The following is a 56,005-nucleotide window of genomic DNA, read 5'->3' on the forward strand; positions in this document are numbered from 1 at the left end:
GGCAACTTCATCGTCGGGACCGACATTTTCACGCAAGCCAAAGCTGCGAATAACCTTGCTGCTGGCATCGCGCATCGCGTCAAAATCAAGAAATGAAATGCCACAGATTTTTTTAACTGGCTCGCAGCCAAGGTAGTAGTTACGGGCAATCGACAGGTTGCCACAAAGGCCTACTGACTGTTGAATCGTCTCGATGCCAAAGTCTATCGCTATTTTAGGGTGAAACTCTTCTACTTTTTTGCCACTGAGCAACACTTCACCAGAAGTCGGTTCGTGGATCCCGCATAAAACGCGGATTAAGGTAGTTTTACCGGCACCGTTGTCACCAACTAGGCCGATTAACTCGCCGGAATTAAACTCGACACTGACATTTTTTAATGCTTCAAATGCGCCAAACTTAAGGCTGATATTATTCATTTTAACTAAGGGCGTATTGGACATGATATTTACCTTTTATTATTATTTAAGATTATTAATCAGCTTGCGCTAGCAAAACGTTTAGATATGTAAGTATTAAAAATCACCGAACAAATGAGTAAAATACCGACGAAGGTAATAAACCAAGAGGTTGGCGCACCTAGAGCAATTAACTCGTAACGCACCGCCGTTATTAGCAAGGCACCGAGCAATGCGCCTAAAATAGAGCCTCGACCACCGGTCAATAACGTGCCGCCGATAACCGCTGCCGCAATAGCTTCTAGCTCTTGTTCTTGGCCAAGCGTGACGTGAGTTTGAGGTTGATCTGCGAGGGTTAAAATGGCACTTAATCCAGCCAATACCGCACTTAATACGTAAGCAAAGGTTTTTACTTTGCCGACCCGAATTCCTCGTGAGAGTGCACTAGCAGGGTCGCCACCGACCGCCATCAAATGATTACCGAAGCGGGTACGGTTCATCACAATGCTAAATACTACGGTCAGTAATAAACACCAGATCACGGCGTTTTCAACGCCAAACCAGTTGCCGCCCATCGTTTCGACCAGCCAATGGTCGCGTGACTCGCGAGGCAACGTGCTAACACTACCGCCCGATTGCACATAGATCACCCCACGCCAGAAAAACAATGTGCCCACGGTGACGATCATCGATGAAAGATTAAACCGCACCACAAACAAGGCATTAAGTAAGCCTGCTAACGTCGCTAGAACGAGCGATAAAATGACCGCCAGAGTAACGCCAACAAAAGGCACTAACATGATAAAAGAAATACCGGTCAGGCCGTAAATTGAGCCAACCGAAAGGTCGATTTCACGGGTCATCATCACGAGTGCCTGACCAATAGCGAGTAACCCTAGAATAGCCGCAAAATGCAGAATGCTTTTCTGAGTAAAACCACTTAACCAGCCCGCGGGATCAATGACAGCGAATATAATATAGATGGTGAAAACACCGATAATCGCGCCGGCGTCGGGCCGTTTTTTTAAAAACTTACTAAGGTAATTCATACCTATTCCTCACTACATGGTTATGAGAATTACCGGTATCAGTAACAGAGATTGGCGAAATCAAGGCTAGTCGGTGACTAACCATCGTATTAACCGAAAATTGCTACCTAACCGAAAATTATATGATTAACGTTATGGCTGCACAGTCCTGCAGCCGTGCTGATTAAATCGGTGGTAATTCGTAATCCGACACTTCAGAAGGCATACAACGTTGCAGCAGTTCTACCGACTTCTTGACGCCTTCATAACGAGATAGATTCATATCTTCATGCTCAATACTAAGCACGTCGTCATATCCGGCAAGTCGAAGTTCATAACAGAACTGGCGCCACCATAGTTCGCTTTGACCATAACCTAAGGTTACATAAGACCAGCTACGCTCGGAAACTTGACTGTGGTTTAAAGTTTCAAGACGCGAGTTTTGGGCGCAAGCTTGCGGGTTAATCCAGGTATCTTTGGCATGGACATGATAGATACAGTCACCTAGCTCACGGATCACCGCTAGCGGATCAGCACCCATCCATAATAAATGGCTAGGGTCAAAATTAAGGCCGACAGTTTTCCCCACTTCGCCGCGCAGGCGTTTGAAACTTTGGGCGTTATACACCACTTGACCACCGTGCATTTCCAAGCAAAGTTTACTGATGCCACGGCCATTAGCCGTTTTAACTAATTGCTGCCAGTAAGGGATCACTTTTTCCTCCCATTGCCACTGTAAAATCTGGCCAGTTTCAGGCGGCCAAGCACTAATAATCCAATTGGGATGAAGATCGCCCGGAGCCCCCGGCAAGCCAGACATTAAGTTGACTCGTTCGATATCCATGCGTGAAGCTAATTCAATTGTTTTATCGACCACGTTTGCTTCAGCTTGACCGCTTGGCGCTGGGTGCAGCTGATTGCCGTTGGCGTTGAGGGCTGAAATAGCCAAACCGTGATCTTTAATCTTGGCTTGAAACTCTCGCATCCGCGCTGGGTTGTCCAGCAGATCATCAAGATTTATATGAGGCGCGCCAGACCAATTACCAGTTGCGAACTCAAGATAATCAAGACCTAATTCTGCCGATGTCTTGAGTAACTCATCGAAACATAAATGGCTGAGACTATCGCTTACTAATCCTATTTTCATTGCATACTCCTATGGATCATTACCAGTTCAACGTAACTGGCTGGCCACTTTCTAATGACTTCACAGCGGCTTCTGCTAATAGCAGCGCTCGTTCGCCATCTTGCACACTTGGATTAAGTGCTACCGTGCCGTTAATTGCGTCAACGAAGTGGGCCCATTCAATGCGATAAGAATCGGCGTAGCGCTCGAGGAAGAAATGCAATGGTTTTTGTGACATCACGCCATCGACAGTTGATTTAACTAACGAGCTTTCGACCACATTAGCGACACTAAGCATGCCTTTACTGCCGTGTACTTCGATGCGCTGGTCGTAGCCATATGCCGCGCGGCGACTGTTAGTGATGACCGCCATTTTGCCGCTGGCACATTGCAGACTGACAATGGCGGTATCGATATCGCCCAGTTTCTTAATTTCTGGATCCGTTAGGCTTGCTGCCGTCGCATGCACCGAAACCGGCTCTTCACCTAACAACCAACGTGCCATATCAAAGTCATGAATGGTCATATCTCTAAACATGCCACCTGAAACTTTTAGATATTCAATGGGCAGGGCGCCTGGATCGCGAGAATTAATCGTCAGCAATTCAAGTTCACCAATTTCTCCGGCCACTAAGCTCTGCTGTAAATGAGCAAAGTTAGGATCGAAACGACGATTAAACCCAACCATCAGTTTGCCGCCCGTTTCTTTTACCACTTCAACACATTGGCGAACTCGCTCAATACTTAAATCGATTGGTTTTTCACAAAAAACAGCCTTACCAGCCAAAATAGCTTGTTCACTAAGATTAGCGTGGGTATCGGTTGCTGAAGCAACCACGACAACATCTACCTCGGCATCAGCGATAAGCTCTTCAACACTAACGACCTTGGCACCGTATTTTGCGGCCAGCTGTGTTGCAGCATCGTGATTAATATCTGCTACATAACGCAAGCGGCTTTGTGGGTGTGATGCAATGTTGCAAGCATGGATCTGCCCGATCCGGCCCGCGCCAATTAAGGCAACTGATAACATAGAAATTTCCTTGATAAAAAGCCTGCCCAGTAAATAAGCATTGGGCAGGAAGAGATAAACAAATAGAGGTGTATACGGATGTGAGGGCTACAATGACAGCCCAACGAAAGGGTTAGCAGGTTTTACCAGATATTCTGCTTTTCATATTCTTCACCAAAAATATTCTTAACTTGTGATACCCAGCTATCGATATTGCTTTTCTTAACCACAATAGGACCGGTTAGAATGTCAGAAGATGGTGATAAACCGCGGGTTTTATTCCAGTACAACCATTCCATTGGTGCGAAACCTTGCAGCCAAAAACCTTGGCTATTCGTTGCTAGCAATTTACCAGTACGGATACCTTCGAGTGCGACTGGGCTAGCATCGACAGTAATGATGGTAACGCCTTTGTTATCAACATCTGGGCTCAAGCCCATATCGTCGGCAACACCGTAAGCCCAAGGTGAAGACCAAGACGCAACAGTGAAAATGTAATTGGTGTCTGTATTACGAGTTAGGTACGCCTGCATTGCGTTACGGGCTTTGGCCGGTTCTGCACCGATAAAGAGATTATCAACCTCAACGCCTTGAGCTTTCATTGCGTCAGCCATTCCTTTGCAGCGTGCTTTTAAACCATTATGTGCGGCATCGTGAATTGCACACATCACTTTAGTCGGTTTTGGAATTGCACCAGTATTCGCCTGCTCGATAGCGTACAGACCTAAATCGTAGCCAGTTTTGTACTCGTCACCGCCGATATAAGTGAGGTAAGGGATCCGCTCCCCTTTAGGGCGACTATCCGGAATATTGAATGCCACTACTGGAATACCACTGGCAATGGCTTTATTAAGGATGGGTTCCATCGCTTGAGCGCTCACAATCGGTACTGCGATGCCGTCTGGTTTTGTTGCAATGACCTGCTCTAACAACTGGATATGCTTTTGAATACTGTATTCATTGGTTGAGACATATTCTGTTTTTACGTTGGGGTAGCGTATTTCGAATTCTTCGAGCGACAAGGTTAGCCACTTCATGTTGGCATCGTTTGAGCCAATATGTGAAACCATAACAAAACGCATATCAGCTTCGGCTTCGGCTGCAAAAGTTGGTGCTACAGCACCTAGTGTTAGTGCGCTTGCTAATAATAGCGATGAAACTTTTTTCATTTTTTTCTCCTAGTGTGAACCGAAGGGCCGGTTCAATGTTGTTTAATTATTTTTTTACTTCTGGAGATATGAACTCAATGAGTTCATAAATTGAACACTACACGTGTCATTTTGAGGTGTCAACAGTCTTTTTTTTGAGCGCCCATTTCATTGTATGTTCATTTTTATAAAATAAATGACTTGTTTTGTTACCGTCGACAAGCTGAAAAATGAGCGGGCATGCTCATTGAGGAGTAATAGCTATCAGGCCAAATAAAAAGTGAGAAAACGCATAAGTCATAAATTTATTTAGCAATGACTTATTGTTTTACCATGAGTTTGGTATGCACTTAAATTGTTTGATAACAATAAGTTGTCTTGATGTTCGTGTGGTGTTATTAGGTTTTATTTTGATGTTTATTAAATTGCACAACGTGCATTGATTTGATTTTTTTATTAAATAATTTTCTTAAATTGGCTCATTATACGAAATACACAAGAGTCCTATTTTTGAGATGTATGACTGTTGAAATGAATGAGGTGTTTAACCTCATTTTGAGAGGTGATTGAAACTTTCCTTATATCAGCTTGCAATTGTCACAGGGTTTTTTTAGCATGTACTGCTACGATCCAATAAAAGGTTACTGTTCCATGTCCACCGTTTTAGACATTCCTAAGAAGACGACTCTCAAGCAAGTAGCTGCTCGTGCTGGTGTTAGTCTGGCGACAGTGGACCGCGTCATAAGTAATCGCACTAAAGTTAGTAGCCATACTCGCGAGCGGGTTATTGCCGCGATGCAAGAATTGTCTGCTGACGCTCAAGAGCAATCGGCGCAAACTAAATCACAATCAAAGTCACAATCTAGGCCGCTCAGTTATGGTTTTGTGATGGAGTCGGGTACACCATTTCTTAATTCCATCGAACAGGTGGTGGACTCTATTGGTGATAGTTACAGCGCGTTAAATACTACATTTTCAACCTATAGCCTATCAATGTTCAATTTGCCCGACTATCTCGCATTGCTCCAACAAGCGGCGGCTAAACATGACGGCCTCATTTTGGTTTGCCGGGAAGACGCGGCTATTTCTTCTGCTGTGAATAAGATCATGGCGCAGGGAACCCCAATTGTCTGCCTAACGACGGACCTAAGCGATACCACTCGCTTAGGATATATCGGGATGAACCATGCCAGTGCTGGTCGGACTGCTGGGCACTTAATGGGACGATTTATCGGGAAAACAGCCGGTGAGGTTGTGCTGGTGGTCAGCGCTTCTTATCGTGCTCAATACGAACGTGAGCTGGGGTTTCGCCGGATCATTCGAGAAGAGTTCCCTAATTTAACTATTCGTGAATCGCTTAATAATCATGATCTTGATGAAGAAAGTTACGGTAGTTTGATTACTTTATTTAACTCTGGCACAAAGCCTTTAGGCGTCTATAGTGTTGCTGGTGGTACTAGTGGTGTGGCTAATGCGATAAAAAAAATGGGCTGGACTAACGATGTGGTGTATATCGGCCATGAATTAAATGAGAGTTCTTATACCTTGTTGTCTAATAATGAGATTGACGTCATTATTGATCAAGATTTACGCGCCGAAGCCGTTGCCGCAGTTAATGTGTTATTGCACTATCATGACGTACTGCCTAAACCTCCTACATACACCCCGAGTGCGCCAATTATCACTACCCGTGAAAATATGGGAGTACGGATCCCACTTGCTTATTTAGGATAAGCCGTTCGTCGTTGTATATAGGCCTATAGCTAATATTAACTATAGGCCAGCCCCATTCTGGCAAGCTCTCATTTTCCGTATTTTTTGTAATTTTTGTTTATTATTTCAGCGAAAAACGTTACCTTCGACCACTGATTACTATTGGAACTATAGGATAGTCAATGGTGATCTTTTTTAATGTAAACATCGCTATATTAAGCTCTAACAACGATTAATAAAGGAATATGTAATGACAGTTAAGCAGAAATTAGATGTTGTACCTGGTTGGCTTGGTGGGTTTGAAGCATCAAATCCGGCATTCTCTTATCCAACACCAGACCTTAGCTCCTTAGCAATGCAAGACAATATGCGCAATATTGCTAAGTTGCAGCGTCAGCAAGCGGTTAAGTGGCCTGAGTTTAGTTGGCAAACAAAAATGGGTCATGCTGATCCTAAACGATGTTATCAGATGTTCGCACCGGACATTTCGCGGATCGGTTACACTGATACTGGCAGAGTGTATTCAATTATTTGCCCTCAACAAGGCATAACCTCTCCGTCATTTGGCACTTTAAATGTAGAAGTTACAGTGACTGGTACTAGAGGCTGGGTTAATGAAGATAATTTAGAATGCGCAGCTGATTTGGCCGTGGTGGGTAAAATTTGGTTTAGCCCAAGTGCTAACCAAAATTTCATTGTTAAGCAATTATGGGAGCATTTTGAAAAGAGCAAGTTGCCTTTCCCTTCGACAAAATCTCAGGCGATAGTTGTCTCGACCCATAAAGTGGCAAGCCCTGAGCAACCGAACTTTGCACTAAATAAAGGCCAGAGCGATAACTTCAAGATCCCAGGATTTTCTAACCACGAAGACGAAGCATGGACTGTAGGAAATCTGGCGGTTCAGATTGGGCCAATCATAAAAACGGGTTACCCGGTAGTTGATGAGTTTAATCAACTGATCATGGACGTATTTAACATGGGTTCCGGTAACATGTTGCAAAGCGAAAATGTGCTGACATGGAACGTTTGGTTCACCAAACCAGAATTGGTTGACCAAGATGAGTGGGCTAGTCATGCATGGCGATGGCGCGAGTCGATCGATGCTGATCATGGTGCAACAGGCACAGTCGCTAAATATTATGACGGTTCACCTTTCAAAGTTGATTTCGACGCAATAATGAAAGAAGAGCAAGATAAATTGCATCATTTTTTGAAGAAAATTGAAGGCGAAGAGAAAAACAAAATTATTTCCTTTTTAAAAGGGATTTAAGAAATTGGTGCAATTAGATCGCAGTTATTTATGCGATTTGATTGCACCATAGCTCATTAATTTGGCGCTTTATTAATTTAAATGCGCTTGTTTTAATTGCTCGATTACTGCGATAGTGGACTACTTGTTATTAATTATTCTATCGTCCTAACCAAATATCAGGAGTAGCGCATGAAAATAATTGCATTTGCCGCCAGTAGTCATAAAAAATCTATCAATCAACAGTTGGCCGTCTATGCGGCGGGTTTGTTAACTAAGGTTGAAGTTGAAATTTTAGATATTAATGATTACGAGCTGCCGTTATACAGCCAAGATCAGGAGCAAGCGTTGGGGCATCCTCAGTTAGCTAAGGACTTTTTAGCCAAAATAACGGCTTGCGATGGTCTGATTATTTCATTTGCTGAGCATAATGGCTCCTATACGGCCGCTTACAAAAGCCTATTCGATTGGTGTTCGCGAATTGAACCTAAAGTATTTCAGCGCAAGCCAATGGTGTTACTGGCGACGTCACCAGGCGCGATGGGCGCTTCAACGGTATTAGCGGCTGCGGTACAGTCGGCACCTTATTTTAATGGGGTGGTTAAAGCCAGTTTGTCGATCCCCAATTTTTACGATAACTTTGACAGTGAAACACAGCAGCTAAGCCATGCCGAGCTTAATGTTCAGCTTAAAGATGCGGTTAGTCATTTAGATTATTTAAAGTAGAGCACTAAATAAGGCTTGTTTGCGTTGCTGGAGCAAGTCACTTTTACGCGGTCATTTAATCATTTCAGCCACTCCTCGATAAATATTACCTCCATTATCAACCACCTAAGCGCACCGCTGCATCCCCTTAATATTAACCAAACGTATTATTGTAGCGACGAGATGCTCTGGTCTGAATTTAAGCATATATTTTTGCTCGCAAGGCTCCTATTATGAATGTTGGTCTGAATAAAATTCGGTTTATAAAACCAACGGCGCTAATGGCTTAGTAGCATGATCCATTGAGGTTGGTCGAGGTGATACATCTAATACTGTGCATTGTAAACACACCTTAGCAATCAAGGTTGCTAGGTGCTTATTATTTACAATGTAAACACATCTTGCCATAGGTTTTAGTAACCCAATTAAATGATTAGGCGCGGTTGATACTGACTAGCAGTCTAATCAGCAAAGGTGAAGTTCATGAATATATTACGTAAAAGTGACCTAGAACAAGGTGGGTTTTCCGGTATAAAAGAGCATCGTTTGGTGATGGATGAGCAAGTGTTTAAAGGTAGGGCGAATCCAGGTGTGTCACAGGGGCTCGGTCATTTTGTCTATTTAGCTGACGCTCAATTTAACCCGATGGGGGAAACTGGTTTACATGACCACAAAGAGATCGACGTTATTTCTGTGATGGTTGATGGGCAGGTTACTCATGAGGGATCTTTAAAGCATGGGCAGTCGTTACTGGCTGGACAAGTACAGGCGCAACGAGCCGGCGGTGAAGGTTTTTCACATAATGAAATAAATCCAGATCAAGCTAAAAATAGAATGATTCAGCTATGGGTCTTACCCGAACAGGCTGGGCAGTGCGCAGATTATAAATTATATTCATTACCAAGCGACGGATTAACTCGGATTTATGGTGGGGCAGACAATCTAGGTGCCACTTTTTCCAGTAACACTCTAATCGATGTTGGTTACTTAAAGGCTGGTAAAAGCGTGAATTTGGACCAAAGGTTTGTGATGTATCTAGCGCAAGGCAGCGGCTTAGTCGATGGCGAAGTTGTTAGTGACGGCGACTTAATCAGTGGTGATTCGTTGGTGTTTGAAACCAATAGCCAAGTGATGGTCATTATAATCACTTTGCTTAATTAGCTATGCTGACTCGGTAATTACTTCAACGACCTTTCATCGCACTAATAAGTGAAGGCAAAGCCACTCGTGGAAATTGAGTGGCTGTGGCAGTAAAAGCGCGAATTATATCTCGGCTGCTACCACTGAAATTTCAACCAATAACTCTTCACGAGCCATGCTCGCTTGCACACAAGCGCGAGCAGGCGCAAAACCTTGTGGTACCCAGCTATCCCATACGGCATTCATTTCAGCGAAATCGTCCATGGTTTTAACGTAGATAGTAGCTGACAAGATGTGCTCTTTGTCACTGCCGGCTTGCGCAAGCAGATCTGTTACTTTTTCTAACATGCTTGAGGTTTGCTCGGTGATGTCTTTGGTTGAATCTTTACAGACTTGGCCGCATAGGTAGACGGTGCCATTGTGCTTAACGATGCGGCTCATACGCTGGGCTGTTTCTAAACGTTCAATTTTCATGCTTGACCTTAAAAAGAGTAATGTTGCTAAGACGAAGTCGTCATTAGCGATGATTGATTCAATAATACGACTGTCGATTGTACAGCCTAATGCTTAAAACAGAACTTAAAACCGTAATTAGAACAGTAGTTAAAAAATAGTTAAAACCGTAATGAGAACAGTGCATAAATTATTCTATATTTTATGACTGATAACGCTCAATGCCTAAACCCTCGGTACTAATATCCGGAGTTTTCTCGCTCATGATGTCGCTTAAATACTTGGCGGAGCCAGTAGCCATGGTCCAACCTAAGGTGCCGTGTCCGGTATTAACAAATAAGTTCTCAACGTCGGTGCGGCCAATAATTGGCGTGCCATCGGGCGTCATCGGTCGTAATCCGGTCCAGTAATTGGCTTGCGACATATCGCCAGCCCCGGCAAATAAATCTTTTAACACAAAGTCGACATTGGCTTGACGCGATATCGGTAAATCAGTGTTAAAACCAGTTAGCTCGGCGGTTCCACCAACTCGAATGCTATTGTCGAAGCGAGTAACCGCGACCTTGTAAGTTTCGTCCATCACGGTTGAGACTGGGGCTAAACCGCTGTCAATAATCGGCACGGTTAATGAGTAACCTTTGACCGGGTAAACCGGTAGTTTAATGCCTAATGGTTTGAGCAGCAGTGGAGAGTAGCTGCCTAACGCCATGACATAGCTGTCGGCCGTGAGCTCACCTTGATCTGTTTGCACTGCTACAATTTTTTTATTATCAACGACGAGTTTTTCAATGGCGTGGTCAAATAAAAATGTAACGCCAATCTCTTGGCATTTTTTAGCTAATTCTTTGGTGAATTTATAACAGTCGCCGGTTTCATCATCGGGCAGGCGTAAGCCACCGACCAGCTTGTGCTCAACCTCGGCCAACGCGGGCTCGTAATTAATGCAACCAGCATTGTCTAATAATTGATAATTAACATTGCTTTGCTCAAGCGCTTTAATATCATTTTGCACTGCGATTAATTGTTTCTGCTGACGAAAAACTTGCAAGGTACCTTGAGTTCGATGTTCGTAATTAAGTGATAACTCATCACGCAGGCTGCGTAAATTATCACGGCTATATTCAGCCAAACGTAACATGCGGCCCTTATTTTTCTGATAACTTTGTTCGTTGCAGTTCAGCAATAACTTCATCATCCAACCATAGAGGTTAGCGTCGGCCAGTGGATTTATCCGCAGCGGTGACAAGTCTTGCAATAACCACTTAACAGCCTTGAGCGGCACACCCGGCCCAGCCCATGGACATGAATAACCCGGTGAAACTTGGCCAGCATTGGCAAAGCTGGTTTCTAAAGCCACATCGCTTTGGCGGTCAACCACGGTAACCTGATGTCCGGCTTGGGCTAAATACCAAGCGCTAGTAACACCGACCACACCCGATCCTAAGATTAATACTTTCATTGCAAACTCATGCACGACTAAATAATGGCTCTGATTTTATTGATTTAGACTGACACAACAAGCAATGATTGCTAACATCAGCGTTAAGTTAAACTTAACGCTGATGTTAGGCTTAAGGCAAGGTTAACGCTTTTAGCTGAAATGAGAGAGTAATGAGACAGTAATGAAATTAAATGGTCAAATTCTGGCGGCGCTGCGCACCTTTGAAGCCGCGGCATCATGTGGCAGTTTTACTAAGGCAGCCAAGCAGTTACATATAACGGCTGCCGCGGTTAGTCAGCAAATGGCTAATTTAGAATCGCAGCTTAAGTTATGCTTGTTCGAACGCCATTCTCGCGGTATTCGCCTGACACCTTGTGGTGAGCAGTTGTTGAATACGGTGCAACCAAGTTTAGATAATATCGCAGCCACCATCGATAAATTGCAAGTGAGCAACATCACGAGCAATCAGTTACGGATTAAATCAACCCCGTCTTTTGCTTATAAATGGCTAGTACCGCGTTTACAGCATTTTTATCAAGAATTCCCCGAAATTAAAATTCAAATTTTCGCCGACAGCGCCTTGGTTGATAAGGCGACCACTGATTATGATCTAGTGATTGATTTTGGCCCGATCCCATATCCTGGCAATGAAGCCGAGTTATTGTTAGCCGAGGCGCTTATTCCGGTGATGAGTCCGGCTTATGCGCAACAATTTAATTGGCACGATCCCAAGTGCTGGGCGCAGGTTAATTTATTACACGATGCGATGCCTTGGCTCGGGGCGAGCCCCGACAGTGAATGGCGTTATTGGTTTAATGCAATGGCGCTAGATAATAATGATAGTAGCCAAGGGCATTCATTTAACCGTACCGACTTGGCGATGGAAGCCGCGGCAGCAGGGCAGGGTGTGGCACTGGCCCGTCAGGCTTTGCTCGGCGATGATATAAGCAAAGGTAATTTAGTGGCACCTTTTGCGCCGATTAAGGCGGGATTTGGCTATTACTTATTGCAGGGTCGATCATCGAAAGTACAGTCTTCGTTGCACGCCATTGAGAGCTTTAAAGGCTGGATCCAACAACAAGTATTGCACTGGGAGCAGACCCAAAAAAACCACTAAATAGCAGTGTTAGTGCTGATGCCATTTTTTACATTACATTGTCTGTTTTTCCAATAGTCAGGGCTGTAAAATCCAATCGATTAATAACTGTAAATTCGGCGCTTTCAGCGATTTAGGTTGAACGACATAATAACTATTGCCAGAAGTGATGGTTAATGGATGTGGCGTAACTAACCGGCCCGCGGCTAAGTCTGCTTGTGCAAGCGTAACGTCGCCAATCGCAATGCCAAACCCTTGTACCGCGGCATTGACCGCCAAATCTAACGTGGCAAAATGTTGGTTGTGATCGGCCAACAATTCAGGACGTTGGGCTTGTTTTAGCCATAACATCCAATCACTTTTCTGCGGAGTGGCATGCAGCCAAGTTTTTGACTGCAGTTGATTGGTACTTAGTGGCGACTTTGCATCAGGCAATAAACTCGGGGCGCAAACCGGGGTTAAACGTTCCTCAAACAACAGCTGCGTTAACAATGATTTATTTTGCGGCGCGGGGCCATAGCAGATTGCAGCATCAAAGGGCTCGGTCGCAAAGTTTACATTGTGCTTAATCGCCGATGTTAGCTCGACATCAATGTCAGGATAGTGCTGCTCAAACGCCATTAATTTAGGTAACAACCACGGCGTAATACAGCTAGGTGCCTTAAGTTTTATTTGTTGCTTGTCACTGCATATTTGCTCCACTGCCCGGTTGAGCAAGTTAAGTGCTTGCTCAATCAATGGCAATAATTCGTTGCCCTTGCTCGTTAACGTTAAACCTCTGGCGTGACGTTGAAATAACCGAACCTTGAGCTGTTGTTCCAGCGACATAATTTGGCGGCTAATCGCGCCTTGAGTGACGTTTAATACTTGGGCGGCAGCGGTGAAATTAAGCAGCTCAGCCGTCACTAAAAAAGCCTGTAATTCTTTGGTTGATGGCAATCGTTTGATCATTGTGTGTCTCACTCCCTAGCTATGCGGTTTTGTCATGGCTAGTATGTCAATATTTCGATTCTAATTTCAATCCCGATTTGATTAAATCTAAAAATAAGATGATTTATAGGTTTTATATATCGCAAAAAGTGAATTAATATTCAAAATATCGCTATTTGTTAGATTATTTATTCAAGAACGTGGAGGTGAATTGTGAGTTCGTTAGCTAAAAAACTAGTGCCTGAGGTGGTAGAAAAACTCATACCATATCAATCGGCCCGCCGCATTGGTGGTCAGGGGCATTTATGGCTTAATGCCAATGAACTTGAGCATGGTCATCAGTACGGTCAACTATCGCAAGGGTGTACCGACAACTATAATCGCTACCCAGACTTTTTGCCGCATCAACTGGCGGAGCAATATCAACGCTACTGTGAGCAAAGTGCCGGCGATTTAACTTGCGAAACCGTCGCAGTGCGTGGTGCCGATGAGGCGATTGATTTATTGATCCGAACTTTTTGTCAGCCGGGCAATGATCAAATTTTGATTTGCCCACCCACTTACGCGATGTATGAATTTTGCGCCGACGCTTTTGCCGTAAAAACGGTTAAAGTTGCATTACTTGAAGATTTTCAGTTAGATGTCGCGGCAATAAAACCGCAGTTAGCCAAGTCGAGTTTATTGTTTTTGTGTTCGCCGAATAACCCGACCGGCAATTTAATTCATCAGCGCGATATTGTTGAGCTGCTCGAAGCGAGCAAAGATTCAACGCTGGTGGTGGTTGATGAAGCGTATATTGAATTCTCGCCTGCCGATACCGTGCTGTCTTTGATGACGCAATACCCTAACTTAATTGTTATTCGCACGATGTCGAAAGCATTCGGCCTAGCGTCGATTCGTTGTGGCTTTTTAATGGCGGCCCCGCAAGTGATGGCCTATGTCGCGCGTTTGATAGCCCCTTACCCTATTGCAGATCCAACGGCGACTATTGCCTTGCAAGCATTGACAGAGCAAGCGGTGGTGCAAATGCAAGGCCATACCGAGCAGTTAGTTGAGGTTCGTGATTGGTTTAGCCAGCAGCTGCAGGAATTGCCGATAGTCGATGAGGTTTATCGCTCGGCAACCAACTTTGTATTGATAAGGTTTAATACCGACAGCAGTATTTATGATTTCTTGTTAAGCAAGGGCATAGTAACGCGAAATCAGGCCCATGAAGGCAAACTTAAGCGTTGCGTCAGAATTTCAATCGGCACTAAAAGCAGCATGGTCGAAACGTTAACAGCGTTAAAAAGCTATTAATAACAGCATCAGTAACAACAATAACAATATACTCAGAGGATTTTTATCATGAAAAAATTACTTACTGTCGGCGTTTTAGTGGCGACTGCTTTATTTGGTACCGTGCAAGCGGGTGATGGAAAGGTCATTAAGTTAGCGTCAGACTTTACCTATCCACCGTTTAACTTTAAAGATGCATCGGGCACTCCGAGCGGCTTTGACATTGAAATTGCCGATGCTTTGTGTGCTCAGGCGCAGCTAAAGTGTAAATGGGTAACTCAAAGTTGGGACGGTTTAATTCCGAGCTTATTGGCCCGTAAGTCGGATGTCATTATGGCGTCGATGCGGATAACCCAAGAGCGCAAGAAAAAAGTCTTGTTTAGTGATAAATATTACCAAACGCCCGCACGTTTTATGACCGCGAAAAGTTCGGGCATCAGCATCGATAAAGCTGGCTTAACGGGAAAAACTATCGGTGTTCAAATTGGCACAATCCATGATCGCTACGTGACCGATTTCTACGGTGATGTTGCTACGATTAAACGTTATACCGGACAAGATGAAGTGTATCTAGATTTTGAAAACGGACGCTTAGATGCCGTTTTTGGTAATTCTGACCAATTAGTATTGGCCTTTCTTGATTTAGAACGTGGTCAAAAATTTGCGTTAGCCGGAGAGGCGGTAACCGACAAAGCTTATATTGGCGAAGGCACAGCGTTAGCGATGCGTTTGAATGACAAGAAGCTTAGCATGAAGTTTAATCAGGCGATTAAAGATATTCGTGCCAACGGTACTTACGACAAAATTGCAGCTAATTACTTTAGCTTTGATATTTACGGCGAGTAACTCCCCCAAATGAGCTCTAGGCATAGTGCCTGAGCTCATTTTATTCTAGTCAAATAATTCAGCTAACTCCTGCCATTGCCACTCAGTTAAGTTTTTGGCCCGCATAATAAATCCGGCGTCATAAAAAACTAATTCGACAGTTATGATTACTTGAATAGATCGGTAATCAATGTATAAAAAACAGCCAGCATTTCAAACCACAATTTTGATATTTACAGGCACAATTTTTGATACTCTTTGTGTGCATATTGCTCAATAAAACGGTAATATCTTTAGTTATGCTATTTCACCTAGCAGCACTGAAACTTGAATTCTCAAATAGTTGGCTATATGTGATAGCTTTTTATATAAATGCATAGGCCGCAACATGTCTCAGTTGATCAAGAGCAAGTTAAATTACTTAATTGTTATCCTTTTTACTTTTGTTACATCAATAGTAATGGCAGAAACCGTTACCCAAGTAAGATTTTCAGGCGGTGCACCTTTAGATGCCTATCAACCAAGATTAATTGTACCGATATTGACTGAGGCGTTTAAAAGAAACGGGATTAAATTTTCAGCCCAATATCATCCGAGTTTACGCTCTCTTAAAATGTCGAATTCAGGAGAAATGGACGGTCAATTACATCGGGTTTATAACTTTCATCAAGTAAGTGCGGGAAAATATCCAAACCTGGTAAGAGTTGAGTCTAAGTTGCTTACTGTCTCGGTGGCTGTCTTTGCTAAAAAGAATATTAAGATTAAAAATTGGGATGATCTAAAAGGCTATACTGCGATTTATTATCGTGGCCGCAAGAATGTTGAATCACAGCTTAAAAGAGTGCTGCCAGTTGACAAAATTGGTCAAGCTACCACCGATAAGCAAGCATTTAGAGTATTATCGGTTGGCAGGGCCGACGTGGTTATTTCTGAAAGTACCCAAGGTAATAAAATCATAGCAGCGAATCCTAAGTTAGCTGGCATTATTGAAGTTGTAAAGTTGGAAGAAACTGAAATATACGCATACATGCATAAAAAACATAAAGTTCTTGCACTGAAAATTGCCAAAACGATAGATAAAATGAAACAAGATGGCACTTTTTATAAAATCATTGATCAAGTTAACCGCAATTCATTCAATGATGATAATTAATAAGGTTGTAATACTACAACCGTCGTAATATCACCGCTCACATAAATCATTGCCACGCCGAAACCTTGTACTGTCAAAAATAACAATAATATTGTCAGTCAGTCAGTCAGTCAGTTAGTATATTTTAGTCCCAGTTACTACCAAAGAGCGTTGATGCTCTAAGCCCATCGCGATAATTATCGGATCGTCTTTTTGACGTTTAATAAAGGCTTCTTTATTGTTAATGCCTTGCCACTCTAGCTCTATTAAACGCTGCGCGATGCTTGAACTTAGACCATTGCCTGGGCCCAGCACAATAAAAACATCGGGGGCAAACTCTTTAATCGCGACATCGATTGCCTGATTAAAATAATACGGTTGGCATATTTGGTGATCAAGCGTGTATTGATACAGTTGGGCCACATCGGTCGCATGGGGCTGCCAAATATGGCCGCGGCCATCAATCAGTGGAATTTTAGGCGGGCAAAAAAGATCTTTAGCTAATAAGCCCTGCGCGTCATTAACCAAGGGATTAAGCAATGGAGTATGAAAAGCGCCGTGATTGAACAACCGTAACGGATAATGCTCGACAGGAGTAACTTGCTGACTAAATTGTTTAAGTCCGGCCTCATTGCCGCCGACGACGAAGTAAGCGCCTAAGTCGATTGAAAGATAAAGTTCACACTGGTGAGCTTGGTTAATGGTGTTAATTAGGCTTAATAACTGCTGCCTAACTTGCGGCTGGGCTTGCCATTGTTGATCAACCACCGGATAAATTATTTGGCCGCCAATTAGCTGCTTGCTCATCAATGAACCCATGGTATTAATCAGCTCGATTGCTGCGGGTGGTGCCAAGGCCTGAGCGGCAGCAAGCGCAATATACCAGCCCATGGAATTACCGCTAATGGCGCAAATATCGTATTGCTCAAGATCAATCGCCTGATAATCCCCCGCGGCGCAGCCATAGATTAACGCCGAGGCATTGTGCCCTAAAGTATGGGTAGTGAGATCATAGCTGGCCATTTGGTCGAGCGCTGCTATAGACGTAAAACCCTGTGTTGTTCGGTACTGGTCAATGGTTGTTATGAGCTCGCTGCGTTGCTGGTGATGCTGTAACAGATACCCCAGTTGTTGTTTGTTGTAACTGCCACGCCCGGGGCAAATGACCACGGCCTGCTTTTTATTGTGCATGGGGTATTTCCTTCTCTGACTGCTGAGTTAGCTCACTGGTTGCCAGTGGCATTAACTTCCCTAGTAATTTAAGTGCGGCCGCGGTGATGGTGTCTTTGCTCGGCATACCAAAGGTGGCGGCACCGGCGAGTGGCACAAAACAGTCTTCACCGCACAGGACACCGACTTGTAGTTGGGGTTGTTTGTTGGCATAAATAACGCTGAGTAATTGCTCGCTAAACGACCCCGTGGCCCGGCATTCATCAACCACTAACACATGTTCACAGGACTCTAATGTGGCCATCAACGCTGTTTCGTCTAACGGCGCTAACCAGCGTAAATCGATTAAGCGCAAGCAAATGCCATATTGTTGCTCTAGCACCTTGGCCGCTTGGCACGACAAGTAAAAGCCGTTGCCGTAACTGACAATGGCCAGTTCGTTGCCCTGGCCGTGCACGCCAATTTCGCCAACCTTAATCGGCTGGGCCTGACGCGGTGAGGCATAATTAAAACTCCACAATCCATCGCCTGTTTGGTGCAGATCTTTGGTCATATACAAGGCAATGGGTTCAATAAATATCACCACCCGCTGCTCGGTTCTAGCAAAGTTAACCGCCGCCCGTAACATTTCACTGGCGTCTCGACCGTTCGACGGACAGGCAATCACCAAGCCGGGAATATCACGAAAAACAGCCAGTGAATTATCGTTATGAAAATGGCCACCAAAGCCTTTTTGATAGCCTAATCCGGCAATTCGTATCACCATTGGGTTACTAAATTGGCCATTGGAGAAGAATGGCAGGGTGGCGGCTTCACCGCGAATTTGATCTTCGGCATTGTGCACATAGGCCAAAAATTGAATTTCAATAATCGGCAAAAACCCGTTATGAGCGGCGCCAATGCCCAGCCCAAGAATGCTTTGCTCATCAAGCAGGGTATTAATTAAACGTTTTTTGCCAAACTTGTTAAACAAGCCTTTCGTCACCCCGTAAACACCGCCTTTACTGCAGACATCTTCGCCGGCAATAAAAATGTTAGGCTGCTCGGCCATCAAATCGGCCAAGGTCCAATTGAGCAAGCGCGCCATGTGTTGTGGTTTATTCATTGCAGGCAGCTCGGTTTTAAACAGGGTTTGGCGGAATTGTTCGGTGGTTAAGTCGGGGCTGCTAACAGCGGGGTGGGCAGGGGCTACTGCTGCTTTGACTTGGTCTATGTTAGTTAACTTGGGACGACTGAGCGCTTGAACCGCGATGCGTGCTACCCGCTGTTTGATTTGTTGGTACATGCTAATTATTTGCTGGGCGGTCATGATCTGATGATCAAGTAAAATACGGGCGCTATGCAGCAGCGGGTCATTGTTTTCGTCGGCCTCAAGTAAGCTGCGATCCCGATAAGCAATTTCAGTATCGCTGCCAGCATGGCCAAATAGCCGCACGGTTTTCATGTGCAAAAAGACCGGTTGGCGATATTCTCTGGCCCAGCGCTGAGCGGCTTGCGCTTGTTGCCAGCTGTCGAGCAAATCGAGGCCATCGCAGCTGAAATATTTAAGGCCTGGCCGCTGGCTGAAATTGGCGTGGATCCAGTTGCTGGGGGTCGGGGTAGAAATGCCAATGCCGTTGTCTTCACACAAAAACACGAGGGGCAGTGGAATGTGCTGATAACTAATCCAAGCGGCGGTATTAATCGCACCTTGGGCAGTGGAATGATTGGTCGAGGCATCGCCAAAGTTACATAAGATCACTGCGTCATTGGGCAGAGGTGTGTCGATGTTAAACTGACTGGCTAATGGAATGGAATAAGCTGCGCCAACCGCTTTAGGTAAATGTGAGGCAATGGTGCTGGTTTGCGGCGGAATAAACAGCGCTTTACTGCCTAATACCTTGTGGCGGCCACCTGAAATAGGATCGTCACTGGACGCTACAAATGACAGCAGCATATCATAAAGCGGGGTTTGGCCGGGCAGTTGCTTGCTGCGCTGGATCATTAATGCGCCAGAGCGATAATGCAAAAAAGCCATGTCATTAACCCGAAAAGCTTTGCCAATGACAACATTGCCTTCGTGGCCACTGCTGCCAATGGTGTAAAAACTCTGTTTGGCTAGTGCGAGCGAACGAGACTGTAAATCGAGGTGGCGACTCATTAACTGACTTTCAAATAAATCGACTAATTCAACGGCGCTTAAACCAACTTGCGCTGGCGTTAATTGGTTGCTTGCGGCAGGCAACCGCCGCTGCATGACGCGGTTGGCGAATTGACTATCACAGATATTGGCACGACTTTGCATGATGCATTCCCATAAATTGGCTAACTATTATTTTTCATAAAGGGCTTAATGATTAGCTTAATAATTGTTCAGCCTTAGGTATAATATTAAATATCTTTGGTTGATATAGGTTAAAGCTATGGATTTACGTTTTTTATCTTATTTTGTCGCGGTTTATGAAAAAGAAAGTATCTCAGGGGCTGCCCGTCACTGCTTTATCAGCCAGCCATCGATATCGCATGCAATTAAGCAATTGGAAAAGGAATTAGCAGTTCAGCTTTTTAATCGCTATTCGCGAGGTGTTGTCGCGACAGGTGATGGCCGCAAGCTTTATCCCTTGGCTAAAAAATTACTTAATGATGCCAATAGCGTTAAGCAACAATTTGGCGTGGCTCAGGGAGCTGTCCCGTTTCGACTTGGGCTGAGTCGCGCGTTAGGTGTTGAGCGGATCTGTAATTTAATTCAACAATTTAGCCAAAATATAAGCCACCTTGAGTTAACGTTAGTAGACCATAACGACAGTCACGACAGCCGTATTATCTCGAGCACCCAGCGTCATCGCGATGAGTTATTTACCCCGATTTGGCATGATCGTTATGTGCTTGCGGTACCGCGGGGGCATCCGCTTAGTGTCGAAGCTAGGGTACAATTAAGCGCGCTGGATCAGTTGCCCTTTATTTCGCGCCAATCGTGCGAAGGCCAAAGTCAGCTTTTTTATGCACTGGAACAGCGGGGCATAACAGTCAACATTCGGGCAAAAATTCAGACGGTTGAATACGCCTTGGGGCTGGTTAGTGCTGGCGTTGGCGTGGCATTGGTGCCCAATTTGCCCGGCGTGATGGGGCGATCCGATTTATGCTTTATTGAGATTAGCGAACAGCGTATCACCCGCACGATTGGTCTGGCTTATTCGGCCCAAATAGACCCCAGTAATGCGCTTAATCAATTGATTGAAATTTGCGAACAAGCCCATAATCTTGTGCCAGTAGTTTAATGCCAGAGTTGGCACGGACAGCGCATAATCGTGATGTAGCTACCTGTTGCTAAACATCAAAAATACGGTTTGCCCCACATGCACCGATATACTGACCAATATTGACGTTTTATTTAAAACGCGCTTGCGTGGCATAAGCCTCAGCACCGCTATTTTTTCCTTTATAAAATGGCGATAACTGGGTAAAATTACCGTCCAATTATATTATTGAGTTAGCCCTGTGAATTTATCTAAACTACAAGTTGATTGCCTTAAGGCCATGGGCATTCCCTTGTGGCAACTACGCGAGCCGCAGGACGCTACCGCACCAGTGTCTAAGCCAATACTTAAGCCTCTACTTGCACCTGAGATTTTAGCTGTACCTAAACTCAAGCAAGTAGTGCAGCCGCCATTATTGGTCGCACAGTTAGAGCAAGCGCTAAGCTATTGTCAAAAACAGAGCCAGCAACAAAGCCAACGACAGACTAAGCAACAGACCAAGCAACCAGCTAAATTAAGCTGGACGATTGATGATTCACTTACTCAAATAATCAAAAAAGATAACCAGCTAAGCTTACCGAATTTAACGCAAGTTTTTGCCAGTGCCAGCTTAAAACGTCAGTTATGGCAACTTATCTCTCACCCTAGCGAATAATTAATGAATATTACCTTTGAAGTCTTTAACGAGCACAATATCGAGCCGATTTACCTGATAGAAACTCTGGCTCAGTCTCATCCAATGTCGAAAAAAATCATGCTGTCTTGTCTTGGCAAGCGTTACTTTAACAGCGCTATCTTGGTTGATGGTGTAATCGCTGGTTTTTACATTGGTGAGTTTGTGATGGATGAATCATCGTTAATCGAGATTTGCATCGCGCCCGATTTCCAAGGCCAAGGGCTGGGCCGACAATTACTGCAGCATTACATCGCGCAAGCGAAAACCAAAGGCGCAGACAGTTGCTGGCTTGAAGTGCGTTCATCGAATGCCAGTGCCCGTAAGTTATATCAGGCGCTTGATTTTAATGAAGTCGATTGTCGAGTTAACTACTACCCGACCGAAAAGGGACATGAAGATGCAATTATCATGAGTCACTTTATGGGTTTTTGTTAATATGTTAATAAGTTAATCAAAAAAGCCAACCTCGCTGGGCGATGTTGGCTTAAAATTTCAGGATTAAAATACACTCAGCGTACGGCTTCGTTACTTGCTTGGTATTTCAACCGTTAATGGCGGTTTATCAACGGCAAAACCCGCGGCATGGAAATGACCGCCACCACCAAACTGTTGAGCGATAGCTGAAACGTCAATGCCATCTTTAGCCGAGCGCAGTGAGAAAATTCGCTTGTCGGTGGTTTCAAAGTACAGCGCGGCAAATGGATGCCCTTGGGCCAATTGTTCGCCAATTTCACTGATTAAATGCGTAGCATTAATACATGGCACGGTATAACCAGCTATTTCTGTTAGGCAAGCTTTGCCACCCTTGGTTGCTTTGTCGATTTGCTGTTGCTGGTATAACACAATCGCATTGCCTTGGTCGATTAAGCTGCTGATTTTGCTGTCTTCAAGGTAAGGTTGCCACTGTTCAAACTGTTTAGGCAAGGTGCTAAGAGCGGCAGACACGGCTTTGCTGTCGGGTAGTAGCCACTGCCATAAATCACGGTCTTGAATATAGGCCAATAATTTTGGTAGGGGTTGGTCACCTAATAGGGTATGCCAGGTCAGCACCGCACCCGATTGTGTCATGTCGAACACGCAATTGTCTAAACCGGCTAATTGTTCTTGCGCCGTTTTATGGTGGTCTATCACCTTAAGTGATAATGCCTGCTCGGTTAGCGCTATTAAGATATCGCGCGAATAAGAGAAATCAACAATCAACACATGTTTGTCAGTGACTTGTGGCGGTGTATCACCATGTTGAGCCGCGACAAATTCACAAGGGTAACCTTGCTGTTCACAGTAGATTTTAACGGCTAACGCCGCGCCAAAACCGTCGGCACAGTTTTTGTGATAAATACATAAAAAATTCATTAGCTTAATATTTCCTTGACCCGACCAACGGCACCATTGGTTAATCGAACTTTAATGCCGTGCGGGTGATTGGCTGATTTGGTCAGCAAATCTTTAACGGTGCCTTGGGTTAATTTACCACTGCGTTGATCTTGTTTTAATACAATGGCAACGTCGAGGCCAGTGCTGATATCTGCGCGGTTGGTACCTGTCATGGGCTTCTCTTTGTTAGGTTTTGACTGTGGGATTTAAACCGAGTCGTTTTTGTCACTTGATTGCTGAGATTGCTCAGGCTTAGTTGACGGGTCTTTTTTATCTTGTTCTGGTTGTTCAAAGTGTTGTTTAACACTGGGCGGTATTTTAACTTTATTGGCGTATCTTAATAACGCCAGATTCGAGCCGATAACGCCAAAGACTAGCCCTACAATCAGGATAATTTCAAAGGTATTCATTGCGGTAATCCTTAGCTCTTCAAGCCGTCACTAACTAATGATGCGTGCTTAGTCAGGTTGGTCGATGTTAATCACTTAGCTGCTAGGCAGCGTAAGTGTTGATCTTACCATAATTTCATTGAGTTGGTTGCCAGACTGTACTGATAGGCTTTACTAATAGGGTTAGATGATAGACTGTCGTAATAAGCTTTAGTCATAGAGCAAGCTGACTTATACGCCAAGGCTCAATGACTGCGGGGTAAAAATCTCGGTGACAGGGCTGAAAAAAAGCCAGTGCAATTAAAAGTAATTCACACTGGCCTAGCTGTTGCGATTAATTAATCAAGCAATAACTTTTCAAGTAACCGTTGATAAACATCGGTTAAGAGTTCAAGATCTCGGTATTTTACGCACTCATTCACTTGATGAATCGTCGCATTAACTGGGCCTAATTCGACCAGCTGCGCGCCCGTTGGCGCAATGAAGCGGCCGTCGGAAGTGCCGCCCGTCGTTTGTGGGTCAGTGTCTAAACCCGTGATTTCTTTAATTGACTCTTTAACGCTGGCCAGCAATTGACCGTGACCGGTGATAAAGGGCAGGCCATTGAAAGTCCAATCAAGCTGATAGGTTAGTTCGTGGCTATCAAGCAGCTTAGTGACGCGTTCAATTATCTGCTCGGCGGTTAATTGTGTTGAGTAGCGTAAATTAAATTGCACTTCAAGAGCGCCAGGAATGACATTGCCAGCCCCGGTGCCACCATTGATGTTTGATATTTGAAAGCTGGTCGGTGGGAAAAACTCATTGCCTTGATCCCACTCCATCTGATGCAACTCGGTCAGTGCCGCTGTTACGTCATGAATGGGGTTTTTGGCTAAATGCGGGTACGCGACATGGCCTTGCTTGCCAATGACCTTAAGGTGACCGGTTAACGAGCCACGGCGACCATTTTTAACTATATCACCCAGTTCGGCAGTTGAACTTGGCTCACCAACAATACAATATTTAATTTTTTCGTTACGCGCTTCTAAAGTATCAATGACCCGAGTGGTGCCATTAATGAAAGGGCCTTCTTCATCGCTGGTAATTAAAAAAGCAATTGAGCCATTATGGCTCGGGTGCTCGGTCACAAAGCGTTCAGTTGCAATGATCATGGCGGCGAGGCTGCCTTTCATGTCGGCGGCGCCGCGGCCATGTAACATACCGTCGATTAGTTTTGGCTCAAACGGTGGATTATCCCATAAGCTTTCATCGCCCACTGGCACGACATCGGTATGGCCTGCAAAACAAAATAACGGCCCATTCGTGCCGCGGCGTGCCCACATGTTGGTGGTGTCTTCAAATACCATCGACTCAATATTAAAGCCTAATGCCGACAGATGCGACGCCATTAATTCCTGACAGCCGCCATCACGTGGGGTAATTGAATGGCGGCTCAGTAAATCACAGGCCAGTTCGAATAGTTTTGGATCGGTTATTTCGTTATTCACAGTCACACCTTACAGGTCAAAGAATTGCTGATATTGCTCGGCTTTAAAGCCAAGTAAACTACTCGTCTCGGTGACCAGTAATGGTCGTTTTATTAGCGTTGGCGTTGCTAAAAATAACGCCGCTAGGCTCTCGTTGTCGAGCGTGTTTTTTTGCTGCTCGGTTAAGGCGCGAAAACTGGTGCTGCGTTTATTTAACATCAGCTGTGTATCGGTTTGCTCCATTAACTGTGCAAGCAAACTTGGTGACAAGCCGTCTTTGCGGTAATCATGGAAACTGTATTCAACATTGTTATTGTCGAGCCACTTGAGGGCTTTTTTAATTGTGTCGCAGTTTTTAATGCCGTAAATAGTCGTGCTCATGATGTTTCCTTTATTGGTGCTTTTATCACTAAGGTTAAGATGGAGTCTTCACCAGCGCGTTTGATCCCGAATTTAGGCACCATTTTTAGTGCGCCTTTGCGGATTAAGGTGACGACATTGAGTGATAATAATTGTTTTTTTAGTTTTAAGGTGTCGAGCTCAATCAAAACCTGACCTTGGCTAACTTGGTCACCACATTGTACTTTTTTGACATAACCTAGGCCATGACTGCTTAGGCCGTCGTAACCAATAACCAGGGTAATAACAACGCCGTATTTATTGGTGATGGTGAGCTGGTGGCCAGTAGCAGCGATGCTAGTTACAGTGCCACTACAGGGGGCAACAACTCGACTGCCAACCGGTTCTATGACGACACCAACACCTAATAAGCCTTGACTAATTAAGGGATCGGCGGCGGTCGACAAAGCAACAGCAGTGCCACTAATCGGCGCGACTAACGCGAAGGATTTTAACTTGGCAGCGACAGCTTTATTCATGGTTGAGACATCAACTTATTGACCTGAACGTGTTCGATTTTATAATTGTCATACGCTGCGAGCGTGCTAATAGTTTGGATAAGCTGATCACTTTTAACCAAGATATAATCGGTGTCAAAGGTCGACAAACTAAAGATACTGATATTAACCTGTGCCAATAGCGATGAAATGCCAGCAATAATACCGGTCAATGAAAAGTCGAGTGGACCCGCAACTTTTAAGGCGCGCCAATTGGGTTCATTGGTTTGACTGGCCAGTGGTAAGTCAGAATTTACCACCACAGAAAGCTCTTCGTCAGTGCGACCGATAAAGTAAAATTGTTGCGAAAAAATCGAGCTTGGCGGGATGGTGTCAGGCGCAAAACGATGAATGGTAAAACATTGAGGCAAAACGACCAATGTCAGTTTTGGCATGACGCTAACTCCTAAAATAGCTCGCAAATGATAATACCAACGAGTGTACTGACCACGCGTCCATAATGCCAGCGCCTAAACTAAAAAGAGGATAAGTATCAACTTATCCTCTTTCGCAGTCATCGTGCTACTTAAAGCATTTTAGGGCAATTAAGCGCCTTCTTGCTCGGTAAATACCCCAGCAAATAGTGCTGTTGATAAGTAACGCTCACCAGAACTTGGCAATACAGTAACAATCGTTTTGCCTTGGAACTCTGGCATTGCTGCAATACGGTTCGCTGCAACAACAGCTGCACCAGAAGAAATGCCGGCTAAAATACCTTCTTCGTCCATTAAGCGACGCGCCATTTCAATTGCTTCTTCGTTGCTAACTTGCTCAACCATATCAACTAAGTCTAAATCAAGGTTGCCAGGAATAAAACCAGCACCGATACCTTGAATTTTATGTGGCCCAGGTGTTAGGTCCAGGCCCGCTTTAGCTTGAGTAATTACTGGAGAATCTACTGGTTCAACGGCAACCGAGATAATAGCTTTACCTTTAGTATTTTTAATATAACGACTAACACCGGTGATGGTGCCACCGGTACCAACGCCAGCAACAAAAACGTCGATTTCGCCGTCAGTGTCTTCCCAAATTTCAGGGCCAGTTGTTTTTTCGTGAATCTCTGGGTTAGCAGGATTATCAAACTGTTGCAGTAGCAAGTACTTGTCAGGGTTTGAATCACGGATTTGCTGTGCTTTAGCGATTGCGCCGCCCATGCCTTTTGCGCCTTCAGTAAGTACTAAAGTAGCGCCAAGTGCTTTTAGCAATTGACGACGTTCAAGACTCATGGTTTCAGGCATGGTTAGGGTCAGTTTATAACCTTTAGACGCAGCAACGAACGCTAATGCAATACCGGTGTTACCACTGGTTGGTTCAATTAGCTCTCTGTCTTTGGTTAATGTGCCTTTTTTCTCAGCGTCCCAAATCATGTTAGCGCCGATACGACACTTAACACTAAAACTTGGGTTACGGCTTTCAACTTTAGCAATGACATTACCGTTTGATACTTTATTAAGACGAACAAGTGGAGTGTTGCCAATTGTTAACGAATTGTCTTGTGCGATGTTAGCCATGACTGTTCCTTATAAATTGTAGATGTGAGGTAGGCATTATTTGCCGAATTATATTAAGAATAAAGTAACTGGCACGGAAGTGAAATGACTTTTTGTTATATCGTTATGTAATAAAAAACTAACCTCTTATTCCTTTTATGCTGGAACCCTGACCCGGTAATTATGATAGTGTTAAACACCTGTTTAAGTGCAACCAAGAAAAGACTATGCCAACGACAACTATTTCCGCAAATACCGAGTCATTTACCAGTAGCGAAACCTATGTGGTCAGTGATGAATTAAAGCTAGCTGTTGAAGCGGCTATTACTCTTGAACGACCATTATTAATCAAAGGCGAGCCCGGCACTGGTAAAACAATGCTGGCTGAAGAATTAGCCGCAGCGCTAGGCGCACCGCTAATTCAATGGCATATTAAGTCGACCACTAAAGCCCAACAAGGCTTATACGAGTACGATGCCGTGTCACGCTTACGTGACTCACAACTTGGCGATGAACGGGTAACCGACATTGGTAATTACATTGTAAAAGGTAAAATGTGGCAAGCGTTTACCAGTGAGGTACGACCAATTTTATTGATTGATGAAATTGATAAAGCCGACATTGAATTCCCTAACGACTTATTGCTTGAGCTCGACAAAATGGAATTTTTTGTTTACGAAACCCAGCAAACCATCAAAGCCGTGCAGCGTCCTATTGTAATCATTACCTCGAACAACGAAAAAGAATTGCCCGACGCATTTTTACGCCGCTGTTTTTTCCATTACATTAAATTTCCAGATGCAGCTGAAATGGCAAAAATTGTTGATGTTCATTTTCCTAACATTAAACCTAAATTGCTAGAGCAGGCGTTGACGAGTTTCTTTGAACTACGTGACCTCAATGGACTTAAAAAGAAACCCTCAACCTCGGAATTACTTGATTGGTTAAAGTTGTTAGTTGCTGAAGATATTGCCCCTGAAGTATTACAAGGCTCGAATGATAAGGCGATTATGCCACTTTATGGCGCCTTACTGAAAAATGAGCAAGATTTGCATTTGTTTGAAAAATTAGCCTTTATCGCCCGTAGAAAATAGGCTAAGCCATGTTAATTGATTTCTTTTTTACCCTGCGAAAGTATCAGCTTAAAGTTAGCTTGCGTGAATTACTCGATTTAATCGGGGCGTTAGAGCGGCAGGTTATTTTTGCTGACATTGATAAGTTTTATCAGCTTAGCCGGATCATCATGATTAAAGATGAGTCGCAATACGATAAATTTGATCGGGCTTTTGCTGATTATTTCAAAGGCGTGAGCAGCGTTGATTTATTTAGCAAAGACATTCCCGATGATTGGTTACGCAAAGAACTTGAAAAAGTGCTCACCGCACAAGAAAAAGAGCAACTTAAAGCACTTGGTTCGTTAGACGAATTACTCGACACCCTGCAGCAGCGATTAAAAGAGCAACAAAAGCGCCATCAAGGCGGTAATAAATGGGTTGGAACCGGCGGCACCTCGCCTTTTGGCGCCTATGGTTATAACCCACAAGGGGTACGAATTGGCCAGCAAGGCAATCGAAATAACCGCGCAGCTAAGGTGTGGGATAAGCGCGAGTTTGCCAATTTAAGTGACCAGCAGTTGCTTGGGGCGCGTAATATGCAAGTGGCATTACGACGACTACGCAAGTTTGCTCGTACTGGTGCAGCCGACATCTTAGATCTAGACAGTACCATTAAAGCGACGGCGAATAATGCAGGCTATTTAGATTTAAAAATGGTGCCAGAGCGCCATAACGCGGTTAAGGTCTTGATGTTTTTTGATGTTGGCGGCTCAATGGACCCTTATATTGCCCAAGTTGAGCAGCTGTTTTCAGCCGCCAGTGGTGAGTTCAAACATCTTGAGTATTTTTACTTCCATAACTGCGTGTACGAAAGCGTGTGGCAAGATAATCAGCGCCGCGGGGTCGATCGCAAAGAAGTGTGGGACATTATTCGTACCTACGATAAAGATTATAAGGTTATCTTTATTGGCGATGCTTCGATGGGGCCTTATGAAATAACTTATCCGGGGGGCAGTGTCGAGCATTGGAATGAAGAGTCTGGTCAGCAATGGTTATCTCGCTTAACCAATCATTTTGAACGAGTCATTTGGTTAAACCCAATTAACGAGGAACATTGGCGTTATACCCTCAGCATTGACTATATTAAGCAATTGATGCAGCAGCAAATGTTCCCGATGACCGTGACCGGACTCGAGCAGGCAATTAAAGCTCTGCAATAACCGTTATCATGATGTATGGTGTTAGCTGTTAATGTCGAGCAGTTTTTAATATTGCTTGCTATACTACAGACTTTTCAAAGTAAGTGGCTTGGTTGCTCGCCAGTCACTTTTATATATTAGTTAAGCTAATGCTGACGGAGTTTTAAAATGGCAGTTGTAATTAGTGGCAGTGGATTGTATGTCCCCCCTCATAGTATCTCAAATGATCAGTTAGTTACTGCATTCAATCAGTATGTTGAACAGTTTAACAATGAAAATAGTGCGGCAATCCAAGCCGGTGAAATTGAGGCATTAAAGCCATCAAGCAGTGCTTTTATTGAAAAGGCCTCTGGTATTACTAACCGCTACGTCATGGTGAAGGAAGGTATTACCGATCCTGAAACCATGATGCCGCTAATCAAAGAGCGCCCTGATAACGCAGTATCGTTACAGGCAGAAATGGCGATTGGCGCGGCCAAGCAAGCAATGGCAGCCGCCAATAAAACGGCTGAAGATATTGATCTGATTATTGTCGCTTGTTCATATACCCAACGTGCGTATCCGGCACTTGCCATTGAAGTGCAGCAGCAGCTGGGTTGTAAGGGCTGGGCTTATGACATGTTAGTTGCCTGTTCATCAGCGACCTTTGGGGTAATGAATGCCTCAAATGCCTTGCTTGGTGGCACGGCCAAAACTGTGCTGGTGATTAGCCCGGAACTTACTTCACCACAAATAAATTATCGCGATCGCGATAGTCACTTTATTTTTGGTGATGTTGCCACTGCACTAGTGATTGAGCATCAAGAAACGGCAACTTCTGATCATAGCTTTAAGATCTTGTCGCAACAGCCGATGACGACCTTCTCCAACAATATCCGCAGTAATTTTGGTCACCTTAATCGTTGTAACCCAGAAACGATGTTTGACCCAGATAAAATGTTCGTGCAACACGGACGCAAGGTCTTTAAAGAAGTACTGCCGATGGTTTATAGCCTAATCGACCAACAAATTGAACGCGCTGGCCTAAAGGCGAGTGATTTAAAACGATTGTTTTTACATCAAGCCAATATCAACATGAATGCTTTTGTTTCGCGCAAGGTACTGGGGCGCGATCCGGTTGGTGATGAAGCGCCAATTATTTTAAATGAGTTTGCTAATACTGCTTCTGCGGGTTCGATTATTGCTTTTCACCGTTATCATGATGACATGGTCGCTGGTGACAAAGCGATTATTTGTTCGTTCGGTGCTGGTTATTCAGCCGGCTGTTTGGTGATTGAACATATATAACCCATAACGGGTGAATCGTTACTTTTGATGTAGTCATTTATTCGCTGTGATCTGGTTAATAGCATTGTTATAATCGCAATTCGTGGTGAGGCGTCAAAAGCGTGTCAATGAAATAAAGTAACCGACGGAATTTGGTTTGATGATAAAGACAAGGATGTTTATAAATGGTTATAAATAATGAGATTAGATCGATACCTAAGTGAAAATACCAACCTGTCTCGTAAAGAGGCAAAACGTGCGCTGCACCGTGAAAGTGTAACCGTTGATGGCTTGGTCGCAAAAAAGGGTGATATCAAGATAACAGAGCATGTGGTCTGTTATGAAGGCAAGGTTGTTAATGTGCGCGGCCCGTTGTATCTCATGGTACATAAACCTAAAGGTTATGTGTGCTCGACAGTAGATGATGACGGCACCAGTATTTTGGAATTATTACCGGTTGAAATGCGTAACAACATTCACATTGCAGGTCGCCTTGACAAAGATACCACAGGTTTAGTGCTGCTGACTGATGATGGCCAATGGTCACACCGAGTAACGTCACCTAACCGAGAATGCAAAAAAGTCTATCAAGTCGAATTATTAGAAGCGTTAAACGAAGCATTAGTCGCTCAGTTTGCAGCGGGCATTGAACTCAATGGTGAAAATAAACTGACTAAACCGGCCCAGCTGACTCTTGTTAGTGCTCACAAAGCGTCATTAACACTTAGTGAAGGCAAGTATCACCAAGTAAAACGGATGTTTGCTGCAGTAGACAACCATGTTATTCGATTACACCGCGCCGCCGTTGGGCCATTAGTTTTGGATGATAGTTTGCCGAGTGGCCAGTGGCGAATTTTAACTAATGATGAAATAAATTATTTTTAATCATTAGTTTAGTTGAATTACTCCAGCCGAGTGTAGTAGCTTTAAAGTTAGATAGTATTCATTTGTGAGACAACGTATGGGCGATAAATGTCAAAACTACTTATCATAGAAGACAGTTTATTAATGCAAAGGGTGATAAAACACCTGGCGGCAACCGAGCTTCATTGTGAATTCGACTTAGCTGGTACTATGGCGGAAGCGGTTGAATTTATTGCGTGTAACGACTATTTCTTGGCGTTAGCTGATTTGAATTTACCTGACGCTCCCAACGGTGAAGTCGTTGTAATGTTGCTTGAGCAAAGGATTTCAACCATTGTCCTTACTGGGACAATGGATGAAGAGCGGCGTGATTACATGCTGACGATGGGCGTGCTTGATTATATTTATAAAGAAAACCGTGATTCATATGTCACGGCGGTAAAGCTTGCCAACCAATTGCTACTGAATCAAAATATTACCGCATTAGTGGCTGATGATTCAAAGCCATTACGAAAATACATTTGCATGCAGTTACGTAAATTATTATATCAGGTTGTTGAGGTGACAAATGGCATTGAAGCATTAGCCGAGTTGGAGAAAAATCCGGATATTGGCCTCTTAATTACCGATTATAATATGCCAAAAATGAATGGCATGGAATTGATCCGTGCGGTACGTCTAGAGCGCCCGCGCGATGAGTTTCCGATTATTGGCTTGTCTTCATCTAACGACAAAACACTGCCAGCGCGTTTTATTAAATATGGCGCTAATGATTTCTTGCTCACGCCTTTTTTACAAGAAGAGTTCCAATGGCGAATTTTGAAAGCGATGGAACAAATCTCGTTGATTGCTAAAATTAAAGAGACCGCCAACCGAGATTATTTAACCAAACTTTATAACCGTCGTTACTTTTTTGATACTGCGGAAAAACTATATCGTGTTCGTAACCAAGATATAGCGGTTGCGCTTATTGATATCGACCATTTTAAAGCCGTTAACGATACCTATGGTCATGATAGTGGTGATGCTGTGTTGGTTCGGCTGGCTGAGTTGCTCAATAATACTTTTGCAAATCATACCGCGGCCCGATATGGCGGTGAAGAGTTTATTGTTGTACTAAAAGGGGTTGCAGCCTCGCGTTGTGCTATCTACCTTGAGCATTTTAGGGCTATTGTTGAGCAAACTCAGTTTAAAATACCCGACGGTGTTATTTCAGTGACGGTCAGTGTGGGCGTCGCCAAAAGAAATTCTCAAACCTTGACCGAACTGATTAAAGACGCCGATTTAGCGCTGTATGACGCTAAGAACAAAGGCCGAAACCAAGTACTTGAACACGATGAGTGTTAGGGTGGTTTTTTTTCATGCCTGAGTACTTCACTGTTATATCGTATTTATTTTAAACTTATTAATTAGATAATCTTTAATGAAGCTAGATATTGAAACGTTAAAAATCCTTGATTTAATTGTCCAGCGCGGCAGTTTTGCCAAGGCGGCCGAAGAACTGGGCAGAGCACAATCAGCTGTCAGCTATCAAATAAAAAAACTAGAACAACATTTAGGCGTTGCGTTGTTCGATCGCAGTAAATATCGTGCTGAACTAACCGCGGAAGGCAATGCCATTTTAGGTGAAGGGCGGCGGCTATTACAGCAAGTTCATAATCTTGAAATGTTAGCGGAACGCTTTAGCCAGGGGTGGGAAGCTAAACTCGAAATTATTATTGATGGTGCGCTGCCAACTCAGCCTATTATGCGTGCACTTAAACGTTTGTCACAGATGGATGTTCCAACCCGCGTTAGGCTAAGAACCGAATTTCTCAGTGGGGTGCAGTTGTGTTTTGATCACAACAAGTCCGACTTAATGCTGGTGAAAAGTTTTCAACCGACCCCTTACCTGATTGCTCATCCTTTAAAAGAGATGAATACCGTGTTGGTGGTATCACCTGAGCATCCGCTCGCGGCCCTAGACAAGGTCGAATTAAAGCATTTGCATGAACACATTGAATTAACTATTGCCGACTCTGGCGAGCAAGATCCGCATTATCAAGATGAATTACAGTTTGGCAGTGAACGGGTCTTTTACTTGAGTGGCTTTATAGCCAAAAAAGAGTCAATTATGATGGGGCTAGGTTATGGCTGGGTCCCTGATTATTTAATTGACGATGAGTTAACCGATAAGCAATTAATCGAGTTAGATTACGTTAGTGGTTCTCGTCATTCGTTTGTGCCGCAGTTAGTATCATCGTCACAGAGGCCATTAGGTCGCGCTGGTTGTTTGCTAAGTGAGTTAATTTTAGAAGAATTTCAGAGCTAACATTAATCAACTAGGGTCTAATTCGCACTAAAAAGCCGTCGTTTGACGGCTTTTTAGTTTTTATCACACAGTGAATTGCTATGTGCTGATTTTTTTGACGTTAACCTTAGCTGCATTTTTGGCTGTGGTTGGTTTGCGCACTTTTATCGCAGCGCCAGTTAGCATAATGTTTGATTTGTTTTTTGCTAGAATTTTAGCGCCAATGCCTTTGACCTTCAGTAGCTCTTTAGTCGACTTAAAAGCACCATGTTTTTTACGGTAATCAATAATCGCTTGGGCTTTTTTCACGCCGACCCCGCTTAATGCGCTGATTAACTGTTTTTTGTTAGCCTTGTTGATATTAACAACCTGGTTAGACATTTTTGGTACTTTAACTAGGCTCTTTTTTGTTTTGAGCTTATCTTTAGATGTTTGGGCTAGTGAAGTGGTCGACTTGGTTTTGATCTTATCTTTCTTGACGATAATTTTACTGCTTTTTTCTTTAGTGACCTTAGTCATTTCACTCTTGGCATCAGAGCTACTCGCAGCAAGTACAGGTGTGGCTGCTAAGCCAAGGCTAAACAGAGATAAAATGGCAACTTTTGATAATGGATTTAGTTTCATAATCGGCTTCTCGTTTGTTATCGTTATTCCATTGCAGATAAAAACACCAACGGCTAAGGTTGTTCATCGACGATAGTATAAAGTGGTTAATGAAAGAGTTACTACGCTAGCCAAGATACCTCGCACCAATTAATGTTAGCTGAACACAACTATTGTTCGATAAAGCAACACTTGGGGCGTTTTACATAGAAAAACCAATAAAATCACTTGCAACCAAGCCCAACTCATTAGACAATGCGCCGCGTTAATGGTGACTTATCGGTCCCCTCGCAATGATACTTAGTGAACTCGGCCAGGCCCGGAAGGGAGCAACCGCAGCTAAGGACTCATGTGCCGAGGTGTGGCTGGTAAGTCGCCACCAGTTAACTTCTGCCTTAAATCCTATATTAAAATCCTATATTAAAATCCTATATTAAAATCCTATATTAAAATCCTATATTAAAATCCTATATTAAAATCCTATATTAAAATCGTACCAACTCACTATCACTACAATAAATCTCTTTATCTAAATTTAAAATCACCGTTAATAACATCAGATCAATTTACCACTACTGTGTCATGTTATGTTAAATATTCTCCGCAGATATAATCGCCAGTCAGCCTTATCATTGGTCGGTATTTATTTTTAAAGATAACTCTTTAATGAAAGCTAGCTTTTGAACGTCATTAAGCTTGGCAATCAAACAAGCTAACTCAGCAGTATAGGTTGACTCACAAAAGAAGTAATTAAGTGGTACACCTAACGCATCAGCTATGCGTTGCAGCGTGTCAATATCAGGTGTGTGACGGCCCTTTTCGTAATGGTTCATGCGAGCGCTCGCAGAATTAAAGTCGATGCCAATGCGCAGCCCTAAATCCTTTTGAGTGAGCTGTGCGTTGTTTCTTGCCTCTTTTAGGCGAACCGGAATTAAATTCTGTTTAGTCATTTACTTTGTACCTTATTAACTTGAATAACTTAGATTAACTAAGTTTTCGAGATTAAAGAATAGCTAGTAATCAAGAGGGCAGAGTAGTTGTAAATTCTCGACTATACTCAGAAAAATAGTTGGTGAGTATTGATGACTCGACGATCTCGACTCAACCTTGCTGGTGCCCCTCAACATGTCATATAGCGTAGTCATAATCGGCAAGCGTGCTTTTTAATTACAGATTATTATTCTGTATATTTAAATAAACTAGTACATGACAGTAAAAAATTCGCCGTTGATGTGCACGCCTTTGTATTGATGGCTGTAGTGGTAAATAAGTAGCACTTGAGAGTTTTATTTTAAGCACAAGATTATTGGAAATGGATGTAATAGGGTTGTATGTTACTGGTAATATCACTCATGTGAAATGGTCAAACTCTCATTGGAGTTGACAATAATATGACGCGATATCAAAAATATAACGAATGGATGTGATTTAAGAGCTTTCCCGTGTTGTAATTATCACTACAACTCCAAGAAGCGTTTAGTTATCAGTAATGTTTTAAGATAAAAGGGAAAAATTGCTACTTTCTGATAATTGTAAATGCTAGAGTTAGAGTATTAAGCCTATAATATATCTATACTTTGTAGGTACAATTTTTTATCGGTTATTAATTTTAAATATTTCAACAGAGAATATACGAATACTGATTATGGCGTCTAAAAAAAGTTATTTAACACCTAATAAAGTTGCTGAGCTACTGATGGTTTCTCCTTCCGCTATCCGTTTGTGGTCCGAAAAAGGTGATTTGAAAGCGATGGTAACCGCAGGGGGACATCGACGATTCAAATTGGAAGACATTAAGCAATTTGCTTGTGATAAGAAAATTCAACTTAATATTGTCAATGACAACAAACCAAAAGTTTTAATCGTAGATGATGAGAGCCTGTTTGCTCAATTCTTGAAAACAGCATTGTTGGTCAATGACGAAGAACTTGAAGTCGCAATAAGTTTGGATGGTTTTGATGCTGGAATTATGGTGAAAGAATTTCAACCTACGGTTGTTTTACTCGATATAATGATGGAAGGAATTGATGGGTTTCAAGTTTGTAAAAAAATTAAACAAGACCCTCTGCTTCAGCATATTCGGGTTATCGTATTGTCAGGGAATATAACACTATCACAAAAACAACGCCTTATGGATTTAGGCGCTGAAACTTGCTTTGATAAACCCGTTGATATGTCAGAACTAATTCGCCGACTCTACGTTCAATATTAGTCTATCTATCGAGAACTTGTATTCCCATACTCCCAATCTGTAAATTCTGAGGCAGACATAGGCTTAGCAATAAAATAGCCTTGAGCGATATCACAACCTGCCTCTAACAGAATATCCCACGTTGCTTGGTTCTCTATGCCCTCTGCAACAACATTCATATTCAGCTTATGACCTAACATAATACAGGTTTCAACGATCGCTCTACTGTCGTGGTCGTCTAACATATTAGAAACAAACGACTGATCTATTTTTAATTCAGTAAACGGAATTTTATGCAGTTGCGATAGTGAAGAAAAACCAGTACCAAAATCATCAATCGAGAGTTGAAAGCCTTTCAAGCGTAAGCGAGTAAGAATATCTAAAGAAGTAGTAATGTTGTTCATCAGGGTACTTTCTGTTACTTCTAACATAAACATCGCAGGATCTAAGTGGTGCAGTTTAACTAACTTTTTTAACTGTTCTGGCAATTGAAGGCTGGTTATATTTTGTGCAGAAATGTTAATTGATAATTTTGTTGCCTTACCCATATTTTGCCACTTCATTGATTGCTCAATCGCTAAGTAGATTATCTCTTCAGTGAGTTGTCCCATTTGTCCTGAGCGCTCTGCAAGAGGGATGAATTTGTCAGGGGAAATTAAGCCATGCTCAGGGTGTTGCCATCTAACCAATACTTCGGCTCCAAATATATCGGCCGTTTTCATCAGTATCTGAGGCTGAAAATTAATAATAAACTGGTTGTTTTTTAGCGCCTGTTGCAAGTCGTCTTTGTCTGGGATAAATGTGGCAGAATTTGGTTTTACTTTGCCGGGTAGCTTCACTTCGTTATTTATATTTTGATCAAATAATGTAGAAAGTAATGATATTAATTCAGTCGTCGGGATTGGTTTTGTAAAATGTTTAGCAACCCTTAAGCCATGGTCTTGAGCTAGGGCCTCAGCTGAGTGTAATACTCCTCGATCGTAGCCACTAATAAGCACTAGGGTTGCAGTAGCGTTGCTTTTAGCTAGGAAGCGAATAACTTCAATCCCATCCATATTAGGCATCATTAAATCGAGTAAAATGATATCGTCATCGTTGATTTTTACCTTTGAAAAAAGACGAGAGCTTTGAAATGTTTCAATATTTAAAAATAAAGGCTTGGCGATTGCTTCAAGTAAATCACAGGTAAAAGGATCATCATCAACAATAAATAACTTACTCATCACAATCACCGTTTACTTTATTTGCCAGTGCTTGTTGCACTTGCTCTTTATATTTTTCAATAAAGATATCCAATGATTTATCCATAACCATAACGTGCTCCATTAACCAGTCGGTTAAGTTGGTCGTTAACCACTTTAAAATATATTGGTCAGAGTTATTTTTTATTACAGAGGTAAGTGTGTCAGCCATCATATTATGCACTTCGCAGTGGTTCTTATAATAGGGGTAATGACAGGCTTTCATTGCCAGCTCTTCTCGTTTGAAATGTACATTAGTATATTCAACTAGTTCAGAAATAATTTGATCTAACCGCTGATGAATGTCATTTTTTCCTAACAAGTCTTGGCAACGATTTAACAGCTTGCACAAATTTTTATGGTCATCATCGAGGAGCCCACCACCATCAATACTCATCTCTGATGTCCATTTTATTCGTCTTATTATACTTGGAGATAATATTTGTTGATGATAGGGTCTTTTAGTATCAAGCGATTGACGAATTAGAGTCAGTAACCGAACTGAGTTATAGGGTTTCTCGAGCACAGGTGCACAAAGAGTCGTCTTTGCGTTTTCTCCTTGAAACCCACTAGCTAATATCATTTTAGTATCAGGGTAACGTGTTTGTACTTGTGCCATTAACTCATAGCCATTCATCTTTGGCATAATAAGGTCTGATACAATTAAATCTACGTGGTGTAGCTGTAATAGCGCTAAACCTTCTAAACCGTTTGCGGCAGTTAGAGTTTGATAACCATGAGCTAAAAGTATTTCGGTTGCTAAGTTGCAAAGCTGAGGTTCATCATCAACGACTAATATAGTTTCACTACCCGAAAGTACTTGCTTATGTTCTATTTTAACGACTGGTTTTTTTTCGGTTATACTCGAGTGAATAGGGAAGTAAAGTAAAAATTGTGTACCTTTGTCTAGCTCTGAATAAACAGTAATTGCACCCGCTGATGAACGAATAAAACTATAAACTTGCGCCAAACCTAAACCGGTACCTTGTTTTCCTTTGGTGGAAAAAAAAGGTTCAAAAATTTTATCTTTTATATCCTCTGTCATGCCTTTGCCATTATCTTCAATACTTAACAACACAAACTCACCCGCTTTAACGTCAAGGGTACTGGCTTGTTCTTTTGATAAAGTGACTTTGTTCGTTGATATTATTAACTGGCCGCCATTAGGCATAGCGTGCATGGCATTGATGGATATATTAAGCAACATATCTTCAAATGAATTACTGTCAATATTAACAAAGCTAATATCTTTATTAAGTTTAAGTTGAAGCTCTACTGTGATGAGTGTTTTTGTCAGCATTTCGACATTATTATTAATTAATACATTAATATTAATGTCACTTTTTTGGGCTGGAGTTTGGCAAGAAAAGGATAATAACTTTCTTGTTAATTGTGCTGCACGAGTGCCCGCTTGACTAATTTGGTCGACATAATTAAGTAATTTGGGGGTCTCGGTTAGTTGCATTTTCAACAGCTCCCCATACCCTAAAATCACGCCTAATATATTATTGTAATCGTGCGCGATCCCCCCGGTGAGTTGACCTAATGCATCCATTTTCTGACTTCGGTTAAAGAGCTCCTCATGATGTTTTATTTTGGTTAAATCCTGACAAACGACAATGAAATGTCGTTTGTCTAGGGCATTTTTTGGTAATTCAGCTATCGATAAATTGATTGGAAATAACAGATTGTCTTTTGTTTGTGCAGTCACTTCTCGTTCGTAATTTATGGTCTTTTCTTCGTAAGTTAATGGGCGATTTTTAATGTGATCATACAATTGGTCGATGCATTCTTCTAATATCAGTAAGTTTATATTTTTTCCTAGTATCTCTTCGACTCTAAACCCAAATATACCTTCAGCTGCTTTGTTGAATGTTTGTATCGTACCGGTATCGTCAATAGTAATTACAGCATCGAACATCGCATCGATAATTTGGGATAACTCTTTTTGTTGTTTAGATATTTTTTTTAGGCTTTTAATATGTACGGTTATGTCATGCCCAATCCCAATTAACCCAGCAATTTCTCCGTCTTCTTTTAATAGTGGTGCTTTTGTTATTTCTATTATGTTCTTATTCATTGCTAGTGAGGTGCAGTTCTTACTATGAATAGTTTCCCCTGCTAAAACTTTCTTATCTTGTGATTCGATTCGAGAACGTTGTTCAACATTTAAGTTGTTCTGATGATCTTTAGTGCCCATTAAAGACTGGACCGATTGATTTTTTGATTTCGCAAAAGCATTATTGACCAATATATATTGAAGTTGGCTATTCTTTGCAAAAATAAGATCAGGCGTCGAATTGATAACATTAGTTAACAATGTATTTGATTCATCTAATTTAAGTTCGGCTTGTTTTCGTTCGGTGATATCAATAATTACGCCTTGGTAAAATATTGCTTTGCCCTGAAGGTCACGTTCAATCGAAGTTCTAGACTCTATCCAGCATATTTCTTTTGTCGGGGAGGTGATGCGATATTCATGTTTAAATTGTGAAAAACCTCGTTGAGTAAAATATGCAATATCGTCATTGAATTTGGTTACATCATCGGGGTGTAGAATATCTTTATATTGGATTTCACCCGTTAGGAAATCATTCGCTCGGTAACCAAATATAATTACATTCTTGGAAACATACTCAACTGTTCGTGGGGAATCTGCTCGCCAACGAAAAATAACGACAGGGCTGTTTTCAACGACGAGGTTTGATTTTTCGATATCCACCTGCTGTCGTTTTTGCACCGTGATATCTCGAACACAGATAACAATACCGTGTATGTCATCATCCGATTTTAAATAGGGTAAAAATGTACTCTCCATATATTTTTTATCAGATGAAGGAAAACTCAGCCATTGCTCTGTCCTAACTGTCTCTCCTTTCAAACATCGCTCAATGTTAACTTTCGAAATAGAGTTGAAATACTCCTCACCGACAACATCAATAACCTTTTGCCCAATCACCTGCTCAACGGTTAAATTAAACCTTACCGCGTACGCGTTGTTTGCTGCTAAGTATACAAAGTTTTTATCCACCAACGCTTGCATGTCTGGTGAGCTGGCTATCATGTATTTAAATTGATGTAAGTATTGGTTTTGATGAAGTACTTTGTTGGCCATTTCGTTAAAAGCATGTCCAACTTTGCTTAATTCATCGTTGCCTTTAACGTTAATCGGATTGAACACTTTTTCATCACTGAAGCTTTCTAAAGCGCGTTGTATTATTTGAATTCTGCGGCTAACAACAAAATTAAGATAAACTGTAATGCAAACAGCGGCCAAAAATAAAGCGATGGCAATTGGGTAGAATAACGATTGAAACCGTAGTAAAGACATTGGGTTATCATTATTTAACTGATACTCAATAAATAATGTAGCAACTGTTTCTTGACGCAGTAATTTTGATGAGTGCTGAGGGGTAATAACAGGCACTACAGCATAAAGAGTTTTTTTATCATCAGTTACCCACACGTGAATTTTCTTGTTCAGTGTCACTTTTTTTAGCTCATTCAACACGATGACCAATGTAGTGGGGGTAAAAACTTTTGCTATTGGTTTGTTAATATATTCGATACGCGATGATGCGATAACATTTTTTTTAGCGTTAATTAAAAGTGCTCTGTTAAGGTCTATATGAGTGCCCAAAAACGTAATGGTTTTTTGTAGCTGTGCTGTTTCGTTTTCTGAAATAAGAAATAATAATGTTTCTTGTAAAGAAAAAACCTTATCTTTTACGTCAATAATTTTGTCTTCAAGCGCTTGATTAGCAAAGTGCTTTGATAAGCTACTAAAAACGATTGATAACACAGCGAAAATAACAATAAAAACAACAGCCGATACTTTGCAACGAAGCTGAGATTGACAGTCGTTCATTTCAATTGCCTACGGGTTTATTTACGAATGGTTTTTGTGGGAACAGTACGCTAGCATCAAGTTTTTTGTGGAGCAGTTGGTGCTCTAACATCACCGAGATTAACTTCTCGGCGATAGGAATAAGTTGCTGTTCATTGTGCAATAGACGTTGATTTATCTCAAAGTTGGCCAGTATTAATCCACTATAAGCTTTAATTAGTTCCGGCTGAGTTAAATGCATCCGTTTATTTAGAATTAATAAGGCTTGCTCTGGATATTGTTTTATAAAATCTAATGATTGATACCACGAGTTAATCAATTCTTGAATAATCATTGGGTTGCTTTTAAGGTAACTATTTCTTACAACGAGAACGTCGACAATTTCATTTGGAATTTGTTGACTGGTAAATAAAACGTTGCCGCCTTCACTAATTAGTTTATCTTTTATCGGAGTAAAAGTGACCACTGCATCTAATGCCTTGCTAAGAAAATCACGCGCATGAGAATCTACAGCCATTTTTTTGATCTTAATATCATTGATCGGCATATTATTGAGAGTTAACGCGCGGGTTAACATATATGCACCAAGTGCCGTGCTTTCAATGCCGATGGTTTTACCTTTTAAATCACTAAATGAATTGAGACTATTTTGCCCAATAATGGCGTCTGCACCATTTGATATGTCAAACACTAAAACAATGCTAATTTGTTCACCATTTTCCAGCAGCAATAAAGCTTCATCGAGCGTTATAGCTGCCGCATCGATCACTTCGTTACGGAATGCTTGTAGAACTTGTGTTGCGGATGAAAGTTCAACAAGCTTAAATTTGTTGTGATCAAAAAAATGTTTTTCTCTTGCCAGATATAATGGTTCATAGCCAGGCCAAACATTTGTGCCAACGTTCAGTTTTGAATAAGGTTGTTCAACACAACCGGTAAGAAAAATTGTAATAAAAAGTAATATACTTAAATTATATTTAACTTTATTTTTCATCATATCAATCTCCGACTTCTCGATCGAAAAAGTCGTTCTGGTTGGCTAATAATTTTAAAATTTAACTTATACGATAGTAGTTTCGTTGAATACACCAATATTGCTACATTGTTAATGTAGTGTCATTAATAGGTAGTTCTAGCAATGAACCAAATAGTTTATTTTATGGTGTTTAACCTACCAAGTTTAGCTGTCGGTTTAAGCTCGAGTACTTTCCTAGGAGGGATAGGCAGTCAGCTATCGGCACTGCGGGGCTAAAATAAAATCCCTGAATGTACCTGCAACCTTGCTGGCGTAAAAAGGATAATTGTTCATCAGTTTCAACCCCCTCTGCAATAACTTCTATCCCTAATTTTGACGCGAGCTCAATCACAGTTGAGGTCAATATTTGGCTATTTTTATCCTGTTTAATAGCTTTGACAAAAGAACGATCGATTTTGATAATATCGACATCATAATCAATCAAATAGTTTAACGATGAGTAGCCGGTACAGAAATCATCAAGTGCGATTTTAATCCCTCTCGCTTTTAGTTGAGATAGTGCTTTCTTGGCATAGCGGTTTTCGGACAGTGCTGTCGACTCTGTTATCTCAATCACAATTGAATCATAGGGTAAACCAGCCGCTGCAATCACAGTCGCTATCGATTCCTGCTCTAGCTCATCGTGAAAAAACTCGCTAATTGAGCGATTGATTGAGAAGCTAATGTGCTTATAACCTTGCCGATGGAGGTGCTTTAGATCAAGACAGGCTTGCTCTAGCACAAATTGACCGACCAGATGAATTAAACCATATTCTTGTGCAATAGGAATAAATTCGTTGGGGGAGATAAAACCACCATCGCCATTAGGCCAGCGCACAAGCGCTTCAAACTTAGATATTTGGTTTTTTTCTATATCAACAATTGGCTGATAATAGACGTGCAACTGTCCCTGTTCTAAGGCAAGTTTTAACTGTTTTTTTAACTCCAGTTTATGCTGGTACTTTTTTTGTGAAAGGGTATCATGAAAAGAAATGCAATTACGGCCATCATTTTTAGCATTATGCATTGCATGATTAGCATGGCGTAACAGTAGCTTGGCCGTTGTACCAGCATCTGGGTACATTGCAACGCCAATGCTTGCCGTAACATCAACAGCCACCTCATTGAGTTTGAACAGATGATTAAAACAACGTTGTATTTGATCACAAATAACCTGAGTTTTCACTAACGACGTATCAGATATTAGCAGGGTGAATTCATCGCCACCATAGCGGCAGAGCAAGTCGTTCTCACCTATTATTTTAGATAATCTGTTCGCCAGCTCGCACAATAACAAATCACCTGTTTCATGGCCGTAGCTGTCATTAATCGTTTTAAATTTATCAACATCGATAAACAAAATTGATAATAATGTTTCATCGCTAGCGACATCGAGGTGCTGCTCGAGCTGACCAATGAAACTTCTGCGATTTAATAGTGAGGTTAGTGGGTCACAGTTAGCAAAAAATAGCAGTTCTTGCTCGGTTGCTTTCCAGTTTGTAATATCTCTAAATATAGCCACATAGTGGCTCGCTATATCTTGTTCATTTTTTACGACGTTAAGGGCCAGTTCTTCTGGATAAATTTGGCCATTTTTGCGTTTATTCCAGACTTCGCCTTTCCAACTTCCTGTTAGCAGAAGTGCTTGCCACATCTGGTGATAAAATTCACTATTTTGGAGGCCGGATGATAAAATACTAGGGTTTTTGCCCAACAATTCAGCTTGGCTGTATCCAGTTAACCGCTCCATTGCCTTGTTAACCAAAATAATTTTATTTTGGCTGTCAGTTATCATTATTGACTCAGAGCTATGGTCAAGTACTACGTCGGAAAGCTTCTTATCAAGGTTTAATTGGTAAAGCTTAGAGATATCCTGAATAGTCCCTTCAAGGCACACTACTTCACCTTCGGCTGATTTTGTGATGGTAGCCAGTTGATGTAGGTATTTTATTTGACCGTTAGCAAGCACAATGCGATAAATTAGGTTGTCGCTATCTTTATCTCCGGTGAGGATTTGACTAATAACATGATTGAATCTTTTACAGTCATCATGATGAATAAATTGGGTGGTTTGCCCAAAGGATAAATTATCGTTAGTAATATCCATTTCAAATATACGATAAATTTCCTTACTCCATAACACCACATCGTTGCTAACATCCCAACGCCAGTTGCCTATTTTTGCTAAGTTCTGGGCCGTGTTAAGGTTTTCGACCAACTGTTGTTTTTCTGCGACCGCCTGCTGCTGAGTCTGCTTTTGGAGAATAAAATAGCCAAAATCAGACAGCCATTCGATTTGGCTAGATGTTAGCTCTATTGGTTTACTAAATATACACACCAATATTCCTACGGTTTCTCCGCCTAGATCGCGCAATGAAATAGCTAAATAGCTTTGGGCATTCAGTGTTTTTAATATGTCATCATGCGGAAATTGCGATTGTACTGAATGAGGGAAATAACAAACCTCGTCGCTGCTTATAGTGACTTGACAAGGTGATGCGGCTAACTCGTAATGGATATTGCTAACCTGTTGCCCGTTATTCAAATAACATAATGTTTGAGCTTTGGTTTGCAAGGGATCTATTTCTGCAATAAAGCAATGAGCTGGAGTGTATTTCTGATAGACCATTTCTAGGGCTTTTAAAAACCACTGATCAACACTCGGTAAGTTATCCATCAGCCTCATTTTTTTTAACATAGCTATTTCCGTCATTTATTATTAAAGCACTTATGGTAAAACGATGTGCCAGTTGTCTTCTTAGTCAAGTTGCAACCTAGCGAAAGGTAGCGCTTAAGTTATTAATGTCGTGTGCACTCGTTTGAACAAGTGCACCATCTGACTGTACTTGTTGGGCCAACTGGGTATTGTGCTTAGATATTTGATCAATAGTATGAACACTACAGCTAATTTGCTCCGCTACCGCACTTTGCTCTTCTGTTGTTGCCGCAACCTGTGTTGATGAATCGGTGACCAACGCCATCATATTAATAATTTTAGCCATCGCCTCTCGAGCTAATTTACTTTGCTGGCAGCATTGCTCTGCCTGACTCTGGTTTGCCAGCATCATTTCGCTCCATGACGTTAATGTCTGTTGCAATGCAACGATGGAGTCTTCAATTTGCTCTGTCGCCGTTTGGGTACGGCTTGCTAACGTTCTTACTTCATCGGCAACCACAGCAAAACCACGCCCTTGCTCTCCGGCCCGTGCCGCTTCTATTGCGGCATTTAATGCGAGTAAATTTGTTTGATCGGCAATTCCTTTTATCTCAGACATGACGGTTGATATTTTATCCGTATCTGATATTAATACGGCTGCAGAGCTAGCGGCAGATTGAACATCATCTGCCAGTTTTGAAATAGTTGACTCGGTGTCACTAATAATACTTATCGCAGCTTTACATTCGTTATTAACAGTCACAACACTATCTTTTGATTCGACGGTACTGCGACTAATCTCAGCTATAGAAGAACTCATCTCAGTGATTGCTGTCGCTAATTGATCCAAATGTGAGCTTTGCTCAAGCAGTCCGTCGAGTGTCTGACTTGATGAATTCCCTAGCGTTGAGGCAACTTGAACTAGGCTGCTGCCATAATCGGTGCTGCGACCTAGCACAGTGCGCAGTCTAGCTATGGACATTTGTTGAGTATAATCGGCAATACCAACCAAGCCTTTGCCTGCAAAAATTAGTCGTGATGGGCTATCAATCTGTTGTTTAATTTTTTGAATATGCTTAGGCAGGTTGAAAAATTCTTCCATGTAAATAGCTAACATTGCGGCCACCACTATTAAGGGGGTCATAATACTGAGCCAGTTTTGCGATAGATAAAACTGGCCACCACATATGAGTAACAAAAAGCAGATAAACAAACTATGTTTTAACGGCCGATTAGCGTGAAAATCGCTGAGTTTTTTACCGGCATTGATTCTCTGGTAAAGCGCCGCTGCGTCACTTTTTTGCTCGGCGCTCGGACAGACCCGTACCGATTGATAACCGGTGACTATGCCATTTTCGGTTAGTGGTGTCACATAAGCATCAACCCAGTAAAACCCGCCATTTTTACAGCGGTTTTTAACCATGCCGCGCCATGGTTGATTATTTTTAAGCTTGTCCCACAAATCGCCAAAAGCGGCGGTAGGCATATCGGGATGGCGGACAATATTATGGTTTTGTCCCACTAATTCATCGCAGGAATAGCCGGCAACACGTGCAAAGCTTTCATTAACATAAGTGATAACCCCACGTAGGTCAGTGATTGAAACTAGTTGTTCAGATTCAGGGAAGGTAACTTCGAAATCGTTGGTATTTCTTTTCATTATTACACTCTATGTGTGCAGCACTAATATTAAGCGCATAACTGATTTAGTTATCATGCGCTGCTTTTCTATTAATCAATAACCTTACAAAGGGTAAGGGTTAGTTGGTGGCGGAATAATAACCAACACAAAAGAAGCGGTCAATGTTTTTGTTGATTCCGCTGGTTTTGCTGAATTTGTTGATTTATTACGATTCTCAGATCGTTGTGATTAATTCTCAGCGAACTAATGCTTTTGCTCAAGGTTTTATCCGATAGTTAAATTTAGGTTTGATAAATTAGTTGTAAAATGTGGGCTTAATAAGCTTGGTTCATACAGTGATGTATCCCAACGTCATGTTTTTAAGGCGTTAATTTGTAGGTGGCCATCGTGTTTTTAGTCCGTGAATGACATGCGAAAATGAAGCCATCAATAATTCAGCGACTTGACTCATGTTTAAATAATTTTCATCAGTGTATAGAGCAACCCTTTGGGAACTTTGATCTAGATCAATGTCTGTTGATATATGCGTTTTGCTTGATATTCGCGGTATGTGTGATGTGTGTTTTCATTGGCAAGCATTTCGTACTAAATCGAAAAGGTTGATTATCGGAAATTTGATAAAGTACAGATGCTAAATAAGCGTACACCTAGCGCATTAGCTATGCGTTGCAGCGTATCAATATCAGGGGAGGGCGATCATTTTATTAGTGATTGATGCGAGAGTTCGCAGAGTTAATGTCGATGCCAATATCAATGCCACCAATACGCAGCCCCAAACTTTTTTGACTGACCTGTGTTTTGTTTCTTGGCTCTTTCAGGCGAACCATACTTGAATTCTGGTTCGCCATTAGCACCTTATTTACTCTAAGTTTGATGCACAGCCTCCCTTACTTCTTAGTTTTCAGCGCTCGAATAAGACCAAATTTTCGATGTTTAACTTCAGTTGTAATTCATCGCCGATAGTATGTTTTATATCATATTTAGCGGGGATGCTACACAAAATAGTCACGCCGTCAGACAAGGTTAGTTCGTAGGTGTAGCTCGAACCGTGAAAGTCTTTTTTAGTCACCGTGCCGCAGTAGCTGGCGCTGCTGTCGTGTGTTACATCGTCGATACGCACTAATAAATCCACTTTTTCCCCAGCAATAAAACCGTGAGGTGATTTTGACTCAATGCGGCCTAGACTTGTCTCGATGCAGTGTTCGCAAACCGTGGTCGCGGGAATAAATTTACTGGTACCGATAAAGTTCGCGACAAACTTAGTCGCTGGGTGATGATAACTGTTATACGCGTTGTCCCATTGATGAATTTTACCTTGGTGCATCACCGCAATTTTATCGGCGATGGCAAAGGCTTCAGCTTGATCATGGCTAACAATCAGGGCGCTGACTTTTTCTTGTTTTAAAATCGCCTTTACTTGCGGCACTAAAGTTTCACGGAGCTTAGCGTCTAAACCAGAAAATGGTTCATCTAATAAAATGAGCTTTGGTTTGGGCGCGAGCGCTCTCGCGAGTGCAATACGTTGCTGCTGACCACCGGAAAGCTGGTGAGGATAACTTTTGGCGCTGTCACTTAGCTCGACTAATGCCAATAATTGTTTAACTCGGGCCTGGCGCTGCTGCCTGCTTAGGTGCTTTATGCCAAAGCAGATATTGTCTTCAATACTTAAATGCGGGAACAGTGAAATGTCTTGAAATACCATGCCGATGTTACGATGTTCTGGGGCTAATGTATTGTTAATTTGAGAAATAACCTGCTTAGATAGCACTATTGTTCCCGCCAGTACCGGTTCAAAGCCAGCGATTGCGCGCAATAAGGTTGATTTCCCACAGCCACTAGGGCCGAGTAAGCAGCCTATTTCACCGGGTGCAATGTTTAAAGAAACGTCTTTAACAATGATTTTTTTACCATAACCAACACTAATGTTTTTTAATTCAAGTAGCGGTGGTGTCAGTTGTTTGGCTAAGTTCATGGCTAATTCTGTTCTCTTTTTTGGGATATTGAACGGCTTAATAATATGACCGGTATTAGGCCGACAGCCACTATCATAAGGGATGCTGGAGCCGCGTCAACGAGTCTTTCATCGGATGCCAGTTCAAAGGCATGTACTGCTAAAGTATTGAAGTTAAAAGGCCGTAATATTAAGGTCGCTGGCAGTTCTTTTAACACATCGACAAAGACAATTAACAATGCCGTGAGCAGCGAGCTGTGCATTAGCGGCACGTGGATATTGTGTAAGACACCGGTGTTGTTATAACCCAGTGAACGGGCAGCGTTATCCAGATTAGGTTTTATTTTATCGAGCCCGCTTTGTACTGCACCTAAAGACACCGCTAAAAACCTGACGGTGTAAGCAAAAAGCAGCGCAAACAAGGTGCCAGACAACATTAAACCCAACTCGATGTTAAAAAGTGATTCAAACAAGTCGATGATTTGGTGGTCTAACCAAGCGAGCGGAATTAGAATGCCAATGGCAATTATAGTGCCGGGCAGGGCGTAACCCAAACCAGCGATAGTAACGGCACTTACTACTACCGGGCTGCTTTTTAAACGTTTTGCATAGGCAAGGATCAGTGATAACACGACCGCGATTAGCGCCGCGCTCAACGCCAAATAAAATGAATTCCAGGCCAGCGAGGCAAAAGCTGACAGCTCAAAAGCTGCCTCAGTCAGCGACCAGTATGTTAGTACAGCTGCCGGGATTAAAAATCCAAACGTAATAGGAGTTAGGCAGGCTAGCCAAACGTAGGCCGACTGTTTTTTCGAGAGTGTTATTAGTGAACTGGGCGGGCGTTGCTCACTGTTGTTGTGGTAGCGGTTTTGGCGTCTGGAATAGCGCTCTAAGATAATTAAAAAGGCGACAAAAGTTAGTAGTAGCGAAGCGAGTTGCGCGGCGGCAGCTGGATCGCCCAGCCCGTAAAATGTGCGAAATATACCGGTAGTAAATGTGCTAACACCAAAAAATTGCACAGTGCCATAATCGGCCAACGTTTCCATTAATGCCAGCGTTAAACCGGCAATAATAGCGGGGCGCGCCATCGGCAGTGATAAGTGAAAAAACGCCTGAAAACGGCTGTAGCCTAAAGTACGACAAACTTCGAGCGAGTTGCTCGGTTGCTCTAAAAATGCGGCCCGGGCTAGCAGGTAAACATAAGGATATAATACTAAGGTTAACATCGCGACGGCGCCGCCTAATGAGCGAATTTCAAAAAACCAATATTGGCCATAACGTAATCCGGTTAGTTCCCTAATGGTACTTTGCACGGGCCCGGCGAAATCGAGTAATCCGGTGTAGGTATAGGCAACAATGTAAGCGGGCATTGCCAGTGGTAATAGCAAGGCCCAGCTTAAGAGGTTTTTTCCTTTAAACTCACAAACACTAGTAAACCAAGCTGTGGGCACGCCAATTAATAATGTGCCCAGTGCTACCCCAATTAATAACAGTGAAGAATTGATGACATAATCAGGTAAAACGGTGGCGGCTAAATGTGACCACGTGGGACCAAAACCACCAAAGACCGAACTTAAAACAACAAAAATTGGCAATGACAAAAGCAGGGCAATTAACAGAGCACTGCTGCTAAGCCAGTTAAACGTTTTGTAATTTATTGGGTTAGCCTTCATGTAAGCTCGTGGCGATCAAAATAAAAGAGGCTAAGTTTACCATAGAGCTGAGATAAGAATCAGCTAAGTCGGGTATTTTATCTAAGGGAATTAGTGAGGTATGCGGGCGATAATCGCGAGATTACCACCCGTTTAGGCACCCGAAATTGCTTCGGATATGCCGGCGGAGCTAATGCGAGTTACTTCCAGCCAGCTCGATCCATAAGTTCTACCGCAGCGCGGTTATTTTCGCCAAGTTTGTTGAGCGCAATAGGATCGGCTTTAAAGGTGCCCCAACTCTTCAGTGAGTCAGAAATTTTAGCACTTTTTAATGCCGGGAACTCACTGTTTACCGCAGCATACCAAGCCTGTGATTCAGGGGACGACATGAACTCAATTAACTTGATTGCATTGTCTTTATTACGTGAGAATTTAGTAACACCGGCGCCACTAACATTCATGTGAACACCACGGCCTTGTTGATTGGGCCAGAACAATCCGACTTTTTCGACAATGGCTTTATCGCTGGCTTTGTCGCTATTCATAATGCGGCCAAAATAATAGGTATTTGACAGCGTGATATCACAAACACCAGCGGCAACGGCTTTAAGTTGGTCGGTGTCGCCGCCCGATGGTGGACGCGCAATGTTAGCGACCAATTTGTTGGCCCACGTTTGGGTTTTATCGCTGCCAATGTTTTCAATCATTGAAGCAACTAACGATTGGTTATAAATATTATTAGAGCTTCGCAGGCAGATTCTTCCTTGCCATTTACTGTTGGCCAAGTCTTCATAGCTCGATAACTCAGCAGGTTTAACATTAGCTTTTGAGTAGAAAATGGTGCGGGCACGCTGCGACAAACCAAACCATAAGTTGTCGCTATCGCGTAAATTGGCTGGAATGTTGCTATTTAATATTTCACTTGAAATCGGTTGCAGCACGCCTGCCAGCTTGGCTCTTTGCAAACGCCCGGCGTCAACGGTAATGAAAATGTCTGCTGGGCTGGCTTTGCCTTCAATTTTTAAGCGCTGTAATAGTGCATCGGCTTTACCAGTGATTAGGTTAACCGTAATGCCAGTGCTTTTCTCGAAGCGATCAAGCAGCGGTTTGATAAGGGCTTCTTTTCTGGCTGAGTAAACATTTACTTCAGTAGAGGCCAGTACTGCATGTGAAGAAAGCACAGTCGCAGCCGTTGCTAGTGCAATTAGGGTCTTGTTTAAAGATGTAATCATAGTGATCTCGTTTAAAGGTATACACCCACAATCAATGAAGTTGCAGATTTTATGGTGACTTAAAATCCTGCATTTCCAATGGTCACGGATATAAAGGCTAAATTAAAATGTGTTAACGGTGGTTCTTATCTGACGTTGTGCACTTAGCTTGTTCCGAGCGGTGAACCGCTTTATTAAGTACACCGAGCTTTATGGCAATCAATTTTTGATAAACCATTTTTTTGGATGAAATAAAAATATATAAAAAGGGTGCTAAATACAAGTTGTAGAGGCTATGTTCGCTAGCTGACTGTTTTTTGTTAAGGCCAAAATTAAGCGGATGTTGTGGCTCTGAATAACAGTGGCTGTTAGCCAACTTATCCCACAGCGCTATGGTCGCGCCATAGTTTTTGTTGAAATGTCGGGGTTCGACCGAGTGGTGTATTTGGTGCTGCGCCGGTGAAATTAATATGTTTTCGAGCCAGCGCCAATAATGAATCGCAATATGACTGTGACGTAAGTTTGAGCCCGCGATATTAAAGGCAAATACCAATACATTAACCTTGAGCGCAGTATACAAATCAACCTTGTCGGCAAAAAAGAAGATAAACACCGCAATACTTAGCCCTTGTACTACCGCACTTCTTAGAGCGAATAGTAGCCCTTCTACTGGATGAGTACGCAGCACAGTTAAAGGCGTTAAAGATGTCGCACTGTGGTGGGTTTTGTGAAACTGCCACAACCAAGGGATCTGATGCATCAATTTATGCAAATAAAAACGCGCGAAATCGTCTAGGACAAAGATAAATAAGGTAAATGCGGCAATGATCGCCCCGCGAGGAATGTCGTTACTCAAATGGATTCGCTGGCTAAAAGCTTGATGCATTAGCTCGAACATCGCCGTGGCAATGGTTAATTTAGTGATTAACAGCGGTACGATAAATAAGAATATCGCTTTGTTGATGATGATAATTTTGTAATCGGCAAAAGCTGAGCGCGAGCGCCACTGTTTTAAACCGAGCGCGCTAATAAGATTAGATCTCAGGTTGAGGCTCGTTGTTTTGGCCAACCAGATAAAGGCAATCACTAAAGCGCAAAGCAGATAGCCGTAAAAGAGTCGTTGTTGTGAGTTAGCGAAAATCTGGCTTAGGTCGCTCCAGTATTCGCTGAAAAAACTGTTCATAATAAGTCTTTCTTGGTGGAAAAAGAAAGCAGAGCTAGTTTCAAAAATGAAACTAGCTCGAAGAGCTAACCCAAGATCACGTTAGCCATAAAACGATTACCTTAACTTTAATCAATTAATCGTTTTCGGTGTGGTTACCAGCGCCTAATTTAGCAGCTAATGCCGATAAGTTGTCTAGCTGGTCATGGCTGCGTGCTTTAAGTGCATAGTTATCAGCTAATAAATGCTGAACTTTTAGCATGTGCAAGCCGTATTGACTTAGCGTAATTGAGCTAGCTTGTTGGTAGTTACCTTTGCCATCAATGCCAACTACTTGGGTGTTGCCTAATAATACTGGGCTGAAGCCAATTAAACGGTTCATGCGAACAGCAAGTTCACCCAGATCTTTACCGCCAGTTTGCAGTGACATTGAGAAGCCTTTTAGCTCGCCCCAAACATGAATGTAATCTTTGTATAATTTAGCTACGTCTTCGTTATTATCGACCGCTGTTTGAATTTGTGAACTAAGTTCGTAAGCAACACCGGCATATTTAAAGGCCGCTTCTGCGATAACGAGTTCCCAGTTTGCTTTGATGATATCAGCGTAGCTAACTAATTTAGCGCGTTGCTTATCGCTAAGTTTTTCGCCTTTAGCATCGGTAATTAACTGACGACCATCGATGAAAGCTTTAGTGATAGTGTTGAGGTAATTAGTCTTGCCACCTTTGTCAAAACTAGCCGCGTAATAAGCGTGCGAGTAAAGCATTTCAGTGCCAAGGTCGATTTTACCATTTTTGTTGTAGTCACCAGCAGCAAACGCTTCTTTTTTGCCTTTGGCAATGCCGTATACAGTTTTGGCATCTAAAGTTAACGCGTGAGCAGGTGCGCCGAAGTAACCAAAGGCTTCATCCCAAACGTGTTCTTTACCCGTATAAGGTGCGCCTTTTTTGTATGGCTTGTCGTTTGGCTTAACGTCAGCGGCTAATTTCTCGTCTAGGTAGCTATCAACAGCTTGGTTGTAGAAAACCGCGCCCATAGTGAACTTCGAAATTAGTTGTGGGTAATCCATACCGTTAACGATGTCGAAACCGGCGTCAGCAGCAGAGGCTTTTTCTACCATAAAGGCAAGTACTTCACCGGCAGTCATGTTGCCAGGCCAGCCTGTTACGACACCTTTGTAAGCTTTACCAGCTAGATTTTTACCTTTAGAAAGCTGATCAACTACTGTTTCAGCAACGGCAAAACCTTCTTTGCTGGCTGGCGAAATGATCGCGCGATTTTTGTCTTTGTTAGCAAAGTAAGACTGCATTTTAGCCAGTAATTCTGGATTAGCAGTGCCATTACCTTGGCCCGCTAATTTCTTTAGCGAGTTATGTAAAACGTGGCGAGCCATTTGGCCACCGTATGAAACTGATGATTCTTTATCGCCCTGATAATTTTTTACCGTGATAGGGAAGTCAGCATAAACTGGTGCTGTGCTCGCATGCGCAGAAAGAGTAGTTACAGTGGCTAATGCCATTGCTGAGATAAGTTTGTTAAGTTTCACAGTGGTAGACCTTACATGTTAATCAAATTAAAGGATTGTGTTGTGGCTATTTAAGGGCATTAATCTAACTGAACAACAGACAATTTGCAAATCGAAATTGTTCCTATTAACGTTGCTTTTAGTGTTCGAGTATTTACTTAAGGGCTGTAGTGGGTTGCTATTGAGGTAGGGCGGCTTGGTTAGGTGGTTTAATTGGCCAGAAAATGAAGTGGTCAGAGTTGCTAGATCTTCGCTGTTCGTGTCGACGACTCTCATCTAAAGTAGTGTCGTTGTCACATTGACAACGAAGATTAAAATACGATTGCCCACGCTACTTAGAGTGAAATTACGCTTCATTCGACGAGAGTAATCGGCCGTTATTAGCGGCGAGTCTGGTGATGTTGTCGCTGGACAATCCACCTTGTGGCCATCGCGCTGACAGTAAACGCGTTTTAGCAATACGGGTGACACTGACAGAATTTGCCTGATTACCACCAATAATATGATAAGCGTCGTTATCTTGAGCCCAATAAAATCCGACATGGCCTTTCCAACCGTTCGGGCTGCCACGCCAAAATACCATCACTGCACCTAATCGAGGTGATACTTCATGACCAAACTTGTGCCATTTGCGGGCGCCTAAGGGATTGGTTGGCAGGGGTTCTTCTGGCATTTGGCAGCCAATACAATGGGCAACAAACAGACCGCACCACGGAATATCATCGTCGTTGTAAGCGATAATGTCTAAACTTTCGGCCCAGCCAATAATCGCCTCGTTCGAGCCTGCACCTGGGTGCTCTTGAGTGCCGATCAAATCATAGGCAGTTTCTAACCAAGGAATGGTAACAGGAATAGCAAAAGGTTTACTCTTCATCGGTGCGCTGTGATCAAATAAAATTGCGCTAGTTTGCGGGCCAACTAAGCCGTCGGGAGTTAAGCCACAGGTTGCTTGAAATACTTTAATTGCTTGAATGGTTAGTCGGCCTCTAATGCCATCAATTGGGCCAGGATCAAATCCTAATTTTAGTAGTGCTTTTTGAATGTAGGTGATAGACATAACAACGTCCTCATTGATTAAGCGCTTGGTTTAAGTCGAAATAAGCCTCTGCGGTAGGAAGTATAGTTAAAGTTTATAAATCTAAGCGGCTAGTTTTACAATTTGTAGCGATTAGCAATGAGAGCAACGGACATTAAAGAGGGCTTAGCAAGTACCGGTATTCTCTTAATTAATGAGCTTGTTATGACCGCAATGGAGTTAGGGGCATG

At 42.4% G+C, this 56,005-nt stretch carries 50 protein-coding genes and 1 other RNA gene (1 of these 51 running past the window's edge); 19 read left to right on the top strand and 32 right to left on the bottom strand.

Features of this window, described 5'->3' with window-relative positions:
• The 5 genes from HRU23_13160 to HRU23_13180 all read right to left on the bottom strand — a co-directional run.
• Positions 1-441: the 5' portion of a sugar ABC transporter ATP-binding protein gene (locus HRU23_13160; protein ID NRA55087.1), read on the bottom strand. It extends 345 nt beyond the left edge of the window; the window shows 441 of its 786 coding nt (coding positions 1-441); it begins with the start codon at positions 439-441; its stop codon lies beyond the left edge, outside the window.
• A 35-nt stretch (positions 442-476) separates the two neighbouring features.
• Entirely contained in the window at positions 477-1,445 is a 969-nt protein-coding gene (locus tag HRU23_13165; GenBank protein NRA55088.1) for an ABC transporter permease, read from the bottom strand.
• Between the two features lie 163 nt (positions 1,446-1,608).
• Positions 1,609-2,571, bottom strand: a complete 963-nt coding sequence (locus HRU23_13170) for a sugar phosphate isomerase/epimerase (GenBank protein NRA55089.1) — start codon at positions 2,569-2,571, stop codon at positions 1,609-1,611.
• 19 nt (positions 2,572-2,590) lie between these two features.
• On the bottom strand, positions 2,591-3,583 hold the full coding sequence (gene iolG / locus HRU23_13175) for an inositol 2-dehydrogenase (GenBank protein ID NRA55090.1): 993 nt from the start codon (positions 3,581-3,583) through the stop codon (positions 2,591-2,593).
• A 122-nt stretch (positions 3,584-3,705) separates the two neighbouring features.
• Positions 3,706-4,731 (bottom strand): substrate-binding domain-containing protein, encoded by a 1,026-nt coding sequence (locus tag HRU23_13180; protein ID NRA55091.1) that lies wholly within the window; start codon positions 4,729-4,731, stop codon positions 3,706-3,708.
• A 630-nt stretch (positions 4,732-5,361) separates the two neighbouring features.
• Here HRU23_13180 and HRU23_13185 point away from each other — a divergent pair.
• From HRU23_13185 to HRU23_13200, 4 genes are all read left to right on the top strand, one after another.
• Entirely contained in the window at positions 5,362-6,444 is a 1,083-nt protein-coding gene (locus tag HRU23_13185; GenBank protein ID NRA55092.1) for a substrate-binding domain-containing protein, read from the top strand.
• 229 nt (positions 6,445-6,673) lie between these two features.
• Positions 6,674-7,693, top strand: a complete 1,020-nt coding sequence (locus tag HRU23_13190) for a hypothetical protein (GenBank protein NRA55093.1) — start codon at positions 6,674-6,676, stop codon at positions 7,691-7,693.
• Between the two features lie 171 nt (positions 7,694-7,864).
• Positions 7,865-8,398, top strand: a complete 534-nt coding sequence (locus tag HRU23_13195; protein NRA55094.1) for an NAD(P)H-dependent oxidoreductase — start codon at positions 7,865-7,867, stop codon at positions 8,396-8,398.
• 462 nt (positions 8,399-8,860) lie between these two features.
• Entirely contained in the window at positions 8,861-9,538 is a 678-nt protein-coding gene (locus tag HRU23_13200; protein NRA55095.1) for a pirin family protein, read from the top strand.
• A 102-nt stretch (positions 9,539-9,640) separates the two neighbouring features.
• On the opposite strand, the gene HRU23_13205 is transcribed toward HRU23_13200, so the two are convergent.
• Together HRU23_13205 and HRU23_13210 are read right to left on the bottom strand one after the other, a co-directional pair.
• Positions 9,641-9,991 (bottom strand): RidA family protein, encoded by a 351-nt coding sequence (locus HRU23_13205; GenBank protein ID NRA55096.1) that lies wholly within the window; start codon positions 9,989-9,991, stop codon positions 9,641-9,643.
• Positions 9,992-10,172: 181 nt separating this feature from the next.
• Entirely contained in the window at positions 10,173-11,429 is a 1,257-nt protein-coding gene (locus tag HRU23_13210) for a D-amino acid dehydrogenase (GenBank protein ID NRA55097.1), read from the bottom strand.
• A gap of 163 nt (positions 11,430-11,592) precedes the next feature.
• On the opposite strand from HRU23_13210, the gene HRU23_13215 reads away from it, so the two are divergent.
• Positions 11,593-12,528, top strand: a complete 936-nt coding sequence (locus HRU23_13215; protein ID NRA55098.1) for a LysR family transcriptional regulator — start codon at positions 11,593-11,595, stop codon at positions 12,526-12,528.
• A 57-nt stretch (positions 12,529-12,585) separates the two neighbouring features.
• On the opposite strand, the gene HRU23_13220 is transcribed toward HRU23_13215, so the two are convergent.
• Positions 12,586-13,458 (bottom strand): LysR family transcriptional regulator, encoded by an 873-nt coding sequence (locus tag HRU23_13220; protein ID NRA55099.1) that lies wholly within the window; start codon positions 13,456-13,458, stop codon positions 12,586-12,588.
• A 192-nt stretch (positions 13,459-13,650) separates the two neighbouring features.
• Between HRU23_13220 and hisC the strand changes: the two genes are divergently transcribed.
• From hisC to HRU23_13235, 3 genes are all read left to right on the top strand, one after another.
• Positions 13,651-14,736, top strand: a complete 1,086-nt coding sequence (gene hisC, locus HRU23_13225; protein NRA55100.1) for a histidinol-phosphate transaminase — start codon at positions 13,651-13,653, stop codon at positions 14,734-14,736.
• Positions 14,737-14,784: 48 nt separating this feature from the next.
• Positions 14,785-15,561 (top strand): transporter substrate-binding domain-containing protein, encoded by a 777-nt coding sequence (locus HRU23_13230; GenBank protein NRA55101.1) that lies wholly within the window; start codon positions 14,785-14,787, stop codon positions 15,559-15,561.
• Positions 15,562-15,928: 367 nt separating this feature from the next.
• Complete coding sequence (locus HRU23_13235; GenBank protein NRA55102.1) at positions 15,929-16,693, top strand: ABC transporter substrate-binding protein; 765 nt, start codon at positions 15,929-15,931, stop codon at positions 16,691-16,693.
• A gap of 114 nt (positions 16,694-16,807) precedes the next feature.
• Here HRU23_13235 and HRU23_13240 read toward each other — a convergent pair whose 3' ends face one another.
• Both HRU23_13240 and HRU23_13245 read right to left on the bottom strand, forming a co-directional pair.
• Positions 16,808-17,863, bottom strand: a complete 1,056-nt coding sequence (locus tag HRU23_13240; GenBank protein ID NRA55103.1) for an ACP S-malonyltransferase — start codon at positions 17,861-17,863, stop codon at positions 16,808-16,810.
• Complete coding sequence (locus tag HRU23_13245) at positions 17,853-20,126, bottom strand: MFS transporter (GenBank protein ID NRA55104.1); 2,274 nt, start codon at positions 20,124-20,126, stop codon at positions 17,853-17,855. The genes HRU23_13240 and HRU23_13245 overlap by 11 nt, the downstream gene beginning before the upstream one ends.
• 118 nt (positions 20,127-20,244) lie before the next feature.
• Between HRU23_13245 and HRU23_13250 the strand changes: the two genes are divergently transcribed.
• The 3 genes from HRU23_13250 (at position 20,245) to rimI (ending at position 22,189) form a co-directional block, all read left to right on the top strand.
• Positions 20,245-21,099 (top strand): LysR family transcriptional regulator, encoded by an 855-nt coding sequence (locus HRU23_13250; GenBank protein NRA55105.1) that lies wholly within the window; start codon positions 20,245-20,247, stop codon positions 21,097-21,099.
• 220 nt (positions 21,100-21,319) lie between these two features.
• Positions 21,320-21,733, top strand: a complete 414-nt coding sequence (locus tag HRU23_13255; GenBank protein NRA55106.1) for a DNA polymerase III subunit psi — start codon at positions 21,320-21,322, stop codon at positions 21,731-21,733.
• A gap of 3 nt (positions 21,734-21,736) precedes the next feature.
• A complete protein-coding gene (gene rimI / locus HRU23_13260; GenBank protein NRA55107.1) occupies positions 21,737-22,189 on the top strand; it encodes a ribosomal protein S18-alanine N-acetyltransferase in 453 nt (150 codons plus the stop codon).
• A 90-nt stretch (positions 22,190-22,279) separates the two neighbouring features.
• Here rimI and HRU23_13265 read toward each other — a convergent pair whose 3' ends face one another.
• The 8 genes from HRU23_13265 to cysK all read right to left on the bottom strand — a co-directional run bounded on the left by HRU23_13265 (position 22,280) and on the right by cysK (position 27,390).
• A complete protein-coding gene (locus HRU23_13265; protein ID NRA55108.1) occupies positions 22,280-23,107 on the bottom strand; it encodes a phosphoesterase in 828 nt (275 codons plus the stop codon).
• Complete coding sequence (locus tag HRU23_13270; GenBank protein NRA55109.1) at positions 23,107-23,301, bottom strand: YwbE family protein; 195 nt, start codon at positions 23,299-23,301, stop codon at positions 23,107-23,109. The genes HRU23_13265 and HRU23_13270 overlap by 1 nt, the downstream gene beginning before the upstream one ends.
• Before the next feature lie 33 nt (positions 23,302-23,334).
• Positions 23,335-23,538: a DUF2897 family protein gene (locus HRU23_13275; protein ID NRA55110.1), complete on the bottom strand. Its 204-nt coding sequence runs from the start codon at positions 23,536-23,538 to the stop codon at positions 23,335-23,337.
• A gap of 317 nt (positions 23,539-23,855) precedes the next feature.
• The gene (gene dapE, locus HRU23_13280) at positions 23,856-25,004 is read right to left on the bottom strand and encodes a succinyl-diaminopimelate desuccinylase (protein ID NRA55111.1); all 1,149 of its coding nucleotides are present in this window, start codon (positions 25,002-25,004) and stop codon (positions 23,856-23,858) included.
• Between the two features lie 9 nt (positions 25,005-25,013).
• Positions 25,014-25,364 carry an ArsC family reductase gene (locus HRU23_13285; GenBank protein NRA55112.1) on the bottom strand — a complete coding sequence of 117 codons (351 nt, stop codon included), beginning with the start codon at positions 25,362-25,364 and terminating at the stop codon, positions 25,014-25,016.
• Complete coding sequence (locus HRU23_13290; GenBank protein NRA55113.1) at positions 25,361-25,861, bottom strand: PTS glucose transporter subunit IIA; 501 nt, start codon at positions 25,859-25,861, stop codon at positions 25,361-25,363. Before HRU23_13290 ends, HRU23_13285 begins: the two co-directional genes overlap by 4 nt.
• A complete protein-coding gene (locus HRU23_13295) occupies positions 25,858-26,274 on the bottom strand; it encodes an ACT domain-containing protein (protein NRA55114.1) in 417 nt (138 codons plus the stop codon). Before HRU23_13295 ends, HRU23_13290 begins: the two co-directional genes overlap by 4 nt.
• 150 nt (positions 26,275-26,424) lie before the next feature.
• The gene (gene cysK / locus HRU23_13300) at positions 26,425-27,390 is read right to left on the bottom strand and encodes a cysteine synthase A (GenBank protein NRA55115.1); all 966 of its coding nucleotides are present in this window, start codon (positions 27,388-27,390) and stop codon (positions 26,425-26,427) included.
• 206 nt (positions 27,391-27,596) lie between these two features.
• Between cysK and HRU23_13305 the strand changes: the two genes are divergently transcribed.
• The 6 genes from HRU23_13305 to HRU23_13330 all read left to right on the top strand — a co-directional run bounded on the left by HRU23_13305 (position 27,597) and on the right by HRU23_13330 (position 34,064).
• Complete coding sequence (locus tag HRU23_13305) at positions 27,597-28,463, top strand: MoxR family ATPase (protein ID NRA55116.1); 867 nt, start codon at positions 27,597-27,599, stop codon at positions 28,461-28,463.
• An 8-nt stretch (positions 28,464-28,471) separates the two neighbouring features.
• Positions 28,472-29,644 carry a VWA domain-containing protein gene (locus tag HRU23_13310; protein NRA55117.1) on the top strand — a complete coding sequence of 391 codons (1,173 nt, stop codon included), beginning with the start codon at positions 28,472-28,474 and terminating at the stop codon, positions 29,642-29,644.
• A gap of 147 nt (positions 29,645-29,791) precedes the next feature.
• Positions 29,792-30,910 (top strand): beta-ketoacyl-ACP synthase III, encoded by a 1,119-nt coding sequence (locus tag HRU23_13315; protein NRA55118.1) that lies wholly within the window; start codon positions 29,792-29,794, stop codon positions 30,908-30,910.
• A 177-nt stretch (positions 30,911-31,087) separates the two neighbouring features.
• Positions 31,088-31,774 (top strand): pseudouridine synthase, encoded by a 687-nt coding sequence (locus HRU23_13320; GenBank protein NRA55119.1) that lies wholly within the window; start codon positions 31,088-31,090, stop codon positions 31,772-31,774.
• Positions 31,775-31,861: 87 nt separating this feature from the next.
• Positions 31,862-33,100, top strand: coding sequence for a diguanylate cyclase (locus HRU23_13325; protein NRA55120.1), 1,239 nt, complete (start codon positions 31,862-31,864; stop codon positions 33,098-33,100).
• Positions 33,101-33,176: 76 nt separating this feature from the next.
• Entirely contained in the window at positions 33,177-34,064 is an 888-nt protein-coding gene (locus tag HRU23_13330; GenBank protein ID NRA55121.1) for a LysR family transcriptional regulator, read from the top strand.
• A gap of 78 nt (positions 34,065-34,142) precedes the next feature.
• On the opposite strand, the gene HRU23_13335 is transcribed toward HRU23_13330, so the two are convergent.
• Positions 34,143-34,562: a helix-hairpin-helix domain-containing protein gene (locus HRU23_13335; protein NRA55122.1), complete on the bottom strand. Its 420-nt coding sequence runs from the start codon at positions 34,560-34,562 to the stop codon at positions 34,143-34,145.
• Between the two features lie 361 nt (positions 34,563-34,923).
• Here HRU23_13335 and ffs point away from each other — a divergent pair.
• Positions 34,924-35,020: signal recognition particle sRNA small type (gene ffs / locus HRU23_13340), an RNA gene on the top strand.
• A gap of 255 nt (positions 35,021-35,275) precedes the next feature.
• Here the strand turns inward: ffs and HRU23_13345 are convergent.
• Positions 35,276-35,596 carry a helix-turn-helix transcriptional regulator gene (locus tag HRU23_13345; protein NRA55123.1) on the bottom strand — a complete coding sequence of 107 codons (321 nt, stop codon included), beginning with the start codon at positions 35,594-35,596 and terminating at the stop codon, positions 35,276-35,278.
• Between the two features lie 695 nt (positions 35,597-36,291).
• Here HRU23_13345 and HRU23_13350 point away from each other — a divergent pair.
• Positions 36,292-36,858: a response regulator gene (locus HRU23_13350; protein ID NRA55124.1), complete on the top strand. Its 567-nt coding sequence runs from the start codon at positions 36,292-36,294 to the stop codon at positions 36,856-36,858.
• 5 nt (positions 36,859-36,863) lie between these two features.
• Here HRU23_13350 and HRU23_13355 read toward each other — a convergent pair whose 3' ends face one another.
• From HRU23_13355 to HRU23_13410, 12 genes are all read right to left on the bottom strand, one after another.
• A complete protein-coding gene (locus HRU23_13355; protein NRA55125.1) occupies positions 36,864-38,060 on the bottom strand; it encodes an EAL domain-containing response regulator in 1,197 nt (398 codons plus the stop codon).
• A complete protein-coding gene (locus tag HRU23_13360) occupies positions 38,053-41,946 on the bottom strand; it encodes a PAS domain-containing protein (protein ID NRA55126.1) in 3,894 nt (1,297 codons plus the stop codon). Before HRU23_13360 ends, HRU23_13355 begins: the two co-directional genes overlap by 8 nt.
• Before the next feature lies 1 nt (position 41,947).
• A complete protein-coding gene (locus tag HRU23_13365) occupies positions 41,948-42,922 on the bottom strand; it encodes an ABC transporter substrate-binding protein (GenBank protein ID NRA55127.1) in 975 nt (324 codons plus the stop codon).
• Between the two features lie 169 nt (positions 42,923-43,091).
• Entirely contained in the window at positions 43,092-45,638 is a 2,547-nt protein-coding gene (locus HRU23_13370) for an EAL domain-containing protein (protein NRA55128.1), read from the bottom strand.
• Positions 45,639-45,714: 76 nt separating this feature from the next.
• Positions 45,715-47,256, bottom strand: coding sequence for a methyl-accepting chemotaxis protein (locus HRU23_13375; GenBank protein ID NRA55129.1), 1,542 nt, complete (start codon positions 47,254-47,256; stop codon positions 45,715-45,717).
• Between the two features lie 686 nt (positions 47,257-47,942).
• A complete protein-coding gene (locus tag HRU23_13380) occupies positions 47,943-48,086 on the bottom strand; it encodes a hypothetical protein (GenBank protein ID NRA55130.1) in 144 nt (47 codons plus the stop codon).
• Between the two features lie 53 nt (positions 48,087-48,139).
• Positions 48,140-49,210, bottom strand: a complete 1,071-nt coding sequence (locus HRU23_13385; GenBank protein ID NRA55131.1) for an ABC transporter ATP-binding protein — start codon at positions 49,208-49,210, stop codon at positions 48,140-48,142.
• A 2-nt stretch (positions 49,211-49,212) separates the two neighbouring features.
• On the bottom strand, positions 49,213-50,862 hold the full coding sequence (locus tag HRU23_13390) for an iron ABC transporter permease (protein NRA55132.1): 1,650 nt from the start codon (positions 50,860-50,862) through the stop codon (positions 49,213-49,215).
• A gap of 179 nt (positions 50,863-51,041) precedes the next feature.
• Complete coding sequence (locus tag HRU23_13395; protein NRA55133.1) at positions 51,042-52,073, bottom strand: Fe(3+) ABC transporter substrate-binding protein; 1,032 nt, start codon at positions 52,071-52,073, stop codon at positions 51,042-51,044.
• Between the two features lie 112 nt (positions 52,074-52,185).
• Positions 52,186-53,235, bottom strand: a complete 1,050-nt coding sequence (locus HRU23_13400) for a sterol desaturase family protein (GenBank protein ID NRA55134.1) — start codon at positions 53,233-53,235, stop codon at positions 52,186-52,188.
• Between the two features lie 115 nt (positions 53,236-53,350).
• The gene (locus HRU23_13405; GenBank protein ID NRA55135.1) at positions 53,351-54,760 is read right to left on the bottom strand and encodes a DUF4856 domain-containing protein; all 1,410 of its coding nucleotides are present in this window, start codon (positions 54,758-54,760) and stop codon (positions 53,351-53,353) included.
• 325 nt (positions 54,761-55,085) lie between these two features.
• On the bottom strand, positions 55,086-55,796 hold the full coding sequence (locus HRU23_13410; protein NRA55136.1) for a TIGR02594 family protein: 711 nt from the start codon (positions 55,794-55,796) through the stop codon (positions 55,086-55,088).
• Between the last annotated feature and the right edge of the window lie 209 nt (positions 55,797-56,005).

This window comes from Gammaproteobacteria bacterium, from assembly GCA_013214945.1.
Classification (GTDB): domain Bacteria; phylum Pseudomonadota; class Gammaproteobacteria; order Enterobacterales; family Psychrobiaceae; genus Psychrobium.

Coding starts and splice junctions, on each gene's coding strand:
- HRU23_13165 (NRA55088.1), bottom strand. CDS start 1,445: ATGAATTACCTTAGTAAGTTTTTAAAAAAACGGCCCGACGCCGGCGCG.
- HRU23_13170 (NRA55089.1), bottom strand. CDS start 2,571: ATGAAAATAGGATTAGTAAGCGATAGTCTCAGCCATTTATGTTTCGAT.
- iolG (NRA55090.1), bottom strand. CDS start 3,583: ATGTTATCAGTTGCCTTAATTGGCGCGGGCCGGATCGGGCAGATCCAT.
- HRU23_13180 (NRA55091.1), bottom strand. CDS start 4,731: ATGAAAAAAGTTTCATCGCTATTATTAGCAAGCGCACTAACACTAGGT.
- HRU23_13185 (NRA55092.1), top strand. CDS start 5,362: ATGTCCACCGTTTTAGACATTCCTAAGAAGACGACTCTCAAGCAAGTA.
- HRU23_13190 (NRA55093.1), top strand. CDS start 6,674: ATGACAGTTAAGCAGAAATTAGATGTTGTACCTGGTTGGCTTGGTGGG.
- HRU23_13195 (NRA55094.1), top strand. CDS start 7,865: ATGAAAATAATTGCATTTGCCGCCAGTAGTCATAAAAAATCTATCAAT.
- HRU23_13200 (NRA55095.1), top strand. CDS start 8,861: ATGAATATATTACGTAAAAGTGACCTAGAACAAGGTGGGTTTTCCGGT.
- HRU23_13205 (NRA55096.1), bottom strand. CDS start 9,991: ATGAAAATTGAACGTTTAGAAACAGCCCAGCGTATGAGCCGCATCGTT.
- HRU23_13210 (NRA55097.1), bottom strand. CDS start 11,429: ATGAAAGTATTAATCTTAGGATCGGGTGTGGTCGGTGTTACTAGCGCT.
- HRU23_13215 (NRA55098.1), top strand. CDS start 11,593: ATGAAATTAAATGGTCAAATTCTGGCGGCGCTGCGCACCTTTGAAGCC.
- HRU23_13220 (NRA55099.1), bottom strand. CDS start 13,458: ATGATCAAACGATTGCCATCAACCAAAGAATTACAGGCTTTTTTAGTG.
- HRU23_13230 (NRA55101.1), top strand. CDS start 14,785: ATGAAAAAATTACTTACTGTCGGCGTTTTAGTGGCGACTGCTTTATTT.
- HRU23_13235 (NRA55102.1), top strand. CDS start 15,929: ATGTCTCAGTTGATCAAGAGCAAGTTAAATTACTTAATTGTTATCCTT.
- HRU23_13240 (NRA55103.1), bottom strand. CDS start 17,863: ATGCACAATAAAAAGCAGGCCGTGGTCATTTGCCCCGGGCGTGGCAGT.
- HRU23_13245 (NRA55104.1), bottom strand. CDS start 20,126: ATGCAAAGTCGTGCCAATATCTGTGATAGTCAATTCGCCAACCGCGTC.
- HRU23_13250 (NRA55105.1), top strand. CDS start 20,245: ATGGATTTACGTTTTTTATCTTATTTTGTCGCGGTTTATGAAAAAGAA.
- rimI (NRA55107.1), top strand. CDS start 21,737: ATGAATATTACCTTTGAAGTCTTTAACGAGCACAATATCGAGCCGATT.
- HRU23_13265 (NRA55108.1), bottom strand. CDS start 23,107: ATGAATTTTTTATGTATTTATCACAAAAACTGTGCCGACGGTTTTGGC.
- HRU23_13270 (NRA55109.1), bottom strand. CDS start 23,301: ATGACAGGTACCAACCGCGCAGATATCAGCACTGGCCTCGACGTTGCC.
- HRU23_13275 (NRA55110.1), bottom strand. CDS start 23,538: ATGAATACCTTTGAAATTATCCTGATTGTAGGGCTAGTCTTTGGCGTT.
- HRU23_13285 (NRA55112.1), bottom strand. CDS start 25,364: ATGAGCACGACTATTTACGGCATTAAAAACTGCGACACAATTAAAAAA.
- HRU23_13290 (NRA55113.1), bottom strand. CDS start 25,861: ATGAATAAAGCTGTCGCTGCCAAGTTAAAATCCTTCGCGTTAGTCGCG.
- HRU23_13295 (NRA55114.1), bottom strand. CDS start 26,274: ATGCCAAAACTGACATTGGTCGTTTTGCCTCAATGTTTTACCATTCAT.
- cysK (NRA55115.1), bottom strand. CDS start 27,390: ATGGCTAACATCGCACAAGACAATTCGTTAACAATTGGCAACACTCCA.
- HRU23_13305 (NRA55116.1), top strand. CDS start 27,597: ATGCCAACGACAACTATTTCCGCAAATACCGAGTCATTTACCAGTAGC.
- HRU23_13310 (NRA55117.1), top strand. CDS start 28,472: ATGTTAATTGATTTCTTTTTTACCCTGCGAAAGTATCAGCTTAAAGTT.
- HRU23_13315 (NRA55118.1), top strand. CDS start 29,792: ATGGCAGTTGTAATTAGTGGCAGTGGATTGTATGTCCCCCCTCATAGT.
- HRU23_13320 (NRA55119.1), top strand. CDS start 31,088: ATGAGATTAGATCGATACCTAAGTGAAAATACCAACCTGTCTCGTAAA.
- HRU23_13325 (NRA55120.1), top strand. CDS start 31,862: ATGTCAAAACTACTTATCATAGAAGACAGTTTATTAATGCAAAGGGTG.
- HRU23_13330 (NRA55121.1), top strand. CDS start 33,177: ATGAAGCTAGATATTGAAACGTTAAAAATCCTTGATTTAATTGTCCAG.
- HRU23_13335 (NRA55122.1), bottom strand. CDS start 34,562: ATGACTAAGGTCACTAAAGAAAAAAGCAGTAAAATTATCGTCAAGAAA.
- HRU23_13345 (NRA55123.1), bottom strand. CDS start 35,596: ATGACTAAACAGAATTTAATTCCGGTTCGCCTAAAAGAGGCAAGAAAC.
- HRU23_13350 (NRA55124.1), top strand. CDS start 36,292: ATGGCGTCTAAAAAAAGTTATTTAACACCTAATAAAGTTGCTGAGCTA.
- HRU23_13355 (NRA55125.1), bottom strand. CDS start 38,060: ATGAGTAAGTTATTTATTGTTGATGATGATCCTTTTACCTGTGATTTA.
- HRU23_13360 (NRA55126.1), bottom strand. CDS start 41,946: ATGAACGACTGTCAATCTCAGCTTCGTTGCAAAGTATCGGCTGTTGTT.
- HRU23_13365 (NRA55127.1), bottom strand. CDS start 42,922: ATGATGAAAAATAAAGTTAAATATAATTTAAGTATATTACTTTTTATT.
- HRU23_13370 (NRA55128.1), bottom strand. CDS start 45,638: ATGTTAAAAAAAATGAGGCTGATGGATAACTTACCGAGTGTTGATCAG.
- HRU23_13375 (NRA55129.1), bottom strand. CDS start 47,256: ATGAAAAGAAATACCAACGATTTCGAAGTTACCTTCCCTGAATCTGAA.
- HRU23_13380 (NRA55130.1), bottom strand. CDS start 48,086: ATGGCGAACCAGAATTCAAGTATGGTTCGCCTGAAAGAGCCAAGAAAC.
- HRU23_13385 (NRA55131.1), bottom strand. CDS start 49,210: ATGAACTTAGCCAAACAACTGACACCACCGCTACTTGAATTAAAAAAC.
- HRU23_13390 (NRA55132.1), bottom strand. CDS start 50,862: ATGAAGGCTAACCCAATAAATTACAAAACGTTTAACTGGCTTAGCAGC.
- HRU23_13395 (NRA55133.1), bottom strand. CDS start 52,073: ATGATTACATCTTTAAACAAGACCCTAATTGCACTAGCAACGGCTGCG.
- HRU23_13400 (NRA55134.1), bottom strand. CDS start 53,235: ATGAACAGTTTTTTCAGCGAATACTGGAGCGACCTAAGCCAGATTTTC.
- HRU23_13410 (NRA55136.1), bottom strand. CDS start 55,796: ATGTCTATCACCTACATTCAAAAAGCACTACTAAAATTAGGATTTGAT.